Source organism: Marinobacter sp. S6332, assembly GCF_023016045.1.
Taxonomy (GTDB): domain Bacteria; phylum Pseudomonadota; class Gammaproteobacteria; order Pseudomonadales; family Oleiphilaceae; genus Marinobacter.
In genome coordinates, this window is sequence record NZ_JALKAP010000006.1 from 245252 (window position 1) to 300222 (window position 54971).

Annotated in this window: 46 protein-coding genes and 1 tRNA gene (1 of these 47 cut by a window edge); 32 read left to right on the forward strand and 15 right to left on the reverse strand. The window is 51.8% G+C overall.

The window, feature by feature from the left end:
• The 3 genes in view from MWU62_RS11110 to MWU62_RS11120 are tightly spaced (each overlapping or abutting the next) and all read right to left on the reverse strand, a layout consistent with a single transcriptional unit that may run on beyond the window.
• Positions 1–73, reverse strand: partial view of an efflux RND transporter permease subunit gene (locus tag MWU62_RS11110; RefSeq protein WP_247114914.1) — the start only. The gene continues 3095 nt to the left of window position 1, outside the view; 73 of the gene's 3168 nt are visible here — the first part of the coding sequence; its start codon is at positions 71–73; the stop codon falls past the left edge of the window.
• Entirely contained in the window at positions 66–1232 is a 1167-nt protein-coding gene (locus tag MWU62_RS11115; protein ID WP_247114915.1) for an efflux RND transporter periplasmic adaptor subunit, read from the reverse strand. Before MWU62_RS11115 ends, MWU62_RS11110 begins: the two co-directional genes overlap by 8 nt.
• A complete protein-coding gene (locus MWU62_RS11120; RefSeq protein ID WP_247114917.1) occupies positions 1229–2602 on the reverse strand; it encodes a TolC family protein in 1374 nt (457 codons plus the stop codon). The genes MWU62_RS11115 and MWU62_RS11120 overlap by 4 nt, the downstream gene beginning before the upstream one ends.
• A gap of 411 nt (positions 2603–3013) precedes the next feature.
• On the opposite strand from MWU62_RS11120, the gene MWU62_RS11125 reads away from it, so the two are divergent.
• Positions 3014–4249, forward strand: a complete 1236-nt coding sequence (locus MWU62_RS11125; protein WP_247114919.1) for an aromatic amino acid transporter — start codon at positions 3014–3016, stop codon at positions 4247–4249.
• Between the two features lie 54 nt (positions 4250–4303).
• Positions 4304–5302 (forward strand): lipid A deacylase LpxR family protein, encoded by a 999-nt coding sequence (locus MWU62_RS11130; RefSeq protein ID WP_247114920.1) that lies wholly within the window; start codon positions 4304–4306, stop codon positions 5300–5302.
• 185 nt (positions 5303–5487) lie between these two features.
• On the opposite strand, the gene MWU62_RS11135 is transcribed toward MWU62_RS11130, so the two are convergent.
• On the reverse strand, positions 5488–6675 hold the full coding sequence (locus tag MWU62_RS11135; RefSeq protein ID WP_247114921.1) for a Fic family protein: 1188 nt from the start codon (positions 6673–6675) through the stop codon (positions 5488–5490).
• Between the two features lie 408 nt (positions 6676–7083).
• Positions 7084–7458: a PilZ domain-containing protein gene (locus MWU62_RS11140; protein ID WP_247114922.1), complete on the reverse strand. Its 375-nt coding sequence runs from the start codon at positions 7456–7458 to the stop codon at positions 7084–7086.
• Between the two features lie 247 nt (positions 7459–7705).
• On the opposite strand from MWU62_RS11140, the gene MWU62_RS11145 reads away from it, so the two are divergent.
• From MWU62_RS11145 to MWU62_RS11155, 3 genes are read left to right on the forward strand one after another with little or no spacing between them, the layout of a single operon-like run.
• Positions 7706–10114, forward strand: coding sequence for an ATP-binding protein (locus tag MWU62_RS11145; protein ID WP_348645646.1), 2409 nt, complete (start codon positions 7706–7708; stop codon positions 10112–10114).
• A gap of 39 nt (positions 10115–10153) precedes the next feature.
• On the forward strand, positions 10154–10780 hold the full coding sequence (fixJ, locus tag MWU62_RS11150) for a response regulator FixJ (protein WP_247114925.1): 627 nt from the start codon (positions 10154–10156) through the stop codon (positions 10778–10780).
• Between the two features lie 46 nt (positions 10781–10826).
• The gene (locus tag MWU62_RS11155; RefSeq protein WP_247114926.1) at positions 10827–12410 is read left to right on the forward strand and encodes a response regulator; all 1584 of its coding nucleotides are present in this window, start codon (positions 10827–10829) and stop codon (positions 12408–12410) included.
• On the opposite strand, the gene MWU62_RS11160 is transcribed toward MWU62_RS11155, so the two are convergent.
• Positions 12407–13282 (reverse strand): MaoC/PaaZ C-terminal domain-containing protein, encoded by an 876-nt coding sequence (locus tag MWU62_RS11160; RefSeq protein ID WP_247114928.1) that lies wholly within the window; start codon positions 13280–13282, stop codon positions 12407–12409. The genes MWU62_RS11155 and MWU62_RS11160 overlap by 4 nt on opposite strands.
• A 308-nt stretch (positions 13283–13590) precedes the next feature.
• On the opposite strand from MWU62_RS11160, the gene MWU62_RS11165 reads away from it, so the two are divergent.
• Together MWU62_RS11165 and MWU62_RS11170 are read left to right on the forward strand one after the other, a co-directional pair.
• On the forward strand, positions 13591–14622 hold the full coding sequence (locus MWU62_RS11165) for an AraC family transcriptional regulator (RefSeq protein WP_247114929.1): 1032 nt from the start codon (positions 13591–13593) through the stop codon (positions 14620–14622).
• Positions 14623–14763: 141 nt separating this feature from the next.
• Positions 14764–14840: transfer RNA gene (locus tag MWU62_RS11170), tRNA-Asp, on the forward strand.
• A gap of 60 nt (positions 14841–14900) precedes the next feature.
• Here the strand turns inward: MWU62_RS11170 and MWU62_RS11175 are convergent.
• The gene (locus tag MWU62_RS11175) at positions 14901–15812 is read right to left on the reverse strand and encodes a LysR substrate-binding domain-containing protein (protein ID WP_247114973.1); all 912 of its coding nucleotides are present in this window, start codon (positions 15810–15812) and stop codon (positions 14901–14903) included.
• A 192-nt stretch (positions 15813–16004) separates the two neighbouring features.
• Here MWU62_RS11175 and MWU62_RS11180 point away from each other — a divergent pair, with 192 nt between their 5' ends.
• Together MWU62_RS11180 and fghA are read left to right on the forward strand one after the other, a co-directional pair.
• Positions 16005–17132 carry an S-(hydroxymethyl)glutathione dehydrogenase/class III alcohol dehydrogenase gene (locus MWU62_RS11180; RefSeq protein WP_247114930.1) on the forward strand — a complete coding sequence of 376 codons (1128 nt, stop codon included), beginning with the start codon at positions 16005–16007 and terminating at the stop codon, positions 17130–17132.
• Between the two features lie 53 nt (positions 17133–17185).
• Positions 17186–18025 carry an S-formylglutathione hydrolase gene (gene fghA, locus MWU62_RS11185; protein ID WP_247114932.1) on the forward strand — a complete coding sequence of 280 codons (840 nt, stop codon included), beginning with the start codon at positions 17186–17188 and terminating at the stop codon, positions 18023–18025.
• Positions 18026–18027: 2 nt separating this feature from the next.
• On the opposite strand, the gene MWU62_RS11190 is transcribed toward fghA, so the two are convergent.
• Positions 18028–19080, reverse strand: coding sequence for an AraC family transcriptional regulator (locus tag MWU62_RS11190; RefSeq protein ID WP_247114934.1), 1053 nt, complete (start codon positions 19078–19080; stop codon positions 18028–18030).
• A 147-nt stretch (positions 19081–19227) separates the two neighbouring features.
• On the opposite strand from MWU62_RS11190, the gene MWU62_RS11195 reads away from it, so the two are divergent.
• The 21 genes from MWU62_RS11195 to MWU62_RS11295 all read left to right on the forward strand — a co-directional run bounded on the left by MWU62_RS11195 (position 19228) and on the right by MWU62_RS11295 (position 46278).
• Complete coding sequence (locus MWU62_RS11195) at positions 19228–21297, forward strand: NADPH-dependent 2,4-dienoyl-CoA reductase (RefSeq protein WP_247114935.1); 2070 nt, start codon at positions 19228–19230, stop codon at positions 21295–21297.
• A gap of 99 nt (positions 21298–21396) precedes the next feature.
• Positions 21397–22647, forward strand: a complete 1251-nt coding sequence (locus tag MWU62_RS11200) for a DNA repair protein (protein WP_247114937.1) — start codon at positions 21397–21399, stop codon at positions 22645–22647.
• A gap of 131 nt (positions 22648–22778) precedes the next feature.
• A complete protein-coding gene (locus MWU62_RS11205; RefSeq protein ID WP_200365810.1) occupies positions 22779–23663 on the forward strand; it encodes an NAD(+) kinase in 885 nt (294 codons plus the stop codon).
• A 2-nt stretch (positions 23664–23665) separates the two neighbouring features.
• Positions 23666–24685: a metallophosphoesterase gene (locus tag MWU62_RS11210; protein WP_247114939.1), complete on the forward strand. Its 1020-nt coding sequence runs from the start codon at positions 23666–23668 to the stop codon at positions 24683–24685.
• Positions 24686–24744: 59 nt separating this feature from the next.
• Positions 24745–25608 (forward strand): rhomboid family intramembrane serine protease, encoded by an 864-nt coding sequence (locus MWU62_RS11215; RefSeq protein WP_247114940.1) that lies wholly within the window; start codon positions 24745–24747, stop codon positions 25606–25608.
• Between the two features lie 164 nt (positions 25609–25772).
• Entirely contained in the window at positions 25773–26066 is a 294-nt protein-coding gene (locus MWU62_RS11220; RefSeq protein WP_216008460.1) for a DUF1315 family protein, read from the forward strand.
• Positions 26063–26902 carry a DUF2797 domain-containing protein gene (locus MWU62_RS11225; protein ID WP_247114941.1) on the forward strand — a complete coding sequence of 280 codons (840 nt, stop codon included), beginning with the start codon at positions 26063–26065 and terminating at the stop codon, positions 26900–26902. The genes MWU62_RS11220 and MWU62_RS11225 overlap by 4 nt, the downstream gene beginning before the upstream one ends.
• 84 nt (positions 26903–26986) lie before the next feature.
• Positions 26987–29638: an aminopeptidase N gene (gene pepN / locus MWU62_RS11230; RefSeq protein ID WP_247114943.1), complete on the forward strand. Its 2652-nt coding sequence runs from the start codon at positions 26987–26989 to the stop codon at positions 29636–29638.
• A gap of 180 nt (positions 29639–29818) precedes the next feature.
• On the forward strand, positions 29819–31207 hold the full coding sequence (locus MWU62_RS11235) for a DUF1329 domain-containing protein (protein WP_247114944.1): 1389 nt from the start codon (positions 29819–29821) through the stop codon (positions 31205–31207).
• A gap of 48 nt (positions 31208–31255) precedes the next feature.
• Positions 31256–32404, forward strand: coding sequence for a YCF48-related protein (locus tag MWU62_RS11240; protein WP_247114946.1), 1149 nt, complete (start codon positions 31256–31258; stop codon positions 32402–32404).
• Positions 32405–32450: 46 nt separating this feature from the next.
• Positions 32451–34835, forward strand: coding sequence for an MMPL family transporter (locus tag MWU62_RS11245; protein ID WP_247114948.1), 2385 nt, complete (start codon positions 32451–32453; stop codon positions 34833–34835).
• A 188-nt stretch (positions 34836–35023) separates the two neighbouring features.
• The gene (locus MWU62_RS11250) at positions 35024–36007 is read left to right on the forward strand and encodes a TAXI family TRAP transporter solute-binding subunit (RefSeq protein ID WP_216008455.1); all 984 of its coding nucleotides are present in this window, start codon (positions 35024–35026) and stop codon (positions 36005–36007) included.
• Positions 36008–36092: 85 nt separating this feature from the next.
• Complete coding sequence (locus tag MWU62_RS11255; protein WP_247114949.1) at positions 36093–38705, forward strand: TRAP transporter permease; 2613 nt, start codon at positions 36093–36095, stop codon at positions 38703–38705.
• Positions 38706–38876: 171 nt separating this feature from the next.
• The gene (gene thrS / locus MWU62_RS11260; protein ID WP_247114950.1) at positions 38877–40802 is read left to right on the forward strand and encodes a threonine--tRNA ligase; all 1926 of its coding nucleotides are present in this window, start codon (positions 38877–38879) and stop codon (positions 40800–40802) included.
• A gap of 2 nt (positions 40803–40804) precedes the next feature.
• Positions 40805–41344 (forward strand): translation initiation factor IF-3, encoded by a 540-nt coding sequence (gene infC / locus MWU62_RS11265; RefSeq protein ID WP_200365932.1) that lies wholly within the window; start codon positions 40805–40807, stop codon positions 41342–41344.
• 101 nt (positions 41345–41445) lie between these two features.
• Positions 41446–41637, forward strand: a complete 192-nt coding sequence (rpmI, locus tag MWU62_RS11270; protein ID WP_247114951.1) for a 50S ribosomal protein L35 — start codon at positions 41446–41448, stop codon at positions 41635–41637.
• 44 nt (positions 41638–41681) lie between these two features.
• Positions 41682–42035, forward strand: a complete 354-nt coding sequence (gene rplT, locus MWU62_RS11275; protein WP_022989373.1) for a 50S ribosomal protein L20 — start codon at positions 41682–41684, stop codon at positions 42033–42035.
• Between the two features lie 159 nt (positions 42036–42194).
• The gene (gene pheS, locus MWU62_RS11280; protein ID WP_200365769.1) at positions 42195–43193 is read left to right on the forward strand and encodes a phenylalanine--tRNA ligase subunit alpha; all 999 of its coding nucleotides are present in this window, start codon (positions 42195–42197) and stop codon (positions 43191–43193) included.
• A 60-nt stretch (positions 43194–43253) separates the two neighbouring features.
• Positions 43254–45626: a phenylalanine--tRNA ligase subunit beta gene (gene pheT, locus MWU62_RS11285; protein WP_247114953.1), complete on the forward strand. Its 2373-nt coding sequence runs from the start codon at positions 43254–43256 to the stop codon at positions 45624–45626.
• Between the two features lie 3 nt (positions 45627–45629).
• Positions 45630–45932 carry an integration host factor subunit alpha gene (gene ihfA / locus MWU62_RS11290; RefSeq protein ID WP_071264800.1) on the forward strand — a complete coding sequence of 101 codons (303 nt, stop codon included), beginning with the start codon at positions 45630–45632 and terminating at the stop codon, positions 45930–45932.
• Positions 45913–46278 carry a MerR family transcriptional regulator gene (locus MWU62_RS11295; RefSeq protein WP_200365765.1) on the forward strand — a complete coding sequence of 122 codons (366 nt, stop codon included), beginning with the start codon at positions 45913–45915 and terminating at the stop codon, positions 46276–46278. Before ihfA ends, MWU62_RS11295 begins: the two co-directional genes overlap by 20 nt.
• A 67-nt stretch (positions 46279–46345) precedes the next feature.
• Here the strand turns inward: MWU62_RS11295 and MWU62_RS11300 are convergent, their stop codons facing one another.
• Positions 46346–46534, reverse strand: coding sequence for a DUF2892 domain-containing protein (locus tag MWU62_RS11300; protein WP_247114954.1), 189 nt, complete (start codon positions 46532–46534; stop codon positions 46346–46348).
• A gap of 130 nt (positions 46535–46664) precedes the next feature.
• On the opposite strand from MWU62_RS11300, the gene MWU62_RS11305 reads away from it, so the two are divergent.
• Positions 46665–47273 carry a Crp/Fnr family transcriptional regulator gene (locus tag MWU62_RS11305; protein WP_247114956.1) on the forward strand — a complete coding sequence of 203 codons (609 nt, stop codon included), beginning with the start codon at positions 46665–46667 and terminating at the stop codon, positions 47271–47273.
• A gap of 71 nt (positions 47274–47344) precedes the next feature.
• Here MWU62_RS11305 and MWU62_RS11310 read toward each other — a convergent pair whose 3' ends face one another.
• On the reverse strand, positions 47345–48778 hold the full coding sequence (locus MWU62_RS11310) for an aldehyde dehydrogenase family protein (RefSeq protein ID WP_247114957.1): 1434 nt from the start codon (positions 48776–48778) through the stop codon (positions 47345–47347).
• Between the two features lie 187 nt (positions 48779–48965).
• On the opposite strand from MWU62_RS11310, the gene MWU62_RS18935 reads away from it, so the two are divergent.
• Complete coding sequence (locus tag MWU62_RS18935; RefSeq protein ID WP_281494864.1) at positions 48966–50282, forward strand: PAS domain-containing methyl-accepting chemotaxis protein; 1317 nt, start codon at positions 48966–48968, stop codon at positions 50280–50282.
• Positions 50283–50403: 121 nt separating this feature from the next.
• On the opposite strand, the gene cysA is transcribed toward MWU62_RS18935, so the two are convergent.
• From cysA to MWU62_RS11345, 5 genes are all read right to left on the reverse strand, one after another.
• Complete coding sequence (gene cysA, locus MWU62_RS11325) at positions 50404–51540, reverse strand: sulfate ABC transporter ATP-binding protein (RefSeq protein WP_247114958.1); 1137 nt, start codon at positions 51538–51540, stop codon at positions 50404–50406.
• A complete protein-coding gene (gene cysW / locus MWU62_RS11330) occupies positions 51540–52409 on the reverse strand; it encodes a sulfate ABC transporter permease subunit CysW (protein WP_247114959.1) in 870 nt (289 codons plus the stop codon). Before cysW ends, cysA begins: the two co-directional genes overlap by 1 nt.
• Positions 52410–52413: 4 nt before the next feature.
• Entirely contained in the window at positions 52414–53295 is an 882-nt protein-coding gene (gene cysT / locus MWU62_RS11335) for a sulfate/thiosulfate ABC transporter permease CysT (RefSeq protein ID WP_247114960.1), read from the reverse strand.
• Positions 53296–53298: 3 nt separating this feature from the next.
• Positions 53299–54312, reverse strand: coding sequence for a thiosulfate ABC transporter substrate-binding protein CysP (gene cysP / locus MWU62_RS11340; protein WP_247114961.1), 1014 nt, complete (start codon positions 54310–54312; stop codon positions 53299–53301).
• 45 nt (positions 54313–54357) lie between these two features.
• A partial coding sequence (locus MWU62_RS11345; RefSeq protein ID WP_247113765.1) for a DDE-type integrase/transposase/recombinase occupies positions 54358–54971 on the reverse strand: 614 nt, incomplete at its 5' end.

Genomic DNA, 54971 nt, shown 5'->3' on the forward strand with positions numbered 1-54971 from the left:
GCAAGAGATTGGCCGCGACCGGGTTATTGGCAAACCAGGGTATGATGCCCTTGTTCCAGCTTTGATCAGTCATCGGATGCCTCCACCGGATTAACGGCCATACCTGGCATGTAGGTACTCAATGGATGGGTTAGCACGTTCACGGTTTGGCCATAAAGCGAAGCCGGTGGGCGGATATAGATAGCCTGCTCGTCACTGGCAACCGGGTCTGCGGAGAACCTGGCCAGAACGCCATTGTTTACGTACCAGACTTCCCCTCGCTGGCTGAGTGAAGACGAAGGCAAACGCCAGAGGTCGCTCAGTTCACGGCCTTTGATTTCTGCCCGGAGGAAAGCGCCGGGGGCCAGCATGTCGGCCTGTTCCAGTGGCCGTTCTACAGCCGCGATCACTGACTGCTGCCGGGTTGTATCATCCAGGTGCAGTTCCGTGCGCTGTATATAACCGTGCCATTGCTGCCCGGTTTCAACGGAAAACAGGCTTACCGGCCACTGGCCTTTGCCCAACACTTCGATATCCGGTAGCTTCTGCCAGCCGAGTTGAGATAGAGGCAAAGAGATCTCAATTCGGTCCGCACTGTAGAGTTCGGCTATGTTGTTACCGGCCTGCAAGTAACTGCCCGGTGAGACTGAGCGACTGACAATCAGCGCGTCAAAAGGCGCTCGAACACGAGTTTGTGCCAGATCTTTTTCGGCACTGATCACCGCAGCCTCGGCGTTAGCGACTGCCGCTTGAGCTTGTTTTACCTGAGGTTCACGCAGCACCAGTGGAGAGTCCGGCTCGCCGGTCATACCGGAAGCCTTCCACTCCAGAACAGCCTGTTCTGCTTCTCTTTCGGCTTCGAGAAGTTCTACCTGTGCACTGGCCAGATCATTTTCTGCGCTGGCAAGCGCCGCACGATAATCGCTGTCTTCCAATGTCAAAAGAAGGTCGCCTTTGCTGACGATACGGCCGGATTCAAACGTGCTTGCCAGTTCAGATACCTGGCCGGAAACCTGAGCAGTGAGCGCAATTTCATACCTGGACCTGGCCGCACCATAAGCTTCAACGTTGACGATGTGAGACCCGGTGATTACCGGAATAACACCGACATCCGGTGAAATACCACCACCCTCTTTCGCGGGCAGTGGTCGACTTTCCTGTTCTTGAAGCTTCTGACCGTTATAGAGGAATACAGTGATCAGCACGCCAACGGCGGCCAACAAAACAAGCCATTTTGCGTATGGTCGGATCATGACTGATCGGTCTCCTTGATGCCCAGCCCCAGTGCAAGCCCGAGTGTGATTCGGTTGCTCAGACGCTCGTAGATTAAGTCGTTAAGTTGTGATTCCAGATCAAAGGTCTGCCGTTGGACTACGAGTAACTCGAGTACAGAAACCAGGCCATTCCGGTACTTCTGCTGGTACTGTTGATAGTTGCGGCGTGCGCTCAGAAGCGCGCTGTCTATCTGCTGTTGCTGTTTGGCAAGGCTCGATTCCTGACCGATCGCATTTTCAACTTCCTGGACTGCGTTCAGCAGCGTTTCCCGATAGGCCTGATAGCTCCTGGCGGTGGTCAGTTCTGCAGCTTCAGCATTGGCTTTAAGCTCACCGCCACGAAACAAAGGCGCCGTTAACTGACCGAGCAATGACCACACCGGATTTCTCAACAGAGCTTCGCTTGGCGATGTTCCTGTGTCGCTCAGGGCCGCTTCCAGGCTGATCGATGGCAGCATCTCCTTGTAGGCGACAGACTCACGAAAGTCGTTTGCTTCTATGGCCAGATAGGCCGCTTTCAGGTCTGGCCGGCGCTGTAACGTTTGGTCGGCAAGGTCGGCCAGGGGTAAAAGAACTTGCGGGTAGTCGTCGGCAATGGCCGTGCTGCCATGACTCCGGCCGAGCAACAGGTTCAAAGCTCTTTGTTGCTGCTGCAGGGATTCCTGAGTTGCATACAGCAAGGCTCTGGCACTGGCTGCGGAGGTTTGGGCACTGTCGAGGTCCTCAAGGTCACCCAAACCAGAGCGGTAGCGCTGAAGAATCCACTGCTCGTCTTTTTCCAGCAGCTCCACACGTTGCTTCTCGATCGCAACGGATCGATTCAGATTCACCAGCTTCAACCAGCCCTGCATGACCTCAGCTGAGAGCGTATCCCGGGCAGCCTGGTAAAGAGCTAGCTGTTCGGCGACATCGCTCGCGGCCGCAGACGCCTCATCAGAAATCTTCGCCCACAAATCCAGCTCCCAACTGATGCTGATGCTGGTCGTGTAGGCGGCATCAAGATCTTCCACTTTATTTGCGCCGAAGCCTGCCTCGACGTCAGGGAGCTGGTCTGCCTGAGTCGCCCGGTACTGGGCACGGAGAATTTCGAGAGAAAGCAGTGTTTGTCCAAGATCCGGGTTGGCGGCACGCGCTTCGGCAATCAGCGCGCTCAGATCATCGCTGCTGACCAAATCATCCAGATAGGCTGTTTCGGATCCAGCGTCCAGCTCAGACCAGGAGACCAGATTCTGACGATCAGAATCTGCCTGGGCCAGATAGTCCGGGCTTGTGGACAACGAACTGCAGCCGGTCGCAGCCAGGCAGAACAGCGCCATCGGTATTACTTTCAAGCAGGGGAGGCGAAACATAAAAAAATCCAATCGAGCGCAGTTGAACCTGCGGTAAGCAACTGGATTCAGACTATCTGTAAGCTGGTTAACGGAGGGTTAAGGTCTTCATGGATTTACTTTAAATTCATCACGCGAAATCGCAGCTTGATTCCTCCGTCTATGCCACATCACTCGATGAGGCGCAGAAAACCAATGTTGATGTTTAAATAAAAGCGAATATGCGCCTCGTATTCAAACCACGCTCTTTTCCCAGCTTAAACTCAGGAAATTCATTCTTTCTTGCTTTTTTCCTACTAGCGGGTCGCCATTCAAGATTTTGCTAATAGAATCGATTCTGGCCTTGTTTCTGCCCGTAGTGTCGGCAAATTCAAAGCGGTATCATGCAGCCGCTGTTAAATCCAAAAGCTGATACGCGACGACGGAGGCACATTGACCGAGCGCGCAGAATCCAGAGCGAGCCCTTCCCTGATTGGCGGGGCAAGTATTATTGCCAGTGTTTGCGTCGGTGCCGGTATGCTGGGCTTGCCCAGTTCGGGTGCAGGTGCCTGGACGATCTGGTCCAGCTTGGCACTGGTGCTTACCATGGTGGTGATGACACTGTCCGGATGGATGCTGCTGGAAGCCTTCAAGCACTTCGGTTTGCGGGCGTCGTTCAATACCGTTACCAAATCTCTGCTCGGCTCCCGGGTGAACGCATTCAGTAATCTGACGGTGTACTTTGTTGGCGGCATTCTCCTGTATGCCTATATCACGTCATCTGGCCTGATCCTGCAGAGCATGACCGGGATCGACAGTAAGCTGGCTTCGGTTGTTTTTGTCCTGTTGTCCTCTCTGGTAGTTTGGCACTCAACCCGTGCAGTGGACCGACTTTCGGTGGTGCTCATCACTTTCATGTTGGTGAGTTTTGTACTCGGCGTCTCTGGGCTAGCGGTAAGAATTGACCTGGCTATTCTGTTCGATTCCGCAAATGCCGACGGTCAATATGCGCCCTATGCGATGGCAATGTTGCCAGTGGCGTTGACGTCTTTCGGCTATCATCATTCGGTGGCATCAATGCGCGCCTATTATGGCGAGGAGAGGAAGGCTCAGAAAGCCATTCTGGGCGGTACACTGGTAGCTTTAATGTTCTACCTGGTGTGGCTGATCACCATATTCGGCAATCTGCCGAGAGCGGATTTCGGCCCGGTGGTCGCCCAGGGCGGTGACGTGGATGTTCTGCTCGCCGCCCTTGTTTTTGCCATCAATTCCGAAAGGGTGGCGACCACCATCAGCGCTTTCTCAACAGCTGCCATTTTGTCGTCTTTTGTCGGCGTTGGCCTGGGCACCTTTGATTACATGGCCGACCTGCTGGGCTTCGATAATGATCGCAAAGGGCGCTCCAAAACCTGGGCAATTACTTTTATTCCGCCACTGCTGCTGTCGTTGTTTTTTCCGTTTGGCTTCGTTCTTGCCATTGGTTATGCCGGTGCGGCTGCGGCGGTCTGGGCCTGTATTGTTCCGGCGCTGCTGGCCCGAAAGTCCCGAACACTGAAGGGTGGGCGTCGTGGTTTTATGGCCCCGGGCGGCCAGGTGGGCATTGCACTGGTTCTGATTTTTGGCGGGCTGACCATCCTGTTCCATTTCATGGGGCTGGCGGGTTGGTTGCCAGAACCTGTGTTGTTCTGAGGCCCGACATTAGGCCATGCTCGTTGCTCTTAGTACCAACCGGAGAGACTGGATTTGAGTCGTCATTGCGAATGTACCTTCCTACTGTTTTTCGTTATTAGTGTTTTGCCAACCACCCTGAAGGCAGAAGTTGTGAACCTGTCCTGGGATAACGACCTGCTTACCGGAACCGACCGCGGATATACAAACGGGGTACGCTTGTCGTATCTGACGGGCGCCGCTGACGAGAACGATGGAAAGTCTGCAAGATTTGCCCGATCTCTGCGTGATGGGCTGCGCTCTCTGCCTGGCATAGGTGCTTCCGGTTCAGAGCATGCGGTCACACTGAGTTTGCGGCAATTCATGGTTACGCCTGAAGATATCACGGTTGAAAATCCGCAATTCGACGACATTCCCTATGCCGGCCACCTGTCGCTCAGCGGCACGCTCTGGAGTTGGGACGCCGATACAATTACCGGTTTTGGCGCTCACATAGGTGTTGTTGGGCCCGAAAGCGGTGCCGAGTCGGTTCAGAAATGGGTGCATAAAGCCACTGGAAGCGACAAGCCGCAAGGATGGGGCAATCAGCTTGGAACCGATGTGGTGGGTGGCATTCAGGGTGCGCATGGCCGAAAGCTGTTGCAACTGGGGCAGGGCGGCAACATTGAACAGCGTGTGTCGGTGATTGGGACTGCGCTATTGTCGAGTTTTCGAACCTCCGCAAAAACCGGGTTAATCTGGCAGCTTGGCAGGCATCTTCCAATAAATTTTGTGCCGGATTACGCTGGCTCCTCTTCAACCATCGCCCTGCCGGGCTCTTTCCAGGATTCAGGCAGTAGCTGGTCCGTGTATGTAGGTCTGGGCGTGGAGTATGTAGGATATTCCTATATTGACGACAATGCTGGAGCTTATCGTTTTGACGAAGGGCCGCTGATTGGTCAGCTCGGTCTGGGCGCTACCTGGCAGTGGGATCACCTGCTGGCTTCCGTCACACTGCGAGCCTCGACCAGCGAAAACGAGCGTTATAAAGACAACTTCAGCTTTGGGACGCTGTCAGTTTCCTGGGCATTATAGAAAGGTCCGTTTCGACTGGTTGTCCAAGGGGCACTTCGTCGTGGTCAGCTAGGCCCGAAAGGGGTGATGGCTGGATGATTAAAGTGAATCGCTATGACGAGTGATGTTTTTGCCCGATTTCTGCTCTTAAACAAAAGCGAACATTGGTAAGGCGCACTCTGGGCTTGGCTTTTCCATGAAACCACCTACTGGGGTGAGAGCTTTGGGAAATAGACTGGTTCAGCATGCTCCGGAACAGACCAAAGAAGTGGCGAGCGGCTATCCTTTGGGTCTGCATCGACCAGCAAGCCTAGATCGCGAAGCCGTTTAAGCAGTCGCCGGGCAGTCCGCTCCTCACGCTCCCCAGTTAGTGCCAGAGCGTCAGACCTTGAGATCGATCCTTGAATGAACGCCTGATATAGAACCCACGTAGAGGCGGGTTTTAAGTCATCCCTGCTCGCCACGAAGTCTTCGATTCGACGCTTCATAGATTTCAGATTCAGAAGCTCTGAGATGTAGTTGACTTGGTCAACGGAGGTGTCCAAAACGAAATGACAAAATCGGGCCAGGCCAAGCTCACTGAGCGGGCCTCTGCCATCGGTCTGGCCCTGCTGGACGGCGTCAGCTTGAGCCAAGTTGCTTTTGTACTTCTCGGAGTATATCGCAAGCCCACGGCTCAAACACCAGACGCCCACGCTTTCCAGTCCAGCTGCCCGGAATGCCGCATCCGTCCAAAGACGAATAACTCGGCCATTGCCATCCAGGAATGGATGGATCCAGAGGAATCGATGGTGTGCAGCTGCGATTGCGATCAGACGTCGATCACCTTGGTGTCTGGCGTTTTTATATTCGTTGCAGAACTGCGTCATTAGCTGTTCCAGATGTTTTGCGTCAGGCGGTATGTGCCGACCAACCTTCACTCCTCGTTCCCTGAACTTTCCACCTTCAACCCAGGCGATTTCCCCAGTTTCATCCAGCTCGACCTTTTTAAGATCGCTAGGCAAATCCCTGTAAAATCGGCGGTGCAGCTCTTTGATGAAGTCCACGGAAATAACTTCTTCCAGACTCCGATCCTCAGAAGCTATCCATGCTTGTACGTCGATGTGGGCAAGAGACTCAATCTGTTTGTCCCGAGCAACCGGATTGTCCTCAAAATTTCCCCGCTGGGCCTCGCGGATCTGGTGAGGAAGGGTTTTATTGCCTTCAATCAGATTGCTGTAGTACGAGTTGATGACAGCCATGTGCCGGCGCAACGTATCCGCTGTCTCCGGCTCAAGCTGACCGGCGATCTGAGCGGCTTTCCTGTTCAGGATGCTGGCCAGATCGAGAAGCCCCTCTTTCGTGCAGGAATTCTCGTTTGGCGCAAAAGGCGCGGCACTCATCCAAGATGTCATCTGATACCTTAATTCGTGTAGTGATTCTGTGTTTCTGGCTTGCAGTTTGTCCGGGTATTTGTCTGGCATTATGACTGGTTGGAAGCAGCGGAGCAGAGTTCACGCTGGTGGTACTATACTTGCCTTGTGGCCAGTATAGATAGGCTCTGACACCATTTCCAGTTTTTGGGGTTCGGCTTCATCTGTTTATGTTTTCTGCTTTTATGTCCGGCCGGTTGACCGTCAATTTGTCCGGCACAATCTCGTTTGGCTCTCTTAATCATTTATGGAGGGAAATGTGCTTAACAGTTAAGCCAGAAGGTAGCCGGTCATGCTGGCTCTCCCCAACGTCCACTCCGCGACCTTTGCGATGACTGCGAAATTTCTATCCAAGACGTCGATTATTTTCTGGTCGGATTGCACAGTTAACTAACAAGCAAGGCGATTATAGAACCCCTCAATGCGAGACAACGCGTTATCCACTGCTCTGGAATAGCCTTTTTTGTTGAGGTAATAGCTGAACTGCACACTTACCCGGTAGCCAGTCTGAAAGGGGCGGCATTCTACAACGCGGGCGCAAACCTTCGATTGATTGATGTACTTACCCTCAAAATCCATATGCAAGCGTGTGCCGGGCTCCAGAGGTCGTGGGCATAGCAAAGCCATTCCGTAACGGTTCAGATCAAGGCAGGTAGCTTGAAAAGGCGGCTTACTTTTGCTGAAAAAGCCGCGCTCCCTAACCTGCACTCTCAGGCAGGAAGCAGGGTAGCGACCTTTGATTCGACGATCTTCGGAAACACTCATAATAAGTCGTCATCCGTTGCACATTTTGTAGTTTTTATAGTCGAACTTAAGACTAAAGAATAATAGTCACAAGATGAAGTGTAATGATCGAAAAAAGCTGTGAACAACAATAAAACAAAAAACGTGAGTTTGGTCACATGGTGGCAGTTCCGAGGTGTTTGCCACAATTCTCTCTCCCGAGCGCGACAGACCGGTCCACAGAACCTACAATGACCGGCCAATGAGTCAACTGTTACAGGACCCAACCTTGAAGTCACTGCCTCTGCATCAGCTTTATAAAGCCTGTGTTCTGAAAGAACTGCCGTTTAAATCCACCAGACAACTGGAGCCGCTGGCAGAAATTGTGGGCCAAAACCGTGCCCAGGAAGCTGTGCGCTTTGCGCTGGCCATGCCCCATGGCGGTTATAACGTATATGCCGTGGGCCGAAACGGTCTGGGTAAACGCACCATGATGCTGCGTTATCTTGAGCACCATTTGGATACCGAGCAGCAAAGCCACGACTGGTGCTATGTCGCGGATTTTGAGGAGCCGCGTGTTCCCAAGCTTCTCCAGTTGCCTGCGGGAAAGGGCGTACGGCTTAAGCAGGACATGGAAAAGCTCATGAGCCGGTTGGTGAAAGTTATTCCCCAAACCTTCGACAGCGACAGCTTTCTTGAGCGTTCGGAACAATTGAAAGAAGAATACGGCAAAAAGCAGGAAGACGAGCTTGAGAAAGTGGCCGCTCAGGCCCGCCGTAAGAAAGTCAGCCTAACCATTACGACACCTGGCGGTTACCGCCTTGTGGCGATGAAGGGCGACAAGCCGCACACCGCAGAGACGTTTAAAGAGTTAACGGATGCGCAACGCGATAAGTTTGAAGACTCTATCAATAAGCTTGAGAAAAAACTTCGCCAAGCACTGCGTAAGCTGGCGGACTGGGAGCAGGAGTACGCAGATAAACAACAAGCACTAAACAAAGAAACTCTGGAAGGCATATCCGGCCATCAAATTGACGAGCTGATTGAGAACTACAAAGGCCTTCCGGATGTAGTTGCCTACTTTGAGGCTGTGCGGGCGGATTTGGTTGAGAATCTCGAGATTTTTCTAGACGACAACGAAGAGCAAGCTGCCATTGCCTATGCGTCGCTGGATAAGAAGATGCCGCGGCGCTATCTGGTGAATGTGTTGGTGCACCAGAAGACCAATGAAGTACCTATGGTGGTTGAGGATAATCCCACGTATCACAACCTATTCGGATACGTTGAGAATGTGACCTACAAGGGCACCGTATTTACCGATTTCTCTCTGATTCGGGCAGGCAGTCTGCACCGGGCCAACGGCGGCTACCTTCTGATGGATGCCATCAAAGTGCTGGAGCAGCCCTTCGTGTGGGATGGGCTCAAGCGGGCACTGCGGTCCAAGTCTATCCAGATTAACTCCCTTGAGCGTGAGCTTACGCTCTCTGGCACTATTTCCATTGAGCCGCAAGCTGTGCCGCTGGATGTGAAGCTTGTGCTGTTTGGTGACCGTGAAACCTGGATGTTGTTGCAGGACTATGATCCCGAGTTTGCAGAGCTGTTCCGGGTGACGGCTGATTTCGAGAACGAGATGTACCGTTCCGAAGACAGTCAGGTTACCTATGCAAAGTTTATTGCCAGTGTTGTCAAAGAAAAGAACCTGCTGCACTGCACCAACAAAGCTGTGGCGCGAATTATAGAATACAGTGCCCGCATGGCCGAGCATCAAGACAGGCTCTCCCTGCATGCCGCCAACATCGCCAACCTGCTCCGGGAGTCGGACTTCTGGGCTAGACAGGCAGATGCCAAGCTCATTCAGGATGTTCATGTGGAAAGGGCTCTGGAGAGCGCCAAATACCGCAGTAGCCGTATTCGTGATCAGTTTTACGATTCGATCCGCGATGGCTCTACACTGGTATCCACTCAAGGCTCGGTTGTCGGTCAGGTGAATGCGCTTTCTGTGCTCTCTACTGGAGGGTTCGAATTTGGCTTGTCCAATCGCGTAACGGCGACCTGCTATTATGGAGACGGTGGCATTATAGACATTGAGCGAGATGTAAAACTGGGCGGCAATATTCACTCCAAGGGTGTGATGATTTTAAGCTCCTGGCTTGCCTCGCACTTTGCCGTCACTGATCCAATGCACCTGTCTGCCAGTCTTACCTTTGAGCAAAACTACGGCGAGGTAGACGGTGATAGCGCTTCGTTGGCGGAACTCTGTGCGTTGATATCTTCGCTATCTCGAATCCCTGTCCGTCAGGAACTGGCCATTACCGGCTCCGTCAACCAGTTTGGTGAAGTGCAACCGATTGGAGGCGTGAATGAAAAGGTCGAGGGCTTTTTTGCGACCTGTCAGCTTAAGGATGGACTGACCGGAAGTCAGGGCGTGATCGTGCCAGCCAACAATGTGCAGAACCTGATGTTAGACAGCGAGGTGGTGCAGGCTGTTCGGGACAAGCGCTTTGCTGTTTACTCAGTTTCAAGTGTTGAGGAGGCGGTAACGCTGCTGTTGGGCAAGCCAGCTGGTAAGGCAGACAGCAAAGGCAACTATCCGAAACAAAGTGTTTTTGGCATTATCCAGCAACGACTTGAGCAAATGCGCGAGCATGAGCGTCAGGAACAAGCCCGGGACGATCAAAAAGATCCGTCAATCCATTGACCGGTCGGCATAATAAAATAGACAGGAGAAAACACCCCCATGACTGATATCCAGCAAACTGTATACGTGGTCGAGGACGACGAAGCCGTTCGTGATTCACTGGAGCTGTTACTGAAATCCGATGGTAAGCCGGTCAAAACCTATGAAAACGCGGCGGTATTCCTCAAGGATTACTCTGAAAAGATGGCAGGCTGCATTGTGTTGGATATTCGCATGCCGGGTATGGACGGCATGGAGCTGCAAAAAAAGCTGAACGACAAGCACTCCATTCTGCCCATTATTTTTGTGACCGGTCATGGCGATGTGCCCATGGCGGTTGATGCCATGAAAGAAGGCGCAGTGGACTTTATCCAGAAGCCTTATCGCGAAGAAGCACTGCTTGAGAAGATTGAAGCGGCTCTGGAGCAAGACCTTGAACAGCGTAAAACGCTGGATGAAAAACAGGAGATCATCCGTAGGGTTAAAAGCCTAACACCTCGAGAGCATGAGATCATGGATCGTATGATTGAAGGTCAGGCGAACAAGGTGATTGCTATCGAATTAGAAATCAGTCAGCGCACGGTAGAGATTCACCGTTCCCGGGTGATGCATAAAATGGGTACTCACTCACTCGCACATCTGGTGCGTATGGTGCTGTCCGTAAAGAACCTTATCGACGCGCGATGATCCCGGCGGCATCATGCGGTTATCTTTTTGACCGGCCGTTTACTATATGACTGCAGCTGTCAGCGAAAATTCAGAGGTTACGGTTCTGCTCGTGGATGATAATCCACAGAACCTGAAAGTTCTCTACGAGACACTCAAAGACAAAGGCTATCGGCTTTTGATTGCCAATGAAGGCGAAAAGGCACTGGATCTTGCCCATCGTCATCAGCCTGAAGTCGTCTTGCTCGACATCATGATGCCTGAGATGGACGGTTACGAGGTGTGCGAGCGCCTCAAAGCCGATCCTGAAACAGCCGACTGCGCCGTTGTGTTCCTCTCGGCTCTTGATGATCTGGAAGCAAAAGTAAAAGGCTTTTCCCTCGGTGGTGCGGACTATATCTCCAAACCTTTCCAGTCTCAGGAAGTCATTGCCAGAGTTAAAACCCACGCCCGCGTTATCCGGCTCGAGCGTGAGCTGCAAGCTCGTAATCGGGAGCTTCAGAGCGATCAAGCGCGTATCCTCAACTCGATCAGTGAAGGCATCTACGGCCTAGATGAGAACGGCACCATCGAGTTCGCCAACCCAGCCGCCGCCGTCATTATGCGCTGCCCGGTCGAGGATCTGATTGGGCGCAATTTTTTCGAAACCCATTTCTCTACGGCGGCGCAATGCCCGGCTGGGCTCCCTGTTAATGCCACATGCCGGCAGGGTGTTGCCGAAAACCAGCGTGATATACGAATGCTGCGTGCCGATGGAACTGGATTTCCCGCGGAATACCGGTCTACGCCCAAACTCGATGGCGAGGAGTTGCACGGTGCCGTGGTGGTGTTTCGAGATATTACCGCTGAGCTTGAAGGCGAAAGGGCGCTGGAGGAAGCGCGAGAGCTTGTCCAAGAGCAACGTGATCAGCTGGCGCACACCTCCCGTTTAACCACCATGGGTGAAATGGCTGCCGGTGTTGCCCATGAGGTTAACCAGCCGCTAACGGCGATTGCGAATTACGCCCGCGTGTCTAAACGGATGATGGCGGTTGATAATCCTAATTTGACTCTATTGCAGGAGACCCTCGATAAAATCGAGGCTCAGTCTCACCGTGCGAGTGAAATTATTCGTAGAATTCGCCGGTTCATGAAGAAGCCTGTGACGGGCAAAGAAGTCTTATCTGTATCCTCCTTGCTGGAGGATACACGCCAGTTTGCAGAAGTGGACGCACGCAATAACGACGGCGCCATTGAGCTGATTGTGCCGGAAGATGTGCCGGATATTCTGGCCGATCCTGTGCAAGTGCAACAGGTTGCGCTTAACCTGATACGAAATGCCCTTGAGGCCACGCGCACAGCAGAATCTGACTCGCCAGTGCAAGTAACTGCACAATTGACCGCAGGCGGCTGTGTTAGGGTCGAGGTGCGTGACTACGGCGTAGGGCTGGCTGAAGATGCCGAAGAAAAGCTGTTTCTGCCGTTCTACACCACCAAAGACGAAGGCATGGGAATTGGTTTGCCCACTTGTCGCTCGCTGATTCAGGCTCAGGGAGGGGAAATAGGTTTTGAGCGCCCCGAGGATGGCGGTGGCGCCCGTTTCTTTTTTACCCTTCCTGTGGCGGTACAGTCCCCCTCAACGAGCGACGAGAGCTCCTGTGGTGCTGTTTAAAGCCACTCGATTTGACCGCTGAGGTGAGGCGCATCACCTCTCGCATTCAGTAGTTGATAATCCCATGCCGTTTTTCCTTCCCGCCAGTTCAGTTGCGCTGTGCCCGGCAAAAACACCGGTTTCTTGAACTGGCAGCTAACCTTCAGCGGACCTGATTGCCACCCATCCTGTTGCCCCATAATGGCCAGCGCGTGTGCCTTGCTCCACATGCCATGCGCAATGGCTTTGGGAAAGCCGAAAGCTTTGGCGGTCAGGGCGTGCATGTGAATCAGGTTGCTGTCACCAGAAACTTTTGCGTACTGGCGCCCGATAGACTCTCCTACTTTGATCTCTTTTGTATTCGGGTACTGCTCTAAAGTGGGTGGCGCGGTTTTTTCAGTTGGCTTCCCGTTGGGTTCGGACTGGCGGAACAACATGGTGCTGCTTTCTTCCCAAACCAAAGAGCCTGCAGAACTCGCCGTGGTGATCATGTCGAATTCAATGCCTCTGCTGGTTCGCTCCTGCCCGCTTAGGTGCACATCCAGCTTCAGGGCTTCACCCGTTCCAATTTGTCTGTACTGGGTAATGGTATTGCGCAAGTGCACCAAGCCAAGGAGCGGAAGCGGGAAGGCTTTTTCGGTCAGTAATTTCAATTGCAGCGGAAACGCCAGAATATGGGGCCAAGTAATGGGTAGTTGGTTGCTGGGCTGAAATCCGCACACACGCTCGTATTGCTCTAAGTCGGCTCGCGATGTGTGCGCATACAGAAGCGTTGCAGAGAGCTCAGGAATCCTAACGTCGGTTCCGGACGAGACTTTTTTCGGTAGCGCGGCTTTAGCGAAAAGCGGTAGCAACGTGGGTGGTGTGTCTCTATATACAAGCGTATTCGACATAAGTATTTGTTCCCAATGGTCAAACGATAATTTATGGGCATCAAAGATAAGCAAAAGAAATCGAATGCAGGTGCCCGTTGTGCTCGGATTCTGGTAAAACTGTGAGTCTATGGCCTGATATGCTCTAATGTAAGACGATAGTCTAGGTCGATTTTTTTGCGATTCGGACAGAATTAGAGCCGGGCAGGCCGTTTTCTCAAGCTTGTTGCAAGTCTGGCAAACCCGTCCGGACGACGCATTGACTTAGTGTGTTCCGGCGGGTGTCCGTCGGGCCAAAGTAGTATCCAATAAATACGAAGCGGGATTATATGCAGGAACTACGTGACGCAGGCGTGATGTTGCGCCTTATCTACGAGGCGATGAAGACAAAGGGTATTGATACCGATCTCATATTTAGTCGCTTGGGCGTGGATGCAAACTATGTATACACGGAGCAGCTTCGTACTCCGCATAGCGCCCAGATGTTTTTCTGGCAAGCTGTAGAAGAAGTTTCCGGTGATCCCGATATTGGCCTCCATCTTGGTCAGGTTTTGCCGGTCTATAAAGGTCAGGTTCTGGAATACCTGTTTCTAAGTAGCCCGACGTTTGGGGAAGGCTTGCGGCGTGCAAAGAACTATCAGCGTTTGCTGAGCGACGCAGCTAATACAGATTTTTTCATCGAAGGCGAGAATGCCTATATGTTGCTGGATACCGCCTCCGATGATGTCCGGCGCCTGCGGCATTTCAACGAGTGTTTTGTTCAGGGGTTGATTACGTTTTTCCGATCCATCACCGATAACCAGTTTTACCCGTCGCGGATCGAGTTTGAGCATGATCGCAAACAAGGGCGCGAGCATGTGGTCGAAGTGTTGGGGTGCGAGGTGGTTTTTGGTGCTGAGGAAAACCGTTTGTACTTTCCTACAAGCCTGCTTTCCCACGCGTCTCCACACGCGGAACCGGAACTTTTGGATTTGCACGAGCGCTTTGCCAGCGAACAAGTTGCTCGTCTGGAGAAGAAGGACATTGTCGGGCAGGTGGAGAGAATCATCGCTGAATTGCTCGATAGCGGTGACGTGACCTTGGATTCAGTAGCAACGCGATTAGGCATAAAACCTCGTACACTGCGCACCCGTCTTACCGAGGCAGAAACCAGCTTTAATCAGGTGCTGGCTGATTTCCGCTACCGTCTTGCTAGGCAGTTGCTGGCGACTACTGACGAGTCCATTGATGAAATTGTATACCTCACCGGATTTTCTGAGCCCAGTACGTTCTACCGTGCGTTCAAACGGTGGTCTGGCATGACCCCGATTGAGTACCGGAAAACAGCGCAAGGTAAAGATGCGATGGTCGATGCTATGTAAAACGTGGTTTTTCTGTTTTTTTCAGAAAAGGCATTGACTTAAGTGGGCACCTCTATATAATGCGCTCTCGTTGTCACCGAGCAAATTCTTGAAGTTTGCAACGCTTTGAATGTATTTAGAAAAGCAATCGGTTGTAACTGTGGAGCGGTAGTTCAGTTGGTTAGAATACCGGCCTGTCACGCCGGGGGTCGCGGGTTCGAGTCCCGTCCGCTCCGCCACTATTTCGAAAAGCCGTTAGCTAATTCCTAGCTAACGGCTTTTTTCGTTTTGTGTTCTGCTTAATTGGTCCTTTCTGTTTCTTGCATTTGGAGTCTACCGTTCGGTTGAAGGCAGTTGCTCAGGTAATCCAGTAACATGCGCACTTTCGGCGATAAGTAGCGATTATGGGGATAAATGGCCCAAACCCCGTCGTCTTCCTCTTGGCAATGCGCAAGAAGAGGAATTAGTTGGCCTGAATCCAGAGAAGGCTGCACATAATAATCCGGCAGCTGAACAATGCCGATGCCTTTCAGTGCTGCATCAAGTAAGCTCCAGCCACTATTGCATTTTATGTTGCCAGTGATTCGGATATTGCGCGGCTTGCCTTTCTCCTGAAAGCGCCAGTAGTCTAGGTTGCCTTGCAAGCAGTTGTGTTGTTCCAGCTCAGATAGTGAGTGTGGAATTCCATAACTCGACAAATAATCTGGTGAGGCGCAAACGTACAGGGTTCTTGATGATAGTCGCTTGGCCATCATGCTTGAAGCCTCAAGCTTGCCCATTCTTACTGCCAAATCATAACCTTCTGCAACCAGATCCAGCGTTTGGTTGGTGAGGTTCATATGCACCTCAAGATCCGGATAACGTAGGGCAAAGTCGTTAACTAAAGGAGCGATAACTTTCTCCCCAAATGTTACGGGCGCCGTCAGTCTTAGTTGGCCTTTGGGAACAAGTTGAAGGTTGGTGACGGAACGTTCGGCCTCTTCAAGCCCATCAAGCACTCTTCGGCACTGTTGATAATAGATTTGGCCGGTATCAGTCACCGACACTTTGCGAGTGGTTCGATAGAGCAGTTTTGTAGATAGCCGGGCTTCCAATGCGCTAACTTGACGGCTGACTTGAGCCGTAGAGATACCTAGCCTTTTTGCCGCTGCGGTAAAGCTTTGTGCCTCGGCTACCGCTACGAATTCACTAACTCCTTCCCATATCACAATTTTCTCCTTCTAGTTGTTGTGTGAGTAGTAGGTAAAAACGTGTGTAAGGCTGGTATGGAGTCTATCATTGTTGCACTCTGGTAAAAGTGAATTGCTGATTACTGGGATTATCTATTCATACGGAAATAATATAATGCCTCTATCAACATGGCGGAGCCTTCTGCCTGAGCATTACAACGACTGGAGCGCTATATGACCCAAACAATCAAATCCAAAGCTGCCATTGCTTGGGGCCCGAAACAGCCATTGTCTATCGAAGAAGTGGATGTTATGCCGCCGCAGGCCGGTGAAGTGAGAATTCGTGTCGTCGCCAGCGGTGTGTGCCATACCGACGCATTTACCTTGTCTGGTGAAGATCCCGAAGGCATTTTCCCGACCATTCTGGGCCACGAAGGTGGCGGTATTGTCGAGTCCATCGGTGAAGGAGTTAGCAGTGTTCAGGTGGGCGATCACGTTATTCCTCTATACACCCCAGAGTGTGGCGAGTGTAAATTCTGTACTTCTGGCAAAACCAATTTGTGCCAGAAAATTCGTGAAACTCAGGGCAAGGGCTTGATGCCAGATGGCACCACCCGTTTCTCGCTGAACGGCGAACCTATTTACCACTACATGGGCTGCTCAACCTTCTCTGAATACACAGTGCTGCCCGAAATTGCGTTGGCGAAGGTCAACAAAGACGCGCCGCTTGAAGAGGTTTGCTTGCTCGGTTGCGGCGTGACCACCGGCATGGGTGCGGTGATGAATACCGCCAAAGTAGAAGAGGGCGCCACTGTGGCCATCTTCGGCATGGGCGGTATTGGCCTCTCAGCTGTTATCGGTGCCACCATGGCGAAGGCCAGCCGCATCATTGCCATCGATATTAACGAGAGCAAGTTTGAGTTGGCCCGTCAGCTTGGCGCTACCGACTGCATTAATCCGAAAGATTACGATAAGCCGATTCAGGACGTTATTGTTGAGCTGACCGATGGCGGTGTTGACTATTCCTTCGAATGCATTGGTAACGTGGATGTTATGCGTTCGGCTTTAGAGTGCTGTCACAAAGGCTGGGGTGAATCAGTGGTCATTGGTGTTGCCGGTGCAGGTCAGGAAATATCTACCCGTCCATTCCAACTCGTCACCGGCCGGGTTTGGAGAGGGTCTGCATTTGGTGGTGTGAAAGGGCGTTCTGAGCTGCCGGGTATTGTAGAGCAGTACATGAGAGGTGAGTTCAAGCTTAACGACTTTATTACTCACACCATGGATCTGGAAAAAATCAATGAGGCCTTCGATTTAATGCATGAGGGCAAGAGCATTCGTACCGTTATTCACTTTGACAAATAACGAGGAGGGTCGCTTGGGTATGGCGCAGGCGACCATTTATCAGGGGGATTACTATGAATATTGAAAATATTAGTAGAAACAAAAGCTTCGGTGGTTGGCACAAGCAATACAGTCATCATTCAGAAACGCTAAACTGCGATATGCGTTTCGCTATCTACCTGCCGCCACAGGCTGCCAACGGTAACAAGGTTCCTGCCTTGTACTGGTTGTCTGGCTTAACCTGCACCGATGAAAACTTCATGCAGAAAGCGGCTGCTCACCAAATGGCTGCTGAGTTGGGAGTGGCTATTATCGCCCCTGACACCAGCCCTCGCGGTGACGATGTGGCCGATGACGAAGCCTACGATTTAGGTAAAGGCGCAGGGTTTTATGTTAATGCCACTCAGGCGCCCTGGAACCGGCATTACCGCATGTACGATTACGTGTTGCATGAACTTCCGAACCTCATAGAGTCCGTGTTTCCGGTAAGTGACAAGCGTTCAATTTTTGGTCATTCCATGGGTGGTCACGGTGCTCTGGTGCTGGCGATGCGCAATCCCGAGCGCTTTCAGTCGGTATCGGCCTTCAGTCCGATCAGTAACCCGATAGATTGTCCCTGGGGAAAGAAGGCATTCGCTGCTTATCTGGGTGATGATACCGACAGCTGGGCTGAATATGACTCCAGCCTGTTGATGAAGAACGCCACGCAGTTTGTGCCTGCGCTGGTAGATCAGGGTGAAGCCGATAACTTTCTGGTTGAGCAGCTCAAGCCGGAAGCGCTGGAAGCTGCGGCGAAGGTGAGTGGTTATCCACTGACTCTGAATCGTCATGAAGGCTATGACCATAGCTATTACTTCATTGCCAGCTTCATTGGGGACCACCTGCGCTTCCATGCTGAGCATCTGAACAAGTAATGCTAAGGGGAAGCACGGAACTGTTTCCGGTGTTCCCCCGGGCTAATTTCAAACCAGCGGCGGTATGCCTTGTGCAATGCCGCTGGGTTGGAGAACCCGAGTAGCCAGGCAATTTCAGACAGCGACGTTTCTGTTTCCCGAATATAGTCCCGCGCCAACTGCTTTCTGGTATCGTCCATCAGTTCTCTAAAACCTGTGTTTTCAGAGGCGAGCTGTCGTTGTAGTGTCCAAGGCGTAACTCCAAGTTTTGACGCAATCGTCTCAAGGCTCGGTGTTTCTCCTCGAAACAGAGGCGTTAGTAAGCTCTTTACCCTGTCCCCGGTTGTCCACCCTCGTTGAATATCGCGCAATTCCGTTTCACACAATAGCAGCAGCTTCTCGTGCATGGCCGGTTGTGCCTGCAGGGTTGTCTGGCTCCAAATATCTTGACGTACCGCTATGCTATTTGTGGCTGCCCCAAACTGAACCGGGCATCGAAACCAGGCTTCATAAAGCTCATCCATGCCGGTAGAAGGGTATTCAATGCAGACTTTCTCCAGCACATCCCATTGCCCGCTCACGGTTCGCAGAAACTGAGTCCAGGCACTTAACACCGAGTCCACAACAAAATAGTTAAATGCGTTGTAGGGTTGAATGGAGTAAAACTGAACGAGTCGTTTTTCTGGTGCTGTCGTGGGTGTTCCGCGGCTATTCCGGCTGGTCAGCAGGGAATAGTGAATAAGTGTTTGTATAGCGTTGCCCGCGGTACTGGCGCACTCACCTGCAATGCCCGGCAATCCCACATCTACAGGTCTGGTCAAGGCACCAATGCGCAGCCCCAGTGTGGCGTTGCCGCAGGCCTGAATCGCTGCATGCCCAAGTCTCATAAAGCGCGGAATGCTGATTCGAGCCTCAGCGGACGTAAGAGTTTGTGGGCTGAGCTGAAAGTGGCGAGCCAGTTCCTGTGCGTTTACGCCTTCGGCTTCAGCAGCCCGGAGCAATACCGAAATGTGGAGCACGCTGATGTCGCCGAGCGGGTGACGGTTTGAAAAGGGCTGAAGATGTGTTGGTTTCATGTCGATTCGTCACGCGCTGTTTCCTGAGGATAATATATTGTTGTTCAGGGATATTGTTGAACGCAACCTGCATGGGTACTTTAGACATCATTAAAAAAGAGTGGGGCGGTTAAGATCCTGCCTTTGATCACTATGAGGAGACCTGATATGACGACCAATACGACATCTGGCTTGGCCAAGTACCCTAACTTGCTCGAACCACTGGATTTGGGCTTTACCAAACTGCAGAACCGTACCCTGATGGGGTCCATGCACACAGGTCTCGAAGAGGCCAAAAATGGCTTCGAACGTCTTGGCGAGTTTTACGCTGAGCGCGCCCGTGGTGGTGTTGGCCTGATTGTAACCGGTGGTATAGCGCCAAACCCGGAAGGCGCCGTCTTTCAGGGTGCCGCCAAATTGACCAACGACGACGAAGTGGAAAAGCACAAGGTGATCACCAGCGCCGTCCACAAAGCGGATGGCAAAATCTGCATGCAGATTCTTCATGCCGGTCGTTATGCTTATTCCCCTGCGTTAGTTGCCCCTTCTGCTATTCAAGCACCTATCAACCCATTCAAGCCCAAAGAGCTGGATGAAGCCGGTATCGAGAAGCAGATTGAGGATTACGCAGTTTGTGCCCAGCTTGCGCAAAAGGCTGGCTATGACGGTGTTGAGGTCATGGGTTCTGAAGGCTACTTCATTAACCAGTTTATTGTAGCTCACACCAACCACCGCACAGACCAATGGGGTGGCAGCTATGAAAACCGTATCCGTCTGCCTATCGAAATCGTGCGTCGCGTTCGCGAGCGTGTTGGCGAGAATTTCATTCTTGTTTATCGCCTTTCCATGTTGGATCTCATCGAAGATGGCAGCACCTGGGAAGAAGTAGTGCAGCTGGCTAAAGAAATCGAGAAGGCTGGCGCAACCATTATTAATACCGGCATTGGCTGGCACGAGGCACGAGTGCCTACTATCGCCACGTCTGTTCCCCGCGGCGCTTTCACTAAGGTAACCGCACGCCTTAAAGGCGAAGTAAGTATCCCATTGGTGACTACCAACCGTATCAATATGCCGGATGTTGCCGAGAAGATTCTGGCTGATGGCGATGCAGATATGGTGTCTATGGCTCGACCATTCCTTGCGGATGCCGACCTGGTACTGAAAGCTGCTGAAGACCGTGCAGATGAAATCAACACTTGCATCGGCTGTAATCAGGCCTGCTTGGACCATACTTTCAGCGGTAAGCTGACGTCATGCCTTGTTAACCCCCGCGCTTGTCATGAAACGGAACTCACTTATGTGAAGACCGCAACGCCCAAATCGATTGCGGTTGTGGGTGCTGGGCCAGCAGGGATGGCGTTTGCAACCGTGGCGGCAGAGCGTGGCCACAAGGTGACGCTGTTTGATGCCGGTAAAGAAGTTGGTGGCCAGTTCAATGTGGCCAAGCTGATTCCGGGTAAAGAGGAGTTCTATGAGACCCTACGCTACTTCCGTGTGATGCTGGATAAGCACGGCGTAGATGTGCGTCTGGAAACCCGTGTAAACGTGGATGATTTGAAGGCGGGTGGCTTTGATGAGGTTGTACTGGCAACAGGTGTGGAGCCACGTACGCCCGATATCGAAGGTATTGATCACCCGAAAGTGATCGGTTATTTGGATGCTCTGCTTGAGCGTAAACCGGTCGGCCAAAAGGTTGCCGTTGTTGGTGCTGGCGGTATTGGGTTTGATGTGTCGGAGTTTATCGTACACAAGGGAACCTCTGCCGCGCTGGATCCGGACCACTTTATGCGGGAATGGGGCGTTGACCTTACGGTAGAGCATCGCGGTGGCATTAAAGGCATGAAAGCAGATGTGCCTGAGCCAGCTCGCGACGTTTACTTGTTGCAACGCAAAACCTCGAAAGTAGGTAAGAACCTCGGCAAAACCACAGGGTGGATCCACAGAACATCACTCAAAAACCGTCAGGTTCAGATGGTGCCCGGTGTGACCTACCGCAAGATTGACGATGAAGGCCTGCACATCACCGTCACCCCTAAGGGTGCGGAGCAGGGTGAAGATCGCATTCTGCCGGTAGACACCATTATTCTGTGCGCCGGTCAGGAGCCATTGCGTGAACTGCAGGGCGGGCTTGAAGCAGCAGGGCTTCCAGTGCACCTGATTGGTGGTTCAGATGTGGCCGCAGAGCTGGATGCCAAGCGGGCGATTGATCAGGGTAGCCGGTTGGCCGCCGAGATCTAATCACAAAACATTGCAGTTTTTTCCTATGCATCGGAGACTCTCTGACTAGACTATAAATTCTTAGTCTGCCAGAGAGTCTTTTGATTTGGGGAGTCTGTAATGGTATCTGCCGGTCAGGCAACCGATGATTATTCGGCCGTATTCTTTATCGAAGGTAACCAGGTGGCCCGGCAGATGCGTGCCAGCGAGTTTGGTGCCTTCCTTGATGGCTATGTTGGACTGTCCGACCTTGCTGAAACCGATGTGAAAGCCGTTCTGGTGGACCTAAGTAGTGATCTTCTCGTGCGCGCCCTTGTGTTTTTCCGTATCTGGTTTGATGAGGAAGGCAGGGCAGACAGCAACTGGAGTGTGCCCATCGAAGAGCTTGCTCGCATGGGTGCAAAAGGGCCGGATATGGGGGGCGGCGCTATTCGCCTCGTATGTCGCAGCCTGTGCCCAAAGCCCAGTTACGCCTCTGAATTGTGGGACCCGGACATGACGCCGGGAAACAACCACTTTCAACTTATCCGCAAAACTGTCAGCGCCAATGCGTTGAAATTCCGCCACGTGCCTCCCGAAGAAGAAAATATCCCGGTACTACGAGCCGGAGAGAACGAGCCCGCCCCGGATGACGAATCGCGCATTGGCGCTGACCGAGCCCGCTTGGCTCAATTAATTCGCGAACAGCGCTTGCGCATTAAAACCCTACAGAGTGTGCATCGGGATGTGCTTTCCGATGTTCAGCGAGAGCACCGGCTTGAGCTTAAAACACTGCGCACTCAGGTTGATGATTTGGAGCAGAAGTACGAGCGGCAACGTCACAGCAACGAACAATTAAAGCAACGCTTGGCTGAGCGTAACCAACAATACCTGAGCATGCAGGAGCAAGTTGAGTCCAACGGCGCGGGAAAAGACCGGGAAGATGCCAAGGCCATTGCCGAATTGGTCCTGCTCCGCGAACAGCTAGATCGCAAGCAGCGTGAGCTGGAATACAGAGATGAAAAGCTTGTTGCTCTGGAGCAGGAAGTGCATGAGCTTCGAAGCCGGGAACCGGCAGAAAATACGGTGATGGGCCACCTAAAAGCGGAGTCCGTATTTTTAGTGGCCTACCGTGCGGGTGTGGGGCATTTGACGCTGCCCTACGAAGATATTGAAACCTACTTTAGCAACCCGACAGCCTACGCTGCTGAGCGCTGTGGTATGAATGAACCAGCGTATCTGCAGTGGCTTGCCCATTACGAGAACCCGGTTTGCCAGCATTGTATCGAGAACGAAGAACCCTGCGGCGAGCCGCTGTTGCGGGTCAGCCAACCCGGGGACTTTCGGCCGGGAATCGACAATCGTTGTGAGAACCATCAGCCTTCAAAATAATGCCCCACCTATTGCGTATGCCAGAACTCTTTTCAGTATCCGGGTGACTTTGGGTAGACTGTAGCTCAGATAGTTATGGGTGAGAGCGGGCTTGGTTGTTTAAACCGTATTCCGACATTACAGGAAGCTTCATGGATCAATTTAGAAATATAGGCGTTATTGGCCGCATGGGCAGCGTGAAGGTTGTCGAGTCTCTGCGCCAATTAAAACAATATCTGGTCGCCAACCACTATCACGTTATCCTTGAGGAAGACACTGCCAGCATGCTGCCCGGCCACGGTTTGCAGGTTGCCAGTAAAAAGCTCCTTGGGGAAATATGCGATCTGGTTATTGTGGTAGGAGGTGATGGAAGTTTATTGGGCGCGGCTCGGGAACTGGCCAAGTCCAAAATTCCATTGCTCGGTGTAAACCGGGGACGGCTGGGTTTTCTAACCGATATTTCACCCGGTGATTTGGAAGAGCGCCTTGGTAAGGTACTTGAGGGTGAATACATTGAAGAAACTCGGTTTTTGCTCGACGGTAATGTAGAGCGCAACGGACAACCGTTGGGTTTTGGTACCGCTTTGAACGACGTGGTGCTACACCCGGGCAAATCTACCCGCATGATTGGGTTTGATCTCTATGTTGATGGCCACTTCGTTTACAGCCAACGCTCGGATGGCCTGATTGTCTCGACCCCCACCGGCTCTACTGCTTACTCGCTGTCTGCGGGTGGCCCCATAATGCACCCTAAGCTGGATGCCATTGTTTTAGTACCCATGTTCCCGCACACCCTTAGTAGCCGCCCAATTGTGGTGGATGGAAAGAGCGAGATAAAGCTAGTTATCGGGGAAACCAACGAAACCTACCCGCAAATTAGCTTTGATGGCCAGATGAACATTGCCTGCGCGCCGGGCGACATCATCCGCATCGCCAAAAAGCCCTTCAAAATTCGGCTGATTCATCCCACAGACCACAATTTCTATGCCACCTGCCGCGATAAACTTGGTTGGGCAAATGAAATAGCAGCGAGTTGAACATGGCTGGAAATAATCATACTGCAAGTCGTGGTTACGACATCATCGGCGATATTCACGGTTGTGCGCATACTCTCGCGATGCTGCTGGAGCAGATGGGATACAGCAAGGTAAACGGTGTTTACCAGCATCGCCAGCGTCAGGCTGTGTTCATCGGCGATATTATTGATCGCGGCCCGAGAATTCGTGAAGCCCTGCATTTGGTTAGGGATATGGTTGAACGCGGTTCCGCCCGGATTGTCATGGGAAACCACGAATATAATGCTCTGGGTTACTGCACCCGGGCTCGGGCGGGCAGCGATAAAACCTGGCTGCGTGAGCACAACCCGAGGCACGACCGATTGATTCGGGAAACTCTGGATCAGTTCGACGCTTACCCCCATGAATGGAACGATTTCCTCGAGTGGTTTTACACGATTCCTTTATTCATCGAGGAGGATGATTTCCGTGCGGTGCATGCCTGTTGGGATGACGAACTCATTCAGAAGTTCAAGCAAGTACAAGGCGGCGCCTGCATTGATGAGGATTTTCTTCACGCGTCTGCAGCAATCGATTCGTTTGCCGGTCAGGTTATGGACACCTTGTTGCGTGGAACGGATTTGCGCCTCCCTCCGGGTATGAAAATAACGGGTCGAGACGGCTACGTTCGAGAGTTCTTCCGCACCAAGTTCTGGGCCGATAATCCTCGTACTTATGCGGATGTTGTGTTTCAGCCAGATCCTTTGCCGCCAGAGGTGGCAAACCGCGAACTCACCGAGGACGAGCGCAAGCAGTTAATCAGCTATCCGCTGGACGCGCCACCGGTGTTTGTGGGGCATTACTGGATGGACAGCGAGCCTGCTCCGTTAAAATCCAACGTCGCATGCATTGATTTTAGCGCAGTAAAATACGGCCGACTGGTAGCCTACCGAATGGATGGCGAGCGAGAGCTTTCCCGCGACAAGTTCGTATGGGTTAACGTTGCTCGGGATCATCAAGACTCCCCGGATTATCCCACCAGTGAGGACAGTGTCGCGCGCTAAATGCTAAGCAATAGTAGCGTGCGTCATTAATCTGAACATCCCGCGAGGCAAGGTAGATTGTGTACCGAGTAAAGCAGTTGGATATCAGTGTAGATCTTGGCGGATTCAGCCAGTGGTTGAGAAGCCAAGGGGTTCCTCACAGAATCAGTGAAGAGGGCGGGTTTCAGGTATTGTGGCTGGAACATTCCGAGCATGCCGAGCCAGTTCTGGAGGCACTTGAGCGATTCCTCGCCGAGCCAGGTATTCGGCAGGCGGTTGAGCAACAGAATCACTCGCCGGTATTTGTGGCTGGGCGTTGGCAGCCCTCTCCGCGCCACGCACCTCTGGTGTTGGGGATCATTGCGCTTGGCCTGCTGATGGCCTGGTTTACAGGTCTTGGTAGTAATCGGCTCACCGGCAATTTGCTCATTGTCGACCCTAGGATTTACGACTGGGGCACTATTACCGCCCGCATCGATGCGCTTACCGCAACGCTTGCTAGCGGCCAGATCTGGCGGCTTTTTACCCCTGACTTCCTGCACTTCAGTTGGACTCACATAATTTTCAATTCCGTGATGCTATGGTTTCTAGGGAGTCAGATTGAGTGGTTTGATGGTCGTAGCCGGTTGGTATTACTTTTTATAGTTACCAGCCTTCTCTCCAATGGCTTGCAGTACATTGTTTCGGGGCCGTTTTTTGGCGGCCTTTCGGGCGTTGTTTATGGCATTCTTGGCTATTGCTGGCTAAGCCAGCGAGCTGTACCGAGGTTCCAGTTCCCGCCTGCGCTAGTAACCTTTGCTGTGGTGTGGATGGTCATTGGCTTCACCCCTTTGCCCGAAATGCTGGGGCTGGGGCGAATGGCAAATGAAGCGCATTTGGGCGGGTTTGTTGCCGGCTTGGCTGTAGCCGCTATTTTGCCGCCGCGTAAAAAACGGCAGGCATAAAAAAACCCCACCAGAGGTGGGGTATAAAAGAAGCAAATTGCTCCTGATGAGAGAGACCAAATGATACGACCGTCGTCATTTGGTAGAGCAATGATAATCATTATCGTTTATATCTGTCAAACGATTCCTCTATTTTTTTATGAAGGTTTGTTCAGGAGAACCGGATGACCTACGAAGAGTTAATCAAGCGGCTGGACCCCAACGTTTACCAGAGCCTGCGCCAGTCCATTGAACTTGGAAAATGGCCCGATGGCCGGAAGCTCACGCCGCAGCAGCGTGAAATAAGTCTGGAAGCGGTTATCTACTACGAGAACCTGCATGGTATTCCGGAGCAGGAGCGCGTGGGCTATCTTGATCGAGGCAGTAAAGCTGGCACCGCATGTGACCCGAGCGTGCAACGCAATCAGTCGGGCGGTAACACTATTGATCCTGACCAGTTTGTTGAGGTTAAGTCTTGAGCAATCTTGCAGACGTAACTGGGCGACTCAGGAAAATGCCTGCCGAAACTGCCGACCCGGTATCTTACGCGTTGGCAGTGGGCGATGTTCGGGTGCCACTGAATGATCTCATTGGCAAACCCATACGCTTCGATTATGAAGGCGTAATCCGGTGTATCAACTGTGATCGAACAACGAAAAAGAGCTTCAATCAAGGTTTCTGTTACCCCTGTTTCCGCAAGTTGGCGGCATGTGACAGCTGTATAATGAGCCCGGAAAAGTGTCATTATCACTTGGGTACTTGCCGTGAGCCTGAGTGGGGCGAAACCCACTGCATGATCGAGCATGTAGTGTATCTGGCCAACTCGTCTGGCCTAAAAGTGGGTATTACTCGCGGTTCTCAGGTGCCAACGCGCTGGATTGATCAGGGTGCAGTGGATGCTATTCCCATGATGAGGGTGGCTACTCGCTACCTTTCCGGTCTTGTTGAAGTGGCCTGTAAAGCGCACGTTGCGGATCGCACAAACTGGCGCGCTATGCTCAAGGGCGATGTGCCGCAGTTGGATCTTGTGCAAGAGCGCCAGAGAATTTTGTCCCTCATTGCGGATGATGTCGCTGCGCTGCGTGAAGAACATGGGCAAGATGCTATCCGCGAGGTGGACGAGCAAGGGCTTGACCTGAGCTACCCTGTACACATTTGGCCAGAGAAAATTAAAACCCACAATTTGGATAAAACGCCGGAAGTAGAAGGGGTCCTTGAGGGTATTAAGGGGCAATATCTAATACTCGACACCGGTGTGATCAATATTCGCAAGTTTACCGGTTACGAAGTTCGTTTCCGGGTGATGGGTGCTTAATAAGCCATCCATTCCTGGCCTTTTTTATGAAGCCTGAGTGCCTGCTTTGAGTAGGTGTCAGGCTGAGAAATCTGGAGACAATAAATGCGCACAAGTCAGCCGCAAACCATACACCTGAGCGAATACAAAGTTCCTGCCTATCTGGTGGACACCGTCGACCTTTGCTTTCAGCTCTACGATGATGGCGCAAGGGTTCATAGCACATTGAGCGTGCGCCGAAACCCGAAATCCAAAGACGTGTCCGCACCGCTTACGCTAAACGGCGATAGCCTAAAGCTTGAGCGGGTTGAATTGGACGGCAAGACGCTGGCAGCAGGCAACGACTATGAGGAGACCGGTGAGCATCTCGTTATTACTGAGGTGCCATCGCAGTTCGAATTAACGGTTGTGACCTGGATTGAACCCCAGAACAATACCCGTCTTGAGGGGCTATACAAATCCTCCGGAATGTTCTGTACCCAGTGTGAAGCTGAGGGCTTTCGCTGCATTACCTATTTTCCGGACCGGCCGGATGTGATGGCTCGATATCGCACGCGTATCGAGGCAGATAAAGCCACTTGCCCGGTGTTGCTGTCGAACGGCAACGATATAGACCGGGGCGATCTGGAGAACGGTCGCCACTTTGTTGCATGGGAAGACCCGTTCCCCAAACCGAGTTATCTTTTTGCTCTCGTAGCGGGCGATCTTGTGGAAAAACAGGATACGTTCACTACCTGTTCCGGCCGAGATATAGATCTGCGTATATATGTTGAATCCCGTAACGCTGCTAAATGCGAGCATGCCATGGACTCCCTCAAGCGCTCGATGCGCTGGGATGAAGAAGTTTACGGTCGCGAGTACGATCTGGATATTTTCATGATCGTTGCTGTAGATGATTTCAATATGGGGGCTATGGAAAACAAAGGCCTTAATATTTTTAACTCTTCATGTGTTTTGGCCAGCCAAGAGACCGCCACTGATCTGGCTTTCCAGCGTATTGAGGCCATCGTTGCCCATGAGTATTTTCATAACTGGTCTGGCAACCGGGTAACTTGTCGAGATTGGTTCCAGCTGAGCCTGAAAGAAGGGTTTACGGTATTTCGGGATTCCACCTTTTCGGCTGATATGGGCTCTCCAACGGTAAAGCGCATAGAAGATGTAACACTACTTCGCACCGCCCAGTTCGCAGAAGATGCCGGTCCCATGGCGCACCCGGTACGACCTGCCTCCTACATGGAAATTAGCAATTTCTACACCCTGACGATCTATGAAAAAGGCGCAGAAGTTGTTCGCATGATTCATACCCTGCTAGGGCCGGATCTATTCCGCAAAGGCAGTGATCTGTATTTTGAGCGCCACGATGGCCAGGCAGTTACCACTGACGACTTTGTAAAAGCGATGGAGGACGCATCTGGCCGTGATCTGACACAGTTCCGCTTGTGGTACGACCAAGCAGGCACACCCGTACTGACGGTGTCAGACGAATATGATTCGGAACAAGGCATCTACCGTCTAACGGTTGAGCAGACAATTCCCGACACACCGGGGCAGGCCAACAAAAAACCGCAACATATTCCTTTTGCTCTGGGCCTACTGGGTGTTGAGGGCGAAGCCTTGCCCCTGCGGCTCGAAAGCACGGGTGATGGAGCAAGCGTGCCGACCGAGCGGGTTCTTGAGCTGACAGAAGCAAGCCACACCTTCGAGTTCCATGGCTTGGCCCAGAAGCCTGTGCCATCTCTGCTCCGCCACTTTTCTGCGCCGGTGCGAGTGGTTTACCCCTGGAACCGTGAACAGCTGGTGTTTTTGATGAGCCATGATCCGGATGGTTTCAATCGCTGGGACGCTGGCCAACGTCTTGCTGTGGATGTGATCCAGTCACTGGTTGGTTCCCCCGAGACGGCCGAGATTGAGCCGCGATTGGTAGAGGCTTACAGGGCCTTGGTTGCTGATGTGTCACTTGATCAGGCACTGGTTGCTAAAATGCTGCAGTTGCCCTCCGAAGCCTACCTGATCGAGCTGGCGGATAGCCCGGATGTTGCGGCCATTCACCGTGCACGCGAGCGTGTATTGAGTCACCTGGCCACCTCGCTTAGGAGTGAGTTGGTGGCCTGCTACCACGCAAATACAGGAGGCGGAGCTTATGAAGTTACGCCGGAATCTATCGCTCGCCGCAGCTTGAGGAATACAGCATTATCGTGGCTGCTACTGATTAATGACGATGCGGGTCGCGATCTGGCTGTTAAGCAGTACGGCGATGCCGACAATATGACCGACCGTATAGGTGCATTGCGCGCATTGGTGAACTCCGAATACGCGGCGGAGCGAAGCCAAGCTCTGGCCGACTTCTACGAGCGCTTTCAGGATGACCCGCAGGTTGTTGAACAGTGGTTTGCCGTGCAAGCCTCCAGCGATAGGGCGGGGCAGTTGCCACAGATTCAGGCACTACTAAAGCACGCGGCATTTGACTGGAAAAATCCCAACAAGATACGTTCTGTTATTGGTGTGTTTGCGGGCCAGAATTTGGCAGCCTTCCACAATCCAGACGGTTCTGGCTACGGGTTCCTTGCGGATCAAGTGTGCCGATTGGATGACAGTAATCCTCAGATCGCCGCGCGTTTGGTGGCGCCACTTACACGCTGGAAAAAATTTGCACCAACCTACAGCACACTAATGCACAAGGCACTGGAAAAAATTCGAGAGAAGCCCGAGCTATCAGCGGATTTGTACGAAGTAGTACATAAGAGCCTTGAAGCCTAAGGTCTCGTGTGAGAAAACCAGCTGTAATTGAACGTCCTGATTACAGCTGGATACAAAATCGCACTTTCGGTCGATAGACAACCTTGACAGATTGGCTAACCTGTTAGAAAGCCTGTGTCTTCAACAGGTAACAATAAAAAAGCCTTCCTACAGGCTTCCAAAATGATTTCAGGGCGATATATGAACTATAAAAAGAGTGCGTTACTCGGGGGCTTGCTCGCCCTCTCGATAGCGTCAACATCTTCATGGGCGGCCGTTTCTTCAGCTGAGGCATCGCGCCTCGGCCAAACCCTGACGCCTTTCGGCTCCCCCAAAGCGGGCAATGAATCCGGCACTATCCCGGAGTGGACGGGTGGTATAACTAAGCCACCCGCTGGCTATAGTGAATCAGGTCAGCACCATATAGACCCTTTCCCGAACGATGAAGTGCTGTTCACCATCACTGCAGCGAACAAAGACCAGTACGCGGCGCATCTTTCAGACGGCGTTCTGGCAATGCTTGAAACCTATCCAACCAGTTTTCGTGTTCCGGTTTACAAGTCCCGTCGTACCCATGCAGTACCCGAATGGGTTGCTAAAAACACCCGTGAGAATGCTGTTAAGGCAGAAGTTGTTGGTACGGGTGAAGGTCTTGATGGCGCCTATGGCGGTTATCCCTTCCCGATTCTGAGTGGCAATGACGAGCAAAAAGCTTGGCAGGTTATCTGGAATCATCTTACCCGTTGGCGCGGAGTGTCTGGCACCCGTCGTTCTAGTGAGGTTGCTGTGCAAGCCAATGGCGACTATTCACTGGTCACGACTCAGCAAGAGGCGTTTTTCAACTTCTATAATCCAGAGGGCAGCGAGGAGGAGTTGGACAACATTATTTTCTATTACACCTCGTTTACCCAGTCGCCACCGCGCCTTGCGGGAAGCGCCATTCTGATTCACGAAACACTGAATCAAATTATTAATCCAAGAAATGGCTGGGGTTATAACGCTGGGCAGCGCCGCGTTCGTAGAGCCCCGAACTTGGGTTATGACTCTCCAATTGCAACGGCGGATAACCTTCGCACGGCAGACGATTCGGATATTTTTAACGGTGCCCTGGATCGCTACAACTGGAACTACGAAGGTGTTAAGGAGGTTTACGTTCCTTATAACAACTACCGTATTGGGGAAAAAGGCACTCCTTATTCAGAAATTCTTGGCATTTCGCATTTGAACCCAGACTTGACCCGTTGGGAACTACACCGTGTGCATGTGGTTGAAGCTACCCTGAAAGACGGTGCTCGTCATATATACGGCAAACGTCGTTTTTATGTGGATGAGGATAGCTGGAATACACTTTTGTTAGACCAGTATGACGGTCGTGGGGAACTGTGGCGCGTGACCATGGGCTTGGCTAAAAATTATTATGAACTTCCGGGTGTGTGGACGGTTCTGGACGTCTATCATGATTTACAGGCGCGTCGTTATCACGTGCTGGGTCTTGATACCGAAGAGCCAAATACTCGTGTGCTCACAGAAGAAGTTCCGAACAAGCGCTATTACTCTCCGGCTTCCCTGCGTCGCAGGAGTGTTCGTTAAAGCGCACGCCAGAGATTTACAGTTAAAACAACATAATAGGCAATCTGAATGGCTAAAAGGTTGATGTGCAAGACGCTAGGGGCAGCCTGCCTCGGGCTTTCCATGGTTTGGTCCGCGCCAGCGGCATATGCGCTTGCGGATCTTATCGAAACGCCGGCCCGGCAAACCGATTTGGCCCCGACCAACCTTCTCAATGACGCCGTGCGCGCGGGTAAGAGGATAGTGGCGGTTGGTGAAAGGGGGCACATCATATATTCCGATGATGGCGGAAAATCCTGGGAGCAGGGCAGCGTACCCGTGTCTGTCACTCTGACAGCTGTGGATTTCGGAACTGAAACCCACGGCTGGGCCGTTGGTCACAGTGGCGTGGTTCTGCATACCGAGGACGGTGGTGAGAATTGGAGCCTCCAGTTAACGGGTATTGATGCGTCTGAGTTGGCCATTGCGAGCAAGGAAGATCAGGTTGCTGCGATGGAAGAGCGCATTGAAGAAGCGCCTGAGTCGGAGAAAGGTGATCTTGAATGGGCAATGGATGATCTGATTTTTGCTATGGAAAACATGCAATCAGATTTGGATATTGGCCCTGTAAACCCTTTGCTTGGTGTTTGGTTTGAGAACGATCAGCACGGGTTTGTTGTAGGCGCCTATGGCATGATTCTGCGCACGCAAGATGGCGGAAACAGTTGGAGCGATTGGGCACCCAAAATTCAGAACGCTCAGAATTTTCACCTTAACAGCATCACCCGCGTTACCGGTGGTGCGCTTGTTATCGTTGGCGAAGCCGGGCAAATCCACGTTTCGGTGGATAATGGGGCAACCTGGGAGCGCCGAGAAAGCCCCTATGAGGGTTCTCTGTTTGGCGTAATTGGAACCGGTCAGGTTAATGAGATTCTAGCTTTTGGTCTGCGTGGCAACATGCTGTTTTCAACCGATTTGGGGAAAAGCTGGCGAATGGTGCCGAACAGTGCGGGAGCAACGCTTAACGATGGCGCTGTTGCTGAAGACGGCCGCATAACATTGGTCGGTAATGGTGGCACTGTGCTTATGAGTGGCAACGGCGCTGATTCGTTTCGAGAGCACTTCCGGAGTGACCGGGCGGGCATAATGAGCGTTGTTCCTGTATCCGGAACCAATCTTCTCGTTGTAGGTGAAAGCGGCGTGAAGATTACCGATGCGCGCGGAAAGAACCTTCAATAACGCCCTGATGTGGCAACAACCGAAAAAATAAAAGAGGGGCTTTTGAATGTCCAACCCGAACCACGACAGGGGTGAACACTACCTAACAACGCCGAAGGCCGAGCCGTTTTTAGAACGTCTGATTTTCAACAATCGGGCGGTGATTCTCATCGGCTTCCTGATATTAACGGCGTTTTTGGGCTACAACGCGGTAAAAATCCAGCCGGATGCAAGTTTTGAGCGAATGATTCCGCTTGAGCACCCGTATGTTATCAATATGCTGGAGCACCGGAACGATCTGGAAAACCTCGGTAACTTTGTGCGTATTGCCGTAGAAACCAAAACCGGTGATATTTTCTCTCCAGAGTATATGGAGACTCTAAAGCAGATCACTGACGAGGTGTTCTATTTAAACGGTGTTGACCGGTCGGGCCTGAAAACTCTCTGGACTTCAAACGTTCGATGGGTGGAAGTAACAGAGCAAGGCTTTCAGGGCGGCAATGTCATTCCCGATGATTATGACGGCTCGCCTGCAAGTTTGGAGCAGTTGCGCCAGAATATCCTGCGGTCCAACGAAGTAGGGCGGCTGGTATCCGATAACTTCCAGTCCACTATCGTGTATGCACCCTTGTATGAGAAAAATCCGGAAACCGGGGAGCCGCTGGATTACGCAACGTTTTCCCGAGAGTTGGAAGAGAAAATCCGGAATAAGTACGAAGCGCAAAATCCCAACATTAAGATCCACATTGTCGGCTTCGCCAAAAAAGTGGGCGACTTGATCGAGGGGATTGGTTCGATCGCCTGGTTTGCAGGCATTACGATCCTGCTGACAACGTTGCTACTGTTCTGGTACTCCCGTTGCATTACTGGCACATTGGTGCCTGTATTTACCTCCATTGTTGCAGTATTCCTGCAGTTGGGCGCTCTGAGGCTGCTCGGCTACGGGTTGGACCCTTATTCGGTACTTGTGCCTTTCCTTGTTTTTGCCATTGGTATCAGCCACGGCGTGCAAATTGTAAACGCTATGGCAGTAGAGGCTGCGAAAGGGTTTGATGCGATCACCGCTGCCCGTTTGGCATTCCGTGCACTTTATATTCCTGGCATGTTGGCGCTGATTTCCGATGCATTCGGTTTCCTCACGCTGTTCTTCATAGAGATTGACGTTATTCGTGATCTGGCCATTGCCGCGGGTTTGGGTGTTGCATTCGTTATCATCACCAATCTTGTACTGCATGTTCTGATCATGTCTTACCTTGGTATTTCAAAGGGTGGTGTTCGTCACGTACAGAACCACGGCGAAAAACAAGATCGCAAGTGGCGGCTGATGTCATACTTCGCTCATCCGGGCGTTGCACCGATTTCACTGCTTATTGCTGTGGTGGGTTTGGGCCTTGGCCTCTACTACAAGCAGGATCTAAAAGTAGGTGATCTTGATCAGGGCGCCCCTGAGCTACGTGCCGACTCGCGCTACAATCTGGATAATGCTTATATCATCGACAACTACTCAACAAGTGCCGATGTGTTGGTTGTGATGGTTAAAACGCCAGCGGAGCAGTGCACCCAGTACAATGTGCTGCGGGCTATGGATTCGCTACAGTGGGAGCTGCAAAACACCCCGGGCGTCCAGTCCTCCGCGTCGCTTGCCGATGTTTCTAAGATCGTTACCAAAGCTCTGAACGAGGGCAATTGGAAGTGGTATGAGATTTCCCGCAACCAGACCATTATCAATGCTTCTATCCGTGAGGCGCCGTCTGGCCTTATCAATACGAAGTGCAGCCTAACGCCTGTACTTGTATTCCTTGAAGATCACAAGGCGGAAACGCTGGAGACTGTGGTCGAGAGAGTGGAAGTCTTTGCCGAAGCTAATAGCAACGACAATCACACCTTCTTGCTCGCAGCGGGCAACGCCGGCGTTGAAGCGGCTACCAATGAGGTTATCGCTAACGCCAAGGATATGATGCTTATTCTGGTGTATAGCGTGGTGAGCTTGTTGTGCTTTGCCACTTTCCGGTCCATTCGGGCTGTGCTGTGTATCGTTGTGCCACTGGGGTTAACCTCGATTCTCTGCGAGGCAATCATGGCTGTGTCGGGTATTGGCATAAAGGTAGCAACCCTTCCTGTGATTGCGCTTGGCGTTGGTATTGGTGTGGATTACGGCATCTATATCTACAGCAAGCTTGAAAAATATTTGCTTGAAGGTAAGACGCTTCAAGATGCCTATTTCGAGACCCTGCGTTCTACTGGTAAGGCTGTTATGTTTACCGGTGTAACCTTGGGGCTGGGTGTGGTGACCTGGATCTTCTCACCCATTAAGTTTCAGGCGGATATGGGCTTCCTGCTATTTTTCATGTTCCTATGGAATATGATTGGCGCTATCTGGCTGCTTCCGGCGCTCGCACGCTTCCTGCTGCGGCCGGATCAGATGATCGCCAAAGCACGCTCTGCAAAATAGAACTGACAGTCGCTAACAAAAAAGCCCGCACAGCTGTGGGCTTTTTTGTTGTCTGCTCAACTGGTTAGCGAGCTAATCCAAGCTTTATTTATGATGTGAAGTGGTCTATGTTCTATTGTGAGCGCAATGCTTGCCCGTGAGTTCAGGCGGGCAGTTGATTACAACGATTAAAAATAAGGAATGATTACATGACACTGAAACTTAAAGCCTCCGCATTTGCAGTTGCTGCGGCTGTTACTTTGGGTGCTGCCTCTACTGCGGTTTCAGCACAAGAGCAACGCTTTGTTACGATCGGAACCGGTGGCGTTACCGGTGTTTACTATCCTGCAGGTGGTGCTATTTGCCGCTTGGTGAATATGGACCGTAAAGAGCACGGCATTCGTTGCTCGGTTGAGAGTACGGGCGGTTCCGTATACAACCTGAATGCGATCAGCCAGAACGAGTTGGATCTCGCGGTCGCCCAGTCAGATTGGCAGTACCATGCCTACAACGGCACCAGCAAGTTCAAAGAAGATGGTCCAAACAAAGATTTGCGTGCGGTCTTCTCCCTGCACCCAGAGCCATTTACCGTAGTGGCCAGCAAAGGCTCGGGCATCAAGAACTTTGAAGACCTCGCAGGTAAGCGGGTTTCGGTAGGCAACCCGGGTTCTGGCCAGCGTGCCACAGCGGAAGTGCTAATGGACGAAATGGGTTGGACCATGGATAAGTTCTCCTTGGCGGCGGAACTAAAGGCTGCTGAGCAATCTCAGGCGCTGTGTGATGGCAACATTGATGCCTTCTTCTACACTGTTGGTCACCCCTCCGGTGCTATCAAAGAAGCGACCACATCCTGCGACAGCACTCTGGTTAACGTGTACAACGACTCAGCTAAAAAACTGATCGATGACAACCCGTACTACCGGAAAGCTGTGATTCCTGGTGGGATGTACCGTGGCTCTGACAACGACGTAACTACCTTTGGTGTGGCCGCGACGTTTGTATCGTCTACCGACGTACCTGAAGACGTTGTGTACGAAGTGGTTAAGGCGGTGTTTGAGAACTTTGACAGCTTCAAGCGTTTGCACCCTGCCTTCGCAAACCTGAAGAAGGAAGAAATGGTATCCGATGCTTTGAGTGCGCCGTTGCACCCAGGTGCAGCTAAGTACTACAAAGAAGCTGGTTTGATCGATTAATTCGGTCTCTAGCAGTTGGAATGGCTGCGGGCGTCCTGCCCGCAGCTATAATTTACCTACCGTTTCCCTCTAACAGGATTCTGCTATGACCAATGGCGAGCCGAAAGCCGGGGATAGCATCGATAAGCAGAAGGTCGAGGAGTTTCTTCAAACCGAATCCGGTGGAAGAGCTGCAACCGGATCTGCGGCTATCATTCTTTTTGTTGTTCCTTTGCTCTGGTCTCTTTTCCAGCTTTGGATAGCATCACCACTACCTTATATTTTCGAATTTGGCGTGCTTAACTCTACGGAGTCGCGCTCTATTCACCTCGCATTCGCCTCGTTTCTGGCCTTTGCTGCGTTCCCCATGATTAAGGGTCGGCATGTCAACAAGGTGCCCGTTTACGATTGGCTTTTAGCGCTTGCGGCAGCTTTTACCGCCTCCTATTTGTACGTTTTCTATGATCAGCTGGCAAACCGTCCCGGTTCTCCCAATATGCAAGACCTAGTGGTTGCACTGGCGGGACTTGTTTTGCTTTTGGAGGCTACACGTCGAGCGCTGGGTCTACCCCTCACGATTGTTGCAGGCGTATTCATTATCTACTCTCTGGCCGGGCCTTATATGCCAGATGTGATATCCCACAAAGGGGCAAGCCTGAATAAGCTGGCATCGCACCAATGGTTGGGTACGGAAGGTGTTTTCGGTGTCGCTCTGGGTGTATCAACCAGTTTTGTTTTCCTGTTTGTGTTATTTGGAGCGCTACTCGAACGTGCTGGTGCCGGAAACTACTTTATTAAAGTGGCCTACGCCATGCTAGGTCACATGCGCGGCGGCCCCGCCAAGGCAGCCGTAGTTGCCAGTGGTCTTAGCGGCGTTATTTCTGGTTCGTCTATCGCTAACGTTGTAACAACGGGCACCTTCACTATCCCGCTTATGAAAAAGGTTGGGTTTCCCGCTACAAAAGCTGGGGCTGTGGAAGTGGCGGCCTCTACCAACGGCCAACTGACGCCTCCCATTATGGGCGCTGCAGCGTTTCTGATGGTTGAATACGTGGGTATTTCTTATCTGGAAGTTATCAAGCATGCCATTTTGCCAGCGATGATTTCCTATGTTGCGCTTATCTACATTGTTCATCTGGAAGCCTGCAAGATGAACATGAAGGGCGTTGAGCGCCTGAATAAACCTACTTTGGCTCAGCGCATGCTCGTTTGGGTGATGATGTTGCTCGGGCTGAGTATTTTGACTCTGGCAGTCTATTACGGTGTCGGCTGGATGAAGGATGTTTTCGGTAGCGCGGCCATGTGGATACTGGCGCCTCTACTGGTTGCGATCTACGTTGGCCTTGTGGGCTACGGTTCACGTTTCCCCGATTTGGAGGAAGATGCGGCTGACTCACTTATGGATAAGTTGCCACCAGTGGGGCCAACGGTAAAGACCGGGCTGTATTTCCTGTTGCCCGTGGTCGTGCTGGTTTGGTGCCTGACCGTGGAGCGTTTTTCGCCGCAGCTGTCGGCTTTCTGGGCTACCGTGTTTATGGTGTTTATCATCATCACCCAGCGACCGCTTAAAGCCTTCTTTAAAAATAGCGGTAATTATCTGGACGGACTGAAGCAGGGCAGTTCAGACTTGATGCTATCGCTGGTTACCGGTGCCCGCAACATGGTGGGTATCGGTGTAGCGACTGCGACTGCAGGTATTGTGGTCGGCACCGTCACGCTAACCGGCATAGGGCTGGTGATGACGCAGTTCGTGGAGTTCATCTCCGGCGGTAATTTGCTGCTGATGTTGGCATTCACGGCTCTTATTAGCCTGATATTGGGAATGGGCTTGCCTACCACCGCCAACTACATCGTGGTCTCCACACTGATGGCGCCGGTTATCGTTACCTTGGGTGCAGAAAATGGTCTTCTGGTTCCATTGATTGCTGTGCACTTGTTTGTGTTTTACTTCGGCATACTAGCTGATGACACGCCGCCGGTGGGGCTGGCGGCCTATGCAGCGGCAGCGATTTCGGGGGCAGACCCGATACGAACGGGTATTCAGGGCTTCACCTACGACATTCGAACCGCCATTTTGCCATTCATGTTTATCTTCAATACTCAGTTGTTGCTGATAGGTTTGACCGGCTGGTTTGATTTGCTGGTAACCGTGTTCAGCGCGGTCACGGCGATGCTGGTGTTCTCTGCAGCTACTCAGGGGTTCTGGTTTACTAAAACCCGTTGGTGGGAAACCATCGGCCTCCTGTTGATTACTTTCACCTTGTTTCGCCCGGGTTTCTGGTGGGATGAAATCTACCCTCCCACTAACAAACGTCCCGGTGCTGAACTGATTCAGCACGTTGATGAGGTTGCCGCAGATCAGCCCATTATTCTTCAGGCTTCCGGCATGTCGCTGTCTGGCGATGATGTTTCTAAATTTATGAAACTGCCACTTCCGAAGGGAGATACACCAGAGGAGCGATTGGCTGCCGCCGGATTGGAAGTGTCTAAGGCTGGCGAAGTAATGAACGTAGAGTTTGTTAATTTCGGTAGTGATGCGGAAAAGGCCGGTCTTAGTTTCGGCTGGACTATTGATGCCGTGCAAGTGGCAAATCCGCGCCCACCGAAAGAGCTGATGTTCATTCCCGCGCTTCTTCTGCTTGGAATTCTGGCGTTTTTGCAGTTGCGGCGCAGGGCCGGTGAGGGGGAGCGGCCAGCTTTTGTTCCAGCTAACCGGTAGTCTAAGTACGCAAATTTCTAAGTAAGGCTCTAAACAAACCCCGGCATTAACCTGCCGGGGTTTTTTCTGTTAAACTGCGCCTCGAAACGGCTCGCGGTTTGTATCGCGGAATGCCGTCACCATGTGATCTCTCGTATAGATCACCGCTGAGTAATCAATCAGGAGTCTTTCATGCCCGTCATAACTCTGCCAGATGGCAGTCACCGTAGTTTCGCAGAATCTGTTACCGTTCATGATGTTGCCGCCGATATTGGTGCTGGCCTTGCCAAAGCAGCTCTTGCCGGAAAAGTGGATGGTAAGCTTGTAGATACCAGCCACAGGATTGAACAAGATGCCGAGCTGGCTATTATCACAGAGCGTGATGAAGACGGTGTCGACGTTATTCGCCACTCAACGGCACACCTGTTGGCCATGGCAGTCAAAGAGCTGTTCCCTGCTGCTCAGGTGACTATCGGTCCAGTTATTGATAACGGGTTTTATTACGATTTCAAATTTGATAGGCCTTTTACTAATGAGGATTTGGCCCGAATTGAAAAGCGTATGGAAGAACTCGCAAAGCAGGATATCCCCGTATCCCGTTCGGTGCTTTCCCGCAGCGAAGCGGTAAAGCTGTTTGACGAGATGGGTGAGGAGTACAAGGTCCGTATTATCGAAGATATTCCGGGCGATGAAGACCTATCTTTCTACCGTCAGGGCGATTTTATCGACCTTTGCCGTGGCCCTCACGTGCCCAGTACCGGCAAGCTAAAAGCATTCAAACTGACCAAAGTTTCCGGCGCATTTTGGCGCGGCGATACCAGTAATGAGCAGTTACAGCGGGTTTATGGCACCGCCTGGGGCAACAAGAAAGACCTCAAGGCCTACCTGCACCGCTTGGAAGAAGCAGAAAAGCGTGACCACCGGAAACTCGGGAAAAAACTGGATCTGTTCCATATGCAGGAAGAGTCCCCGGGCATGGTTTTCTGGCATCCTGATGGTTGGACTGTGTATCAGCAAATTGAGCAGTACATGCGCAACATGCTGCACCGTCACGAGTACAAGGAAATCAAAACGCCGCAAGTGGTATCTCGCAGCCTGTGGGAGAAATCCGGCCATTGGGACAAGTTCCGTGATGATATGTTTACCACGGAATCCGAAAAGCACGACTTTGCTATTAAGCCGATGAACTGCCCCTGCCATATCCAAGTGTTTAATCAGGGGCTGAAAAGCTACAAGGATTTGCCGCTGCGCCTTGCGGAGTTTGGCTCCTGTCACCGCAACGAAGCATCTGGTGCTTTGCACGGTTTGATGCGAGTGCGCGGGTTTACCCAAGACGATGCCCACATTTTCTGCGAAGAAGACGCTGTTCAGCCGGAAGTTTCAAAGTTCATCGAGCTTCTCCACGAAGTTTATGAAGATTTCGGGTTTGATCAAATTCTATACAAGTTGTCCACTCGCCCCGAAAAGCGTGTGGGTTCAGACGAGGTATGGGATAAAGCAGAAGCTGCTTTGGAAGAAGCGCTGAATCGTGAAGGTGTAGATTGGGAGCTATTGCCGGGCGAAGGCGCGTTTTATGGACCGAAAATTGAGTTTTCACTCAAGGACAGTATCGGAAGGGTGTGGCAGTGTGGCACTATTCAGGTAGATTTTTCGATGCCCGGTCGTCTGGGCGCTCAGTATGTTGCTGATAATTCCGAGCGTAAAACGCCGGTAATGCTACATCGTGCCGTACTTGGGTCGTTCGAGCGGTTTATTGGCATATTGATTGAAGAGTACGAGGGCGCATTCCCAACATGGCTGGCCCCGACTCAGGTCGCAATCCTCAATATCACCGATAATCAGCGTGACTATTGTCAAGATCTCGCGAAAAAGTTGGATTCTTTAGGTTTTAGGGTTAATGCTGACTTGAGAAACGAGAAGATCGGCTTTAAAATCCGCGAGCATACAATTAACAAAGTTCCCTTTCTTGCCGTTGTCGGTGATAAAGAGGTCGAGAACAACGCTGTTGCGGTGAGAACCCGCAAAGGCGAAGATTTGGGAACTCTATCGCTCGAAGCGTTTGAACAACTTCTGAAAGAAGATGTTGAGCGTAAGGGCAGAATCAAGACGGAGATTTAACTATTAAACAGCGAACGAATCGGGGTGGGCGTACTCCAAAGGCGCCGATCAATGAGAATATTGATGCAACTGAAGTCCGCCTAATTGATGCCGAAGGCACTCAGGTAGGGGTAGTTCCGATCGCAGAAGCCCTCAGAATGGCAGAGGAGGCGACTCTGGATCTGGTACAGGTTACAGATTCCGATCCGATCGTCTGTAAAATAATGGACTATGGCAAAAAGGTCTTCGACGAGAAAAAGGCGAAGGCTGCAGCCAAGAAGAAGCAGAAACAGACGCAAGTCAAAGAGCTTAAGTTCCGACCAGGAACTGAAGAAGGGGATTATCAGGTAAAACTACGCAACCTGGTACGTTTCCTTGAAGGCGGGGACCGCGGCAAAATCACTATCCGCTTCCGTGGCCGTGAGATGGCGCACCAAGAAATTGGTATGAAGCTCATGGAACGAATCGAAGCAGATATTGAGGCGCTGGCTCAGGTCGAAATGCGGCCGAAAATGGAAGGCCGGCAAATGACCATGATTGTGGCTCCCCGCAAAAAGAAGTGAACTTGATTCAATGGTGAATCCCCTGCCGTAGCATAGGTGGGGGTTTTGTCGTTCAGGCTCACATTTATGTATTTAAAAAACAGAATGCGGAGTTTTAAAAAATGTCTAAAATGAAAACCAAGAGTGGAGCGGCCAAGCGGTTCAAAAAAACTGCTTCCGGCTTCAAGCACAAGTCAGCCTTCACCAGTCACATCCTGACCAAGAAGAGCCCAAAGCGTAAGCGTCAGCTACGTGGTACTTCATTGGTTGCCAAATCTGATGTGGCATCCGTAAAGCGTATGCTTGGTCAATAACCTAGCAATACACTCACAACGGTTTAAGGTAGAAGGATTATAGTATGGCTCGTGTTAAACGTGGCGTGGTTGCACGTCGTCGTCACAAGAAGATTTTAAAGCAGGCCAAGGGTTACTACGGAGCTCGTAGCCGTGTATTCCGCGTTGCCAAGCAAGCGGTTATCAAAGCCGGTCAATATGCATATCGCGACCGTCGTAACCGTAAGCGTGCTTTCCGCGCATTGTGGATTGCTCGTATCAACGCTGGCGCCCGTGCTAATGGCTTGTCTTACAGCCGTTTGATTGCTGGCCTGAAAAAGGCAAACGTTGAAATCGACCGTAAGGTTCTGGCTGATCTAGCTATGAACGAACAGCAGGCTTTTGCCGCTGTTGTTGAGAAGGCTAAAGCGTCTCTTTGATCGCTTAGCTCTTTCATCGATTACGAATCGAACCGGTGCCTTGCGTCATTCTATTCGCGCAACAGGCACCGTTTAATAGGGGAAGGGCGCGCTCTTCCCCTATTTTTGTTTCAAGATTTCTTTTTTTGAAATCCTCATTTCTGGTTTGGAGCAGGGTCAATGGAAAACCTGGAGCAATTGGTTCAGGACGGCTTGGCGGCAGTAGAAAAAGCCGACAGCTTGCAGGCGCTTGATCACATTCGTGTGGAGTATCTTGGTAAGAAAGGCGTTATTACCCAGCAGGCAAAAACTCTAGGTAAACTTTCTGCCGAAGAACGCCCCGCGGCCGGCCAGAAGATCAATGAGGCAAAAGGGCAGGTTGAGCAAGCGATTAATGCCAAGCGCAGTGAGCTTGAGCGAGTTGCTATTGAGCAAAAGCTTGCTAGTGAATCCATTGATGTCAGTCTGCCCGGTCGCGGTCAAGATCTGGGAGGACTGCATCCGGTTACTCGCACTCTGCAGCGTATCGAAGAGTTTTTTTCCCGTGCCGGTTATACCGTAGAGCAGGGGCCGGAAATTGAGGACGACTATCACAATTTTGAAGCTCTCAATATTCCTGATCATCACCCCGCTCGGGCCATGCACGATACGTTCTATTTCAACCCCGGAACTGTGTTGCGCACCCATACCTCTCCGGTACAGATTCGTACCATGGAAGCTGGCAAGCCACCGTTCCGCATGATTTGCCCTGGGCGAGTGTATCGCTGTGATTCCGACATGACGCACACCCCCATGTTTCATCAGGTTGAGGGGTTGTTGGTTGAGAAAAATGTCAGCTTTGCGGATTTGAAAAGCACGGTTGAAGAGTTTCTTCGGGTGTTTTTCGAACGTGATCTTCAAGTTCGTTTCCGGCCGTCCTATTTCCCGTTTACCGAACCCTCTGCCGAAGTAGATATTGAATGGGGCCGCGAAGCCGATGGCAGCATAAAGTGGCTCGAAATCATGGGTTGCGGCATGGTGCATCCGAAAGTATTTGAACATTGCGGTATTGATGCCGAGGAATATCGTGGTTTTGCATTTGGCTTGGGTGTTGAACGCATGGCTATGCTCCGTTATGGCGTAAATGATTTGCGTATGTTTTTCGAAAACGACCTACGCTTTCTTCGCCAATTCCGCTAATTCGACGTTTTACGGCATCCGAATCAATAGTCAAAACCGCATCAGGACAAGGCAATAACCATGAAATTCAGTGAGCAGTGGCTGCGCGAGTGGGTCAACCCGGAAATCAGCTCTCAGGAGTTGATGGACCAAATTACAATGGCAGGGCTGGAAGTCGACGGCTTTGAGCCTGTGGCCGGTAAGTTTCAAGGCGTTGTGGTTGGCGAGGTTCAGTCTGTTGAGCCCCATCCAGACGCCGATAAGTTACGGGTTTGCCAGGTTAGTGACGGCAACCAAGTGGTTCAGGTTGTCTGTGGCGCACCCAATGTGCGCCAAGGCTTGAAAGTTCCGTTTGCTGTCATTGGTGCTGTATTGCCCGGTGATTTCAAAATTCGAAAAGCAAAACTGCGCGGCCAACCGTCTGAAGGCATGCTTTGCTCTGAGTCCGAGCTGGGTTTGTCCGATAGCCATGAAGGCCTGATGGAGCTACCTTCCGACGCGCCAGTTGGCACAGAGCTGAGCGATTACCTCACGCTGAACGACGTGGCTATCGATGTAGACCTGACTCCTAACCGCAGCGATTGCCTATCCATTAAAGGCATTGCCCGTGAAGTAGCTGTGCTGAATAGCTTGGTTACGGAAGCGCCGCAGATTGACCCGGTTGAAGCTGTGCACTCGGAAGTGCCGGATATTCGTGTGGATGCGCCTGAAGGTTGCCCACGGTATCTGGGCCGAATTCTTCGAAACGTTAATCTTCAGGCTGAAACACCTTTGTGGATGCAGGAAAAGCTTCGCCGTTCCGGCGTGCGTTCGATTGATGCAGCTGTGGACGTAACCAACTATGTAATGCTCGAGCAAGGTCAGCCAATGCACGCGTTTGATCGCGATGAGATCAGCACGGGCATTGTTGTGCGCATGGCACGCCCGGCTGAAAAGCTGGTGCTGTTGGATGGGCAGGAAGTAGAGTTGACTGATCAGACACTGGTGATTGCTGATCACGAAAAGCCCATTGCTATTGCTGGTGTTATGGGTGGGGAGCATTCAGGTGTGAGCCCGAAAACCCGTGATCTGGTGCTTGAATCTGCCTATTTCGATCCGATTACCCTTGCTGGCAAGGCTCGCCACTATGGCTTACATACAGATGCTTCTCACCGATTTGAACGTGGCGTGGACTACGAGCTTGCCCGTGAAGCCATGGAGAGAGCAACCAGACTTCTCATGGATATCGTAGGTGGAGAGCCGGGTGAAATTGTTGAAGTTGCCAGTGTCGATAACCTACCGAAACAAAACCAAATTGACCTCCGATCAAAGCGTCTTGCGGATGTTCTAGGTCTGGAAATAAACCGCACCACGGTGGAAGAGATTCTCACCCGGCTAGGTTTACGTGTTGATAAGCTTCTGAAAGATGGCTGGCGAATTAAAGTGCCCAGCTTCCGCCCGGATATTTCCATCGAAGAAGACCTAATTGAAGAAGTTGGTCGCATCTATGGCTACAACAATCTCCCGGTCACAGAGCCTACAGGCTCGCTCGGGTTGCGGGTAAACGAGGAAGCCACTCGCCCGGTATCAGCCATTCAAAATTACTTTGTCTCCCATGGCTATCAGGAAGCGGTCACCTACAGCTTTGTTGATCCTAAGGTGCAGGCGCAAGTGGATCCAGAACGTGAAGGCATCGCGTTGGCGAACCCTATTTCGTCAGACTTGTCTGTGATGCGCACAAGCCTCTGGAGTGGCTTGCTGAAAACGGTCGCCTACAACCAAAACCGTCAGCAACCACGCATCCGTCTTTTCGAGACGGGTTTGCGTTTTTTGCAGGATGATCAGCGTATCGATCAGCAGCAGATGTTGGCAGGTGTGGTGGTCGGCAACCAATACCCCGAAAACTGGGTGAACGGTCGCAGAAATGCCGATTTTTTTGATGTAAAAGGTGAATTGGAAGGTCTGTTCAGTTTGCTGGGCGTGCAAATCGATTTTATCGCCAGCCAGCACCCGGCTTTACACCCGGGGCAAACGGCCGAGCTCCTTCGGGATGGTGAGCATGTAGGGTGGTTGGGCACACTGCACCCACAAGTTCAGAAAAACCTTGAACTTAATGGCACCATTCTGATGTTTGAGCTATCCTTGAATTCGGTCATTACTGGATATGTGCCTAATTTCAAAGAAATTTCAAAATTTCCTGAAGTTCGGCGGGATTTGGCGATCATTATTGGTGGTGATGTCGCGTTTGCCGACGTAGAGCGTGTAATTCGAAAACACGCAGGCGAGCAGCTGACAGCGTTGCGTGCGTTTGATGTCTACGAGGGAGAGAGCCTAGGCGAGGGCAACCGAAGCCTGGCTTTGAGTCTGTTCTGGCAGCATCCTGAGCGTACGTTGAATGAAGACGAAGTGCATTCGCTCTTTAACAGTGTCATCGATGCACTGAAAGAAGAGTTGGGAGCAACATTGAGGAGTTGAGACATGGCGGCTTTGACGAAAGCGGAAATGGCAGAGCGCTTGTACGAGGAATTGGGCCTGAACAAACGCGAAGCCAAGGAAATGGTGGAAGCTTTTTTCGATGAGATCAGAGGCGCACTCAGCCATAACGAGCAGGTAAAACTCTCGGGTTTTGGTAATTTCGATCTGCGGGATAAAAAACAGCGTCCTGGCCGAAACCCGAAAACTGGTGAAGAAATTCCGATAAGCGCACGACGTGTCGTTACGTTTCGCCCGGGCCAGAAACTGAAACAGAAAGTAGAAGCGTATGTTGGAACCCAGTCATAACAATGAACTCCCCGCTATACCAGGGAAGCGCTACTTTACAATTGGTGAGGTGGCAGACCTGTGTGCTGTAAAAGCACACGTATTGCGCTATTGGGAGCAAGAGTTTCCTCAGCTTTCACCGGTTAAGCGCCGGGGGAATCGTCGCTATTATCAGCGAGCTGATGTGATTACCATCCGCCAGATACGCAGCCTGCTTTACGAGCAGGGGTATACCATTGGTGGTGCCAAGCAAAAACTCAGTAGCCATGAAGTAAAAGACGATACCACGCAATACAAGCAGTTGATCCGGCAGATGATTACCGAGCTGGAAGAAGTACTGGAAGTGCTTAACGCACCAGCCAAATAGACTGCGTACTCCTATAAAAAGCCGAAGCGATTCCCCGTCACTTCGGCTTTTTTGTGAGATCTTTAAACTACTGCTTTTTGCAGGTCTTGATACCCAGCAATGAATACGCTGGGCAGTTGCCCATCAATGCGGTGGCTAGTGGCACAATACCAATCCAGCCCCAAGGTGTTTGCGGCCCTACGAACACCAACGCTAACAGCACGATGCCTACAATGGCGCGAATAATCCGATCAACAGAACCCATATTAATGCTCATAGTCCCTTCTCCTGTGTTGGCATGAGGCTCACTAGGTATCCTAGGATTTTTACTTTAGGCCCCACAGTGAGACAGTTCAGTGATAAAGTCACACTGTCCTCGTTAATATCAAAATTCCATGGAAGAGCTCATGCTTGATCACAGTATTTTGGAGACCTTGCCCGAAGAGCTTCAAAAGGAAGCTCTTGAAACCATTCGGGTTATGCGGTTTCCACCGGGCAGAGTTTTGTTTCAGGCAGGAGAGCACTGTCAGGGCCTACCGCTGATGCTTAGCGGTGCGGTAAAGGTCCAGATGACAGGGGTATCAGGAAATAGCATTGTGCTTTACCGCATGGGTGCTGATGATATTTGTACCCTGTCTATTGGTTGCTTGATGACGGGCTACGGTTATAGAGCAGAGGCAGTTGTAGAAGAAGAGTCCGAAGCGGCTATGGTGCCTCGGGGGTTGTTTGACCGGCTGATGGACCAGTCTGCTGCCTTTAGGCTCGGAATCATGGAATCCTACGGGCGCCGATTAGATGACTTGATGTTATTGGTGGAAGAGGTGGCATTTCGCCGTATGGATGAGAGACTTGAAGAGTGGCTTCAGGCCCGCCGGAGCCCAATACGCATCACGCATCAAGAGTTGGCCGTTGAGTTGGGAACTGCCCGGGAAGTTGTCAGCCGGTTGCTGAAAGAGCTTGAGCGCAAGGGCAGGGTACGATTGGCGCGAGGCAAAATTGAACTAGTAGGGTCTTAGTGCAAGCGCCCCGGAGGCAGTTTAAAAACTCCGGGGCAATAGGTCAGCTTCAAGTAACCTTTGTGCAAGTGTTACCAGTCAGTGACGGATTTAACCTCCAGAAACTCTTCCAGGCCCCAAGCTCCTCCTTCACGGCTGCCATTTCCGGACTGTTTCATGCCGCCGAACGGGAAGCCTGCCGAGCCGGATTTTCCGTTGACTTCCACCATGCCGGACCTAACCTGACGGGCGACTCTGCGAGCTCTTTCTTTATCGGAAGTCTGAATGTAATTGGTAAGCCCATATAGCGTATCGTTTGCCAGCTCTATGGCCTCTTCTTCGGTTTCAAAAGGCGTGATAGCGAGTACCGGACCGAAAATTTCCTCACTCCAAATGGTCATGCCGGGCGTTACGTCTGCGAATACGGTTGGCTTCACGAAGTAACCCTTTTCAAGGCCTTCTGGTTTTCCTTCACCGCCAGCCGCTAGCGTAGCACCTTCCTCTACACCTTTTTTGATAAGGGTCTGAACCTTCTGAAACTGCTGCTCGGACACGAGTGGCCCGATATGGCGACCTTCTGCACTCGCCAAGCCTACGTCGGTTTTACCGGCGATCATTGCGGCCGTCTCAACCGCCTTCTGGTAAATAGACTTTTCTACCAACATCCGTGTGGGCGCGTTGCAGGACTGGCCCGAGTTGGCAAAGCAGTGGCGCACACCACGGGTAACCGCTTTTTCATCGGCATCTGCAAAAATGATATTGGCACCCTTGCCGCCCAACTCCAAGCCTACCCGCTTCACAGTATCGGCTGCTGCAATGGTGATGGCTTTGCCAGCGCGGGTTGAGCCGGTGAAGCTGACTAGATCAACGTCAGGATGCTCCGAAAGCTGGGATCCAACACCGGCGCCGTCGCCATTCACAAGGTTGAAAACACCCGGTGGGAAGCCTGTACTGTCAATCATGTCGGCTAAGAGCATGGCTGATAGAGGCGAAATTTCTGACGGCTTGAGAACCACTGTGCATCCTGTGGCCAAAGCCGGAGCTACCTTCAGCATGATCTGGTTCATCGGCCAGTTCCAAGGCGTAATCAATGCACATACACCAACAGGCTCATGCAGAATGATGTTGTCTGGTGCGTGCTCGCCAAGGGGGTGCTCAAATTCGAACGACTTTAGCGCGCGGATCGTATTTTTAAGGTGAGCGGCACCAGCGCCAACCTGAGCGCTTCGCGCAAGATCGATGGGCGCGCCCATCTCCCGGCTGATGGTTTGGGCCATCTCTTCTGCTCGGGCTTTATAAGTTTCAAACAAGCGCTCCAGTAACTCGATACGCTGCTCTTTGGTTGTGGCAGACCATTTTGGAAACGCTCTTTTCGCGGCAGCGACTGCGCTGTCTGTATCCGCCTGCGACCCCAAGGTTATCGTGGAGAACTCGGCTCCATCGGAAGGGTTGATGACATCCAGTTTCTGGGACCCTTCAGGCGTTACCCACTTGCCATTAATATAAAACGCATTTGTATCCAACATGGTTCACCTCTTTTCAGTGGATTTTCTAGCATGGTAACAGGTTGGCTATTTATGACGAATTGATTCAAATTGCTATGGGTTTCGTATAAGGCTCACACGTTAAAGAAATGCCCCTAACCGCCGTTAAAAAAGTCATATAGACAACTGTATTGGATTCGGGTTCGGGTCCAACCTTGAGGAACCCTAGATGTTTTTTAGTCGTCAAAAATTGCAGACCCGAATCGACGCGTTAGAAACTGAATTAAAAGCCTACCGTGACATCCAAAAGGAGTTGCGAGCCGAGATGATTTTTTTCTCGCTGGACGCCGCGGGAAGATTTGCGGAGGTAAATGATCAGTTTTTGCAGTCCACTGGCTATACCGAGCGAGAATTAACTGGCAAGAATTTCGCCCCCTTTGTACTCGACAAGTCCCGTGCTAAAGAGCACTGCAAGCAAATGTTTGCCGCCATTGATGGGAAGAAACCCTGGCAGGGTGCGCTACAGCTTGTCCTCAGAGATGGTAGCTCCGGATGGTACCGTACTATTATGCAGCCCAGACAATCCGCAGACAGTCAGCAAGCGGAGCTGGTGTGCTATTCCAAAGAGCTGACTCAAACTATATCCAAGTCCCGGGAGCAAGAGGATTTGCTTGCTGCCCTGAACCGTTCTCTGGGCATTATTGAATTTAGTCTGGACGGCGTAATACTCAACGCAAATGACAATTTTCTGGGCAGCGTCAATTACAGTAGAAGTCAGGTAGTGGGCAAGCATCACCGGATCTTCTGTGAGCAGGAGGAAGCTAGCTCTCAAGAGTATGCGAATTTTTGGAAAACCCTTGCATCAGGGGAGTTTGTATCTGGTAGGTTCAAACGTCTTGATAGCAGAGGCAATGATATTTGGCTGGAGGCCACCTACAATCCTGTGCATGACGACTCAGGAGAGCTCTATAAGGTTGTGAAATTTGCAACCGTAATAACAGAGCAGGTAACCCGTGATCAGGAGGTTATGAATACCGCAGAGGTAGCCAGCGATATTTCCAGAAAAACCGGTGAGGACGCTTCTGCCGGACTCTCTGTTATTGAATCGACCGTTCGAACCATGAATGAGTTATCGGCGCAGATGGACGAGGCTAGCAAGGGGATCGCCGCATTGGATCATCAATCTGCCAAAGTATTTGAGCTGGTGGAGAGTATTCGAGGTATTGCCGATCAGACCAACCTGCTTGCTCTGAATGCCGCTATTGAAGCTGCGCGAGCGGGTGATCAAGGGCGGGGGTTTGCGGTGGTTGCAGATGAAGTTCGGCAACTCGCATCGCGAACAAGCTCGGCTACTGAGGAAATCATTAAGGTTGTTTCTGAGAACAAAAAACTGACGGAGGAAGCGGTTGCGCAAATCGCAAGCAGTCAGGACAAGACCGGCCAAGCGCTCACTTTTTCAAATGATGCGGGGCAGGTAATGAATGAAATTCGGGCTGGAGCGCAGCAAGTTGTTGACGCTGTTGGCCAATTCAAAATCAACTTGTAAGTTATCGGGCGTTGTCCCTTACATTCTGCCCTCGCCATATTCTGCCAGAGCCGTAAGCAGAATATGGCGAGAGGCAAACGAGCCTGCTGGTTTTGTATTCACAAACTGTGCATAGTCTCACTCAGTTAATCAGGCGAACTCTGGGGAATGAATCTGCTTCGGCCCAACTAACCGTTTCCGGCTGGGTGTCCTTGCCGGTAAACAGATGCCCGACTTCTGGTACGGCGTAACGCAGGTCGCCACGGGCCGGGCGTTGGTCGTTAAATTCCGCGTGGCTGATGCCGACTTCCCAAATGTTATCTGAGCCTTCGCTGGCCCAGCCTTCCGGGCGCAGCTCAACCCGCACTTCGGAGCCAATTAGGCTAACAGCTTCGATGCGTAACGGCAGGTTCGCATGTTCGGCAGGCACTGTGGCCAAGCGCACTTCGTGTGGTCGCAAATAAAGCTGGGCGTTACCCTGATGCTGAATGCCCGGTAGCGTCACCCGGGCATTGCCCTGACTTAAGCTGCCATGTTTGAGCTCACCAGATAGAACATTCACCTGCCCGAGGAAATCAAATACGAAACGGCTATCGGGGCGGGCGTAAAGCTCGGTTGGCTCATTCACCTGTTCCACATTGCCCTGACTCATTACGACTACTTGATCGGACAACTCCAGAGCCTCTTCCTGATCGTGGGTCACAAAGATGCTGGTGAAGTGGAACTCATCGTGCAAATTTCGCAGCCAGCGCCTCAGATCTTTACGCACCTTGGCGTCGAGGGCGCCAAATGGCTCATCCAGAAGCAGGATTTTTGGCCGTGTAGCAATAGAGCGGGCGAGGGCAACACGCTGCTTTTGACCACCGGATAGCTGAGCAGGGAAACGCTGTGCCAGATGCGGCAACTGGATCATTTCCAGTAACTCGCTGACCCGTTTCTGAATCTCTGACTTGGGCGGTCGCTGTTTACGCGGTAGTGATTCCAGGCCAAAAGCAATGTTTTGGGCAACGGTCATGTGACGAAACAGGGCGTAATGCTGAAATACGAAACCAATGTTGCGGTCGCGTACATGCAGTTTGGTTACATCCTTGCCGGAAAAAGCGACTTGCCCGCTATCGGCTGATTCGAGGCCCGCAATAATACGCAACAACGTTGTCTTCCCGGAATCGGATGGCCCCAGTAACGCGGTCAGTTTTCCTTCTGGAATGTTCAGGGAGACGTTGTTCAGCGCCTGAAATTGTCCAAAACGCTTGTTGATGCCATCAACCGTGATAGTCATTACGCTGCCTCCTCTGTTTGCAGACGGTTCAGAGTGCGTGTTTGCCGCCATTCCACGAAACCTTTAACAGCCAGCGTAAATACCGCAATGCCGGCCAGCAATGAAGCGCTGGCAAACGCGCCAACAATATTATAATCCTGATACAACAGTTCTACGTGCAGGGGCAGCGTGTTGGTTTGCCCGCGGATATTTCCGGAGACCACCGATACCGCGCCAAACTCGCCCACCGCCCGTGCGTTAGTGAGTACCACTCCGTAAATCAGTGCCCATTTAATGTTTGGCAGTGTAATGGTGCGGAATATTCTCCAGCCGGAGGCGCCCAGCACTACTCCGGCTTCTTCTTCCTCACTGCCTTGCTGTTGCATGAGCGGTATTAGCTCGCGGGCAACAAAAGGGCAGGTAACAAACACGGTAACCATTACAATGCCGGGCCAGGAAAACATCAGCTGCATGTCGTGATCTGCAAGCCAGCTCCCCACCCATCCGTTACGTCCGTATAGCAGTAGGTACAGCAAGCCAGCTACAACCGGTGACACTGCAAACGGAATGTCAATCAGTGTGATCAGAAGCTTGCGCCCGGGGAACCGAAACCGTGTTACCAGCCAGGCCAGCGCGGTGCCAAAGACGAGGTTGAGGGGAACAGTAAGTGCGGCCACAAATAGCGTTAAGCCGATCGCGTGCAATGTGTACTGATCCGTTAGGTTATCTGCCAGAGTACCCCAGCCAGCTCCCAGAGCCTCAACAAAGATCACCAGCAGCGGCATGATCAGCAAAGCAATTGCGACAGCAACAGCAGTCCCGATCAGTAGCCATTTTATTGCCGGGCTATCGCCAACACGGCGGTGCCGGGAAGATTGAGTGGCGTTCATGGGTTTAGCGTCCTTCTACGCGCTTAAGGTATCGGGCTTGCCACAAGGTAATAGCGAAAAGCATCACCAGTGATACCAACAAAACCACAGACGCTATGGCGCTGGCGGCGGCGTAATCGTATTCCTGCAGGCGGACAAAAATCATCAGGCTGGTTACTTCGCTCACGTAAGGCATGTTGCCTGCGATGAAGATAACTGCGCCAAATTCGCCAAGGCTGCGAGTAAAAGATAAGGCCACACCGGTTAACAGAGCTGGCCACAGGGCTGGGAAAATTACCCGACGAAACACCAGAGCATCGCTTGCACCCAAGCTAACGGCTGCCTCTTCATCTTCGGGGGCGAGTTCCTCCAGTACCGGCTGAACGGTGCGCACCACAAAGGGCAGGCTGGTGAACGCCATGGCCACAACAATGCCCACCGGCGTGAATGCAACTTCAATTCCCAAATTGCTCAGCCATTGTCCATACCAGCCGTTTTCTGCAAACAAGGTAGCGAGAACGATACCGGCTACTGCGGTTGGCAGCGCAAACGGCAAATCAACTACTGCATCAATCAGCCGCTTACCGGGAAATTCATAACGCACCAAAACCCAGGCCAGCAGCAATCCGAACACGCCGTTAAACAAAGAGGCTGAAAGTGCCGCAAGGGCGGTAACTTTGTATGAGGCAACTACCCGCGGATCGGTGATCACAAACCAGAACTGATCGAAGCTCATGGCGGATACTTCCATCACCAGCCCGGTCAGTGGCAGCATCAGAATCAGACTGATAAACAAAAGCGAAATACCGAGGCTCAAACCGAACCCCGGTAGTACCCGCTTGCTGCGGTTTCCGGTCCTTGGCCAACGCTGTTGGATTACAGCGCCAGCCTGGTTAGCCGTGGACATCAATTACCGCCGACGTTGCAGTTGGTCGAGCTTGCCGCCACTGGCAAAGTGTTCTTTGGTGGCGTTTTCCCAACTGCCGGCGATAGCGTCAATCGGCAGAAGTTTTACTTCCGGAAAACGATCCGAAGTTTCCTGCTTCACCGTCTCGTTGTGAACCCGGTAGTTGAATCCAGCCAGCAGGCGCTGGGCGTCTTCACTGTACAGGTGCTCCAGATAGGCCTTTGCCAGATCCTCGGTTTTGTTCTGCTTCACGTATTCGTCGATCCAGGTAACCGGGAACTCTGCCAAAAAGCTTACCTTTGGCGTTACAACTTCGTATTCACCATTCTCGTAGCGGTCAGCCAGATTCAACACTTCCGATTCAAACGTCAGCAGAACATCACCAATTTCACGCTCAATAAATGTAGTGGTTGCACCGCGCCCGCCGCTGTCGAATACCTTTACGTGAGAAAGGAAATCCTGCAGGAAGCTATCAATTTTCTTCTGGTCGTCGCCAAATCGGTCCTGGGCATAACCCAGAGCGGCCAGGTAAGTGTAACGGCCATTTCCTGAGGTTTTCGGGTTGGGCATAACCAGAGCCACGTCTTCCTTAATCAGGTCGTCCCAGTTCTGAATGTTTTTCGGGTTACCTTTGCGCACCAAGAAAGCCATGGTGGAGTAGTAGGGCGAACTGTTGTTGGGTAAGCGCTCAGCCCAGTTCTCCGGAATCAGGCCACCACGGGCGTGCAGGATATCGATATCAGTAACTTGGTTAAATGTGGCTACATCGGCCTTTAAGCCTTGGATGATAGCCTGTGCCTGTTTTGAGGAACCCGCGTGAGACTGGCTGACTTCAAGCGTTTCACCGGTTTTTTCTTCCCAGTACTGGTTGAAGTGCACGTTGTAGGCGGCAAACAGTTCTCGGGCAATGTCATAGGAGGTGTTAAGCAGTTCACGGTCGGCAGATACCGCCGGCTGAGCAAAGAGTGAAGCGCTTAGTGCAAGACCGGTAAACAGGCCTTTGAGTTTACTTGGCATGACAATCCCCGGCGATTTTCAACCCAGTTGTCCAAATAGCTGCACCTAAGCAGCTAATCTATTAAGCTCAACCTCCTGCAATTTGCCAGGATTGAGCGATACCGGACCGGTGACTTCCCAGTTCCGGGTATTGCCAGACCAGCGCTGTGGATTCCTGCGCTTTGCTCTTTCATAAACCATTTTCCGATGCGCCAGGCGCTGGTGATCAACGCCACGATGCCGATCTGCCGGTGTTACGAAGTTGATACCACTGTGCAGATGTCTTTCGTTGTAGGCGCACTCGAACGCCAGCATCCATTCACGCACAGCCGTGAGCGATTTAAAGCCTTTTGAGGGCCACTCCGGGCAGTATTTGACCGTGCGGAACAACGATTCCGAGTATGGATTATCGTTGCTCACTCTCGGACGACTGTGCGACATCAGCATGCCCAGATCGGCCAGCCGGGCCTTGAGCGTATAAGACGTCATTGGCGCTCCATTATCGGCATGCAACACCGGCGGGTTGTGCCAGCAGCTCTCGCGCAGCAATGCACGCTCGACCAGTTTCCTGGCTAGTTCACCGGATTCCATTTCATGGATTTCCCAAGCAACGATCTTGCGACTGTATATGTCCATAATCAGGTACAGGTACCAATGCTGGCCACGCACAGCGGACGGAC

Bases quoted from the DNA above. Each gene is read 5' to 3' on its own strand.
- MWU62_RS11115 (WP_247114915.1), bottom strand. From the start codon at position 1,232: ATGATCCGACCATACGCAAAATGGCTTGTTTTGTTGGCCGCCGTTGGC.
- MWU62_RS11120 (WP_247114917.1), bottom strand. From the start codon at position 2,602: ATGTTTCGCCTCCCCTGCTTGAAAGTAATACCGATGGCGCTGTTCTGC.
- MWU62_RS11135 (WP_247114921.1), bottom strand. From the start codon at position 6,675: ATGACATCTTGGATGAGTGCCGCGCCTTTTGCGCCAAACGAGAATTCC.
- MWU62_RS11140 (WP_247114922.1), bottom strand. From the start codon at position 7,458: ATGAGTGTTTCCGAAGATCGTCGAATCAAAGGTCGCTACCCTGCTTCC.
- fixJ (WP_247114925.1), top strand. From the start codon at position 10,154: ATGACTGATATCCAGCAAACTGTATACGTGGTCGAGGACGACGAAGCC.
- MWU62_RS11155 (WP_247114926.1), top strand. From the start codon at position 10,827: ATGACTGCAGCTGTCAGCGAAAATTCAGAGGTTACGGTTCTGCTCGTG.
- MWU62_RS11160 (WP_247114928.1), bottom strand. From the start codon at position 13,282: ATGTCGAATACGCTTGTATATAGAGACACACCACCCACGTTGCTACCG.
- MWU62_RS11165 (WP_247114929.1), top strand. From the start codon at position 13,591: ATGCAGGAACTACGTGACGCAGGCGTGATGTTGCGCCTTATCTACGAG.
- MWU62_RS11180 (WP_247114930.1), top strand. From the start codon at position 16,005: ATGACCCAAACAATCAAATCCAAAGCTGCCATTGCTTGGGGCCCGAAA.
- fghA (WP_247114932.1), top strand. From the start codon at position 17,186: ATGAATATTGAAAATATTAGTAGAAACAAAAGCTTCGGTGGTTGGCAC.
- MWU62_RS11190 (WP_247114934.1), bottom strand. From the start codon at position 19,080: ATGAAACCAACACATCTTCAGCCCTTTTCAAACCGTCACCCGCTCGGC.
- MWU62_RS11195 (WP_247114935.1), top strand. From the start codon at position 19,228: ATGACGACCAATACGACATCTGGCTTGGCCAAGTACCCTAACTTGCTC.
- MWU62_RS11200 (WP_247114937.1), top strand. From the start codon at position 21,397: ATGGTATCTGCCGGTCAGGCAACCGATGATTATTCGGCCGTATTCTTT.
- MWU62_RS11205 (WP_200365810.1), top strand. From the start codon at position 22,779: ATGGATCAATTTAGAAATATAGGCGTTATTGGCCGCATGGGCAGCGTG.
- MWU62_RS11210 (WP_247114939.1), top strand. From the start codon at position 23,666: ATGGCTGGAAATAATCATACTGCAAGTCGTGGTTACGACATCATCGGC.
- MWU62_RS11220 (WP_216008460.1), top strand. From the start codon at position 25,773: ATGACCTACGAAGAGTTAATCAAGCGGCTGGACCCCAACGTTTACCAG.
- pepN (WP_247114943.1), top strand. From the start codon at position 26,987: ATGCGCACAAGTCAGCCGCAAACCATACACCTGAGCGAATACAAAGTT.
- MWU62_RS11235 (WP_247114944.1), top strand. From the start codon at position 29,819: ATGAACTATAAAAAGAGTGCGTTACTCGGGGGCTTGCTCGCCCTCTCG.
- MWU62_RS11240 (WP_247114946.1), top strand. From the start codon at position 31,256: ATGGCTAAAAGGTTGATGTGCAAGACGCTAGGGGCAGCCTGCCTCGGG.
- MWU62_RS11245 (WP_247114948.1), top strand. From the start codon at position 32,451: ATGTCCAACCCGAACCACGACAGGGGTGAACACTACCTAACAACGCCG.
- MWU62_RS11250 (WP_216008455.1), top strand. From the start codon at position 35,024: ATGACACTGAAACTTAAAGCCTCCGCATTTGCAGTTGCTGCGGCTGTT.
- MWU62_RS11255 (WP_247114949.1), top strand. From the start codon at position 36,093: ATGACCAATGGCGAGCCGAAAGCCGGGGATAGCATCGATAAGCAGAAG.
- thrS (WP_247114950.1), top strand. From the start codon at position 38,877: ATGCCCGTCATAACTCTGCCAGATGGCAGTCACCGTAGTTTCGCAGAA.
- rpmI (WP_247114951.1), top strand. From the start codon at position 41,446: ATGTCTAAAATGAAAACCAAGAGTGGAGCGGCCAAGCGGTTCAAAAAA.
- rplT (WP_022989373.1), top strand. From the start codon at position 41,682: ATGGCTCGTGTTAAACGTGGCGTGGTTGCACGTCGTCGTCACAAGAAG.
- pheS (WP_200365769.1), top strand. From the start codon at position 42,195: ATGGAAAACCTGGAGCAATTGGTTCAGGACGGCTTGGCGGCAGTAGAA.
- pheT (WP_247114953.1), top strand. From the start codon at position 43,254: ATGAAATTCAGTGAGCAGTGGCTGCGCGAGTGGGTCAACCCGGAAATC.
- ihfA (WP_071264800.1), top strand. From the start codon at position 45,630: ATGGCGGCTTTGACGAAAGCGGAAATGGCAGAGCGCTTGTACGAGGAA.
- MWU62_RS11295 (WP_200365765.1), top strand. From the start codon at position 45,913: ATGTTGGAACCCAGTCATAACAATGAACTCCCCGCTATACCAGGGAAG.
- MWU62_RS11300 (WP_247114954.1), bottom strand. From the start codon at position 46,534: ATGAGCATTAATATGGGTTCTGTTGATCGGATTATTCGCGCCATTGTA.
- MWU62_RS11305 (WP_247114956.1), top strand. From the start codon at position 46,665: ATGCTTGATCACAGTATTTTGGAGACCTTGCCCGAAGAGCTTCAAAAG.
- MWU62_RS11310 (WP_247114957.1), bottom strand. From the start codon at position 48,778: ATGTTGGATACAAATGCGTTTTATATTAATGGCAAGTGGGTAACGCCT.
- MWU62_RS18935 (WP_281494864.1), top strand. From the start codon at position 48,966: ATGTTTTTTAGTCGTCAAAAATTGCAGACCCGAATCGACGCGTTAGAA.
- cysA (WP_247114958.1), bottom strand. From the start codon at position 51,540: ATGACTATCACGGTTGATGGCATCAACAAGCGTTTTGGACAATTTCAG.
- cysW (WP_247114959.1), bottom strand. From the start codon at position 52,409: ATGAACGCCACTCAATCTTCCCGGCACCGCCGTGTTGGCGATAGCCCG.
- cysT (WP_247114960.1), bottom strand. From the start codon at position 53,295: ATGTCCACGGCTAACCAGGCTGGCGCTGTAATCCAACAGCGTTGGCCA.
- cysP (WP_247114961.1), bottom strand. From the start codon at position 54,312: ATGCCAAGTAAACTCAAAGGCCTGTTTACCGGTCTTGCACTAAGCGCT.